Origin of the sequence: Sulfuricurvum sp. PD_MW2 (genome assembly GCF_002633015.1) — a bacterium.
Taxonomy (GTDB): Bacteria; Campylobacterota; Campylobacteria; order Campylobacterales; family Sulfurimonadaceae; genus Sulfuricurvum.
In genome coordinates this window covers 115,344-171,656 of sequence record NZ_NSIU01000001.1, presented here as the reverse complement: position 1 = coordinate 171,656, position 56,313 = coordinate 115,344, and the positions used below count along the sequence as shown (strand labels likewise).

At 44.6% G+C, this 56,313-nt stretch carries 64 protein-coding genes (2 of these 64 running past the window's edge); 44 read left to right on the top strand and 20 right to left on the bottom strand.

The features are described from left to right. On the top strand, window positions 1–1,239 hold the 3' portion of the coding sequence (xseA, locus tag CJD30_RS00885) for an exodeoxyribonuclease VII large subunit (protein ID WP_294915376.1). The gene continues 15 nt to the left of window position 1, outside the view; 1,239 of the gene's 1,254 nt are visible here — the last part of the coding sequence; its start codon lies off the left edge, out of view; the stop codon is at window positions 1,237–1,239. On the opposite strand, the gene sppA is transcribed toward xseA, so the two are convergent. Continuing rightward, a complete protein-coding gene (gene sppA, locus CJD30_RS00880) occupies window positions 1,226–2,098 on the bottom strand; it encodes a signal peptide peptidase SppA (RefSeq protein WP_294915374.1) in 873 nt (290 codons plus the stop codon). The genes xseA and sppA overlap by 14 nt on opposite strands. After that, window positions 2,095–3,306 (bottom strand): aminofutalosine deaminase family hydrolase, encoded by a 1,212-nt coding sequence (locus CJD30_RS00875; protein WP_294915372.1) that lies wholly within the window; start codon window positions 3,304–3,306, stop codon window positions 2,095–2,097. The genes sppA and CJD30_RS00875 overlap by 4 nt, the downstream gene beginning before the upstream one ends. A 121-nt stretch (window positions 3,307–3,427) precedes the next feature. Between CJD30_RS00875 and CJD30_RS00870 the strand changes: the two genes are divergently transcribed. The 14 genes from CJD30_RS00870 to CJD30_RS00805 all read left to right on the top strand — a co-directional run bounded on the left by CJD30_RS00870 (window position 3,428) and on the right by CJD30_RS00805 (window position 14,990). Then, window positions 3,428–3,787, top strand: a complete 360-nt coding sequence (locus CJD30_RS00870; RefSeq protein WP_294915370.1) for a response regulator — start codon at window positions 3,428–3,430, stop codon at window positions 3,785–3,787. A gap of 15 nt (window positions 3,788–3,802) precedes the next feature. Then, window positions 3,803–4,420: a chemotaxis protein CheX gene (locus CJD30_RS00865; protein ID WP_294915368.1), complete on the top strand. Its 618-nt coding sequence runs from the start codon at window positions 3,803–3,805 to the stop codon at window positions 4,418–4,420. Beyond that, the gene (locus tag CJD30_RS00860) at window positions 4,420–5,703 is read left to right on the top strand and encodes a diguanylate cyclase (protein ID WP_294915365.1); all 1,284 of its coding nucleotides are present in this window, start codon (window positions 4,420–4,422) and stop codon (window positions 5,701–5,703) included. The genes CJD30_RS00865 and CJD30_RS00860 overlap by 1 nt, the downstream gene beginning before the upstream one ends. Before the next feature lie 77 nt (window positions 5,704–5,780). Continuing rightward, window positions 5,781–6,269 (top strand): type II 3-dehydroquinate dehydratase, encoded by a 489-nt coding sequence (gene aroQ / locus CJD30_RS00855; RefSeq protein WP_294915363.1) that lies wholly within the window; start codon window positions 5,781–5,783, stop codon window positions 6,267–6,269. After that, window positions 6,269–6,793, top strand: coding sequence for a 2-amino-4-hydroxy-6-hydroxymethyldihydropteridine diphosphokinase (gene folK, locus CJD30_RS00850; protein ID WP_294915361.1), 525 nt, complete (start codon window positions 6,269–6,271; stop codon window positions 6,791–6,793). The genes aroQ and folK overlap by 1 nt, the downstream gene beginning before the upstream one ends. Further along, entirely contained in the window at window positions 6,774–8,045 is a 1,272-nt protein-coding gene (flhF, locus tag CJD30_RS00845) for a flagellar biosynthesis protein FlhF (RefSeq protein WP_294915359.1), read from the top strand. The genes folK and flhF overlap by 20 nt, the downstream gene beginning before the upstream one ends. Continuing rightward, a complete protein-coding gene (locus CJD30_RS00840; RefSeq protein ID WP_294915357.1) occupies window positions 8,042–8,914 on the top strand; it encodes a P-loop NTPase in 873 nt (290 codons plus the stop codon). Before flhF ends, CJD30_RS00840 begins: the two co-directional genes overlap by 4 nt. A gap of 77 nt (window positions 8,915–8,991) precedes the next feature. Next, complete coding sequence (locus CJD30_RS00835; protein WP_294915355.1) at window positions 8,992–9,318, top strand: hypothetical protein; 327 nt, start codon at window positions 8,992–8,994, stop codon at window positions 9,316–9,318. Then, window positions 9,315–10,007, top strand: coding sequence for an RNA polymerase sigma factor FliA (locus CJD30_RS00830; protein ID WP_294915354.1), 693 nt, complete (start codon window positions 9,315–9,317; stop codon window positions 10,005–10,007). The genes CJD30_RS00835 and CJD30_RS00830 overlap by 4 nt, the downstream gene beginning before the upstream one ends. Continuing rightward, window positions 10,007–11,104, top strand: coding sequence for a flagellar motor switch protein FliM (gene fliM, locus CJD30_RS00825; RefSeq protein WP_294915352.1), 1,098 nt, complete (start codon window positions 10,007–10,009; stop codon window positions 11,102–11,104). Before CJD30_RS00830 ends, fliM begins: the two co-directional genes overlap by 1 nt. After that, window positions 11,097–11,954: a flagellar motor switch protein FliY gene (gene fliY, locus CJD30_RS00820; RefSeq protein WP_294915350.1), complete on the top strand. Its 858-nt coding sequence runs from the start codon at window positions 11,097–11,099 to the stop codon at window positions 11,952–11,954. The genes fliM and fliY overlap by 8 nt, the downstream gene beginning before the upstream one ends. Before the next feature lie 2 nt (window positions 11,955–11,956). Next, window positions 11,957–12,745: a TIGR00730 family Rossman fold protein gene (locus tag CJD30_RS00815; RefSeq protein ID WP_294915349.1), complete on the top strand. Its 789-nt coding sequence runs from the start codon at window positions 11,957–11,959 to the stop codon at window positions 12,743–12,745. Further along, window positions 12,745–13,764, top strand: coding sequence for a tRNA 2-thiouridine(34) synthase MnmA (gene mnmA, locus CJD30_RS00810; RefSeq protein WP_294915347.1), 1,020 nt, complete (start codon window positions 12,745–12,747; stop codon window positions 13,762–13,764). Before CJD30_RS00815 ends, mnmA begins: the two co-directional genes overlap by 1 nt. Beyond that, the gene (locus tag CJD30_RS00805) at window positions 13,752–14,990 is read left to right on the top strand and encodes an MFS transporter (protein WP_294915345.1); all 1,239 of its coding nucleotides are present in this window, start codon (window positions 13,752–13,754) and stop codon (window positions 14,988–14,990) included. The genes mnmA and CJD30_RS00805 overlap by 13 nt, the downstream gene beginning before the upstream one ends. On the opposite strand, the gene CJD30_RS00800 is transcribed toward CJD30_RS00805, so the two are convergent. The 5 genes from CJD30_RS00800 to CJD30_RS00780 are packed head-to-tail and all read right to left on the bottom strand — an operon-like array spanning window position 14,971 to window position 19,902. Further along, complete coding sequence (locus tag CJD30_RS00800) at window positions 14,971–15,741, bottom strand: carbonic anhydrase (protein WP_294915343.1); 771 nt, start codon at window positions 15,739–15,741, stop codon at window positions 14,971–14,973. The genes CJD30_RS00805 and CJD30_RS00800 overlap by 20 nt on opposite strands. Window positions 15,742–15,786: 45 nt before the next feature. Further along, window positions 15,787–16,638 carry a monofunctional biosynthetic peptidoglycan transglycosylase gene (gene mtgA, locus CJD30_RS00795; protein ID WP_294915341.1) on the bottom strand — a complete coding sequence of 284 codons (852 nt, stop codon included), beginning with the start codon at window positions 16,636–16,638 and terminating at the stop codon, window positions 15,787–15,789. Then, a complete protein-coding gene (locus CJD30_RS00790) occupies window positions 16,638–17,264 on the bottom strand; it encodes a TRIC cation channel family protein (RefSeq protein ID WP_294915339.1) in 627 nt (208 codons plus the stop codon). Before CJD30_RS00790 ends, mtgA begins: the two co-directional genes overlap by 1 nt. Next, entirely contained in the window at window positions 17,257–17,793 is a 537-nt protein-coding gene (locus CJD30_RS00785) for a gamma carbonic anhydrase family protein (RefSeq protein ID WP_294915338.1), read from the bottom strand. The genes CJD30_RS00790 and CJD30_RS00785 overlap by 8 nt, the downstream gene beginning before the upstream one ends. Before the next feature lie 9 nt (window positions 17,794–17,802). Beyond that, window positions 17,803–19,902 carry an RNA degradosome polyphosphate kinase gene (locus tag CJD30_RS00780; RefSeq protein WP_294915336.1) on the bottom strand — a complete coding sequence of 700 codons (2,100 nt, stop codon included), beginning with the start codon at window positions 19,900–19,902 and terminating at the stop codon, window positions 17,803–17,805. A 69-nt stretch (window positions 19,903–19,971) separates the two neighbouring features. Between CJD30_RS00780 and CJD30_RS00775 the strand changes: the two genes are divergently transcribed. The 12 genes from CJD30_RS00775 (at window position 19,972) to rplS (ending at window position 28,317) form a co-directional block, all read left to right on the top strand. Next, a complete protein-coding gene (locus CJD30_RS00775) occupies window positions 19,972–20,559 on the top strand; it encodes a tetratricopeptide repeat protein (protein WP_294915333.1) in 588 nt (195 codons plus the stop codon). Next, a complete protein-coding gene (locus CJD30_RS00770) occupies window positions 20,556–21,290 on the top strand; it encodes an NYN domain-containing protein (protein ID WP_294915331.1) in 735 nt (244 codons plus the stop codon). The genes CJD30_RS00775 and CJD30_RS00770 overlap by 4 nt, the downstream gene beginning before the upstream one ends. Then, window positions 21,287–22,009 (top strand): Nif3-like dinuclear metal center hexameric protein, encoded by a 723-nt coding sequence (locus CJD30_RS00765; protein ID WP_294915329.1) that lies wholly within the window; start codon window positions 21,287–21,289, stop codon window positions 22,007–22,009. The genes CJD30_RS00770 and CJD30_RS00765 overlap by 4 nt, the downstream gene beginning before the upstream one ends. Window positions 22,010–22,070: 61 nt before the next feature. Beyond that, window positions 22,071–22,793 (top strand): zinc ribbon domain-containing protein, encoded by a 723-nt coding sequence (locus CJD30_RS00760; protein WP_294915327.1) that lies wholly within the window; start codon window positions 22,071–22,073, stop codon window positions 22,791–22,793. Continuing rightward, complete coding sequence (gene waaA / locus CJD30_RS00755) at window positions 22,786–23,949, top strand: lipid IV(A) 3-deoxy-D-manno-octulosonic acid transferase (protein WP_294915325.1); 1,164 nt, start codon at window positions 22,786–22,788, stop codon at window positions 23,947–23,949. Before CJD30_RS00760 ends, waaA begins: the two co-directional genes overlap by 8 nt. A 1-nt stretch (window position 23,950) precedes the next feature. Next, on the top strand, window positions 23,951–24,688 hold the full coding sequence (locus CJD30_RS00750) for an RluA family pseudouridine synthase (RefSeq protein ID WP_294915323.1): 738 nt from the start codon (window positions 23,951–23,953) through the stop codon (window positions 24,686–24,688). Between the two features lie 85 nt (window positions 24,689–24,773). After that, window positions 24,774–26,120 carry a signal recognition particle protein gene (gene ffh / locus CJD30_RS00745; RefSeq protein ID WP_294915321.1) on the top strand — a complete coding sequence of 449 codons (1,347 nt, stop codon included), beginning with the start codon at window positions 24,774–24,776 and terminating at the stop codon, window positions 26,118–26,120. A gap of 145 nt (window positions 26,121–26,265) precedes the next feature. After that, window positions 26,266–26,496, top strand: coding sequence for a 30S ribosomal protein S16 (gene rpsP / locus CJD30_RS00740; RefSeq protein ID WP_013459360.1), 231 nt, complete (start codon window positions 26,266–26,268; stop codon window positions 26,494–26,496). A 2-nt stretch (window positions 26,497–26,498) separates the two neighbouring features. Next, entirely contained in the window at window positions 26,499–26,738 is a 240-nt protein-coding gene (locus CJD30_RS00735) for a KH domain-containing protein (protein ID WP_294915319.1), read from the top strand. Then, window positions 26,719–27,273: a ribosome maturation factor RimM gene (gene rimM, locus CJD30_RS00730; RefSeq protein ID WP_294915317.1), complete on the top strand. Its 555-nt coding sequence runs from the start codon at window positions 26,719–26,721 to the stop codon at window positions 27,271–27,273. The genes CJD30_RS00735 and rimM overlap by 20 nt, the downstream gene beginning before the upstream one ends. Next, on the top strand, window positions 27,273–27,968 hold the full coding sequence (gene trmD, locus CJD30_RS00725) for a tRNA (guanosine(37)-N1)-methyltransferase TrmD (protein ID WP_294915315.1): 696 nt from the start codon (window positions 27,273–27,275) through the stop codon (window positions 27,966–27,968). The genes rimM and trmD overlap by 1 nt, the downstream gene beginning before the upstream one ends. Continuing rightward, window positions 27,958–28,317, top strand: coding sequence for a 50S ribosomal protein L19 (gene rplS / locus CJD30_RS00720; protein ID WP_294915313.1), 360 nt, complete (start codon window positions 27,958–27,960; stop codon window positions 28,315–28,317). The genes trmD and rplS overlap by 11 nt, the downstream gene beginning before the upstream one ends. Window positions 28,318–28,364: 47 nt before the next feature. Here the strand turns inward: rplS and CJD30_RS00715 are convergent, their stop codons facing one another. From CJD30_RS00715 to CJD30_RS00690, 6 genes are read right to left on the bottom strand one after another with little or no spacing between them, the layout of a single operon-like run. Further along, entirely contained in the window at window positions 28,365–29,135 is a 771-nt protein-coding gene (locus tag CJD30_RS00715) for a CorA family divalent cation transporter (RefSeq protein ID WP_294915311.1), read from the bottom strand. Window positions 29,136–29,139: 4 nt separating this feature from the next. After that, complete coding sequence (smpB, locus tag CJD30_RS00710) at window positions 29,140–29,592, bottom strand: SsrA-binding protein SmpB (protein ID WP_013459365.1); 453 nt, start codon at window positions 29,590–29,592, stop codon at window positions 29,140–29,142. Between the two features lie 2 nt (window positions 29,593–29,594). Next, window positions 29,595–30,359 carry a 4-(cytidine 5'-diphospho)-2-C-methyl-D-erythritol kinase gene (locus tag CJD30_RS00705; protein ID WP_294915308.1) on the bottom strand — a complete coding sequence of 255 codons (765 nt, stop codon included), beginning with the start codon at window positions 30,357–30,359 and terminating at the stop codon, window positions 29,595–29,597. Further along, complete coding sequence (gene csrA, locus CJD30_RS00700; RefSeq protein ID WP_294915306.1) at window positions 30,356–30,586, bottom strand: carbon storage regulator CsrA; 231 nt, start codon at window positions 30,584–30,586, stop codon at window positions 30,356–30,358. The genes CJD30_RS00705 and csrA overlap by 4 nt, the downstream gene beginning before the upstream one ends. After that, window positions 30,580–31,401 (bottom strand): tRNA pseudouridine(55) synthase TruB, encoded by an 822-nt coding sequence (gene truB, locus CJD30_RS00695; RefSeq protein WP_294915304.1) that lies wholly within the window; start codon window positions 31,399–31,401, stop codon window positions 30,580–30,582. Before truB ends, csrA begins: the two co-directional genes overlap by 7 nt. Next, on the bottom strand, window positions 31,402–33,450 hold the full coding sequence (locus CJD30_RS00690) for an ATP-dependent helicase (RefSeq protein ID WP_294915303.1): 2,049 nt from the start codon (window positions 33,448–33,450) through the stop codon (window positions 31,402–31,404). A gap of 165 nt (window positions 33,451–33,615) precedes the next feature. On the opposite strand from CJD30_RS00690, the gene CJD30_RS00685 reads away from it, so the two are divergent. Further along, window positions 33,616–34,515 carry a LysR family transcriptional regulator gene (locus CJD30_RS00685; RefSeq protein WP_294915301.1) on the top strand — a complete coding sequence of 300 codons (900 nt, stop codon included), beginning with the start codon at window positions 33,616–33,618 and terminating at the stop codon, window positions 34,513–34,515. 10 nt (window positions 34,516–34,525) lie between these two features. Here the strand turns inward: CJD30_RS00685 and CJD30_RS00680 are convergent, their stop codons facing one another. From CJD30_RS00680 to cysK, 3 genes are read right to left on the bottom strand one after another with little or no spacing between them, the layout of a single operon-like run. Continuing rightward, window positions 34,526–34,987, bottom strand: coding sequence for a hypothetical protein (locus tag CJD30_RS00680; protein WP_294915299.1), 462 nt, complete (start codon window positions 34,985–34,987; stop codon window positions 34,526–34,528). Between the two features lie 17 nt (window positions 34,988–35,004). Next, a complete protein-coding gene (locus CJD30_RS00675; protein ID WP_294915296.1) occupies window positions 35,005–35,574 on the bottom strand; it encodes an aminotransferase class IV in 570 nt (189 codons plus the stop codon). Continuing rightward, entirely contained in the window at window positions 35,574–36,497 is a 924-nt protein-coding gene (cysK, locus tag CJD30_RS00670; RefSeq protein WP_294915294.1) for a cysteine synthase A, read from the bottom strand. The genes CJD30_RS00675 and cysK overlap by 1 nt, the downstream gene beginning before the upstream one ends. Window positions 36,498–36,728: 231 nt before the next feature. Between cysK and CJD30_RS00665 the strand changes: the two genes are divergently transcribed. Beyond that, window positions 36,729–38,186, top strand: a complete 1,458-nt coding sequence (locus tag CJD30_RS00665; RefSeq protein WP_294915293.1) for an acetyl-CoA carboxylase biotin carboxylase subunit — start codon at window positions 36,729–36,731, stop codon at window positions 38,184–38,186. 30 nt (window positions 38,187–38,216) lie between these two features. On the opposite strand, the gene CJD30_RS00660 is transcribed toward CJD30_RS00665, so the two are convergent. Then, the gene (locus CJD30_RS00660) at window positions 38,217–39,434 is read right to left on the bottom strand and encodes an apolipoprotein N-acyltransferase (protein ID WP_294915291.1); all 1,218 of its coding nucleotides are present in this window, start codon (window positions 39,432–39,434) and stop codon (window positions 38,217–38,219) included. 69 nt (window positions 39,435–39,503) lie between these two features. Between CJD30_RS00660 and yajC the strand changes: the two genes are divergently transcribed. The 10 genes from yajC to rlmC all read left to right on the top strand — a co-directional run bounded on the left by yajC (window position 39,504) and on the right by rlmC (window position 52,642). Further along, on the top strand, window positions 39,504–39,770 hold the full coding sequence (gene yajC, locus CJD30_RS00655; protein WP_294915289.1) for a preprotein translocase subunit YajC: 267 nt from the start codon (window positions 39,504–39,506) through the stop codon (window positions 39,768–39,770). After that, window positions 39,760–41,334 (top strand): protein translocase subunit SecD, encoded by a 1,575-nt coding sequence (secD, locus tag CJD30_RS00650; protein ID WP_294915287.1) that lies wholly within the window; start codon window positions 39,760–39,762, stop codon window positions 41,332–41,334. Before yajC ends, secD begins: the two co-directional genes overlap by 11 nt. Before the next feature lie 2 nt (window positions 41,335–41,336). Beyond that, window positions 41,337–42,308 carry a protein translocase subunit SecF gene (gene secF / locus CJD30_RS00645; protein WP_294915286.1) on the top strand — a complete coding sequence of 324 codons (972 nt, stop codon included), beginning with the start codon at window positions 41,337–41,339 and terminating at the stop codon, window positions 42,306–42,308. Window positions 42,309–42,334: 26 nt separating this feature from the next. After that, window positions 42,335–44,782: a leucine--tRNA ligase gene (gene leuS / locus CJD30_RS00640; RefSeq protein ID WP_294915284.1), complete on the top strand. Its 2,448-nt coding sequence runs from the start codon at window positions 42,335–42,337 to the stop codon at window positions 44,780–44,782. 3 nt (window positions 44,783–44,785) lie between these two features. Continuing rightward, a complete protein-coding gene (gene lptE / locus CJD30_RS00635) occupies window positions 44,786–45,283 on the top strand; it encodes an LPS assembly lipoprotein LptE (RefSeq protein WP_294915282.1) in 498 nt (165 codons plus the stop codon). A gap of 9 nt (window positions 45,284–45,292) precedes the next feature. After that, window positions 45,293–46,828, top strand: a complete 1,536-nt coding sequence (locus tag CJD30_RS00630; RefSeq protein ID WP_294915280.1) for a diguanylate cyclase — start codon at window positions 45,293–45,295, stop codon at window positions 46,826–46,828. Next, window positions 46,825–47,988 carry a bifunctional folylpolyglutamate synthase/dihydrofolate synthase gene (locus CJD30_RS00625; RefSeq protein ID WP_294915278.1) on the top strand — a complete coding sequence of 388 codons (1,164 nt, stop codon included), beginning with the start codon at window positions 46,825–46,827 and terminating at the stop codon, window positions 47,986–47,988. The genes CJD30_RS00630 and CJD30_RS00625 overlap by 4 nt, the downstream gene beginning before the upstream one ends. Then, entirely contained in the window at window positions 47,966–50,950 is a 2,985-nt protein-coding gene (gene mfd, locus CJD30_RS00620) for a transcription-repair coupling factor (RefSeq protein WP_294915276.1), read from the top strand. Before CJD30_RS00625 ends, mfd begins: the two co-directional genes overlap by 23 nt. A 94-nt stretch (window positions 50,951–51,044) precedes the next feature. Next, entirely contained in the window at window positions 51,045–51,512 is a 468-nt protein-coding gene (locus CJD30_RS00615) for a CZB domain-containing protein (RefSeq protein ID WP_294915273.1), read from the top strand. 11 nt (window positions 51,513–51,523) lie between these two features. Next, window positions 51,524–52,642 (top strand): 23S rRNA (uracil(747)-C(5))-methyltransferase RlmC, encoded by a 1,119-nt coding sequence (gene rlmC / locus CJD30_RS00610; protein ID WP_294915271.1) that lies wholly within the window; start codon window positions 51,524–51,526, stop codon window positions 52,640–52,642. Here the strand turns inward: rlmC and CJD30_RS00605 are convergent. Beyond that, window positions 52,609–53,139 (bottom strand): YgjP-like metallopeptidase domain-containing protein, encoded by a 531-nt coding sequence (locus CJD30_RS00605; RefSeq protein WP_294915268.1) that lies wholly within the window; start codon window positions 53,137–53,139, stop codon window positions 52,609–52,611. The genes rlmC and CJD30_RS00605 overlap by 34 nt on opposite strands. Before the next feature lie 43 nt (window positions 53,140–53,182). Here CJD30_RS00605 and CJD30_RS00600 point away from each other — a divergent pair, with 43 nt between their 5' ends. Genes CJD30_RS00600 through CJD30_RS00585 form a run of 4 tightly spaced genes read left to right on the top strand, consistent with a single transcriptional unit; the run spans window position 53,183 to window position 55,550 of the window. Continuing rightward, window positions 53,183–53,764, top strand: a complete 582-nt coding sequence (locus CJD30_RS00600; RefSeq protein ID WP_294915266.1) for a hypothetical protein — start codon at window positions 53,183–53,185, stop codon at window positions 53,762–53,764. Continuing rightward, window positions 53,761–54,570: a TIGR00282 family metallophosphoesterase gene (locus tag CJD30_RS00595; RefSeq protein ID WP_294915263.1), complete on the top strand. Its 810-nt coding sequence runs from the start codon at window positions 53,761–53,763 to the stop codon at window positions 54,568–54,570. The genes CJD30_RS00600 and CJD30_RS00595 overlap by 4 nt, the downstream gene beginning before the upstream one ends. 3 nt (window positions 54,571–54,573) lie before the next feature. Beyond that, a complete protein-coding gene (locus CJD30_RS00590; protein ID WP_294915260.1) occupies window positions 54,574–55,215 on the top strand; it encodes a 3-methyladenine DNA glycosylase in 642 nt (213 codons plus the stop codon). Next, window positions 55,212–55,550 carry a VanZ family protein gene (locus CJD30_RS00585; RefSeq protein WP_294915257.1) on the top strand — a complete coding sequence of 113 codons (339 nt, stop codon included), beginning with the start codon at window positions 55,212–55,214 and terminating at the stop codon, window positions 55,548–55,550. Before CJD30_RS00590 ends, CJD30_RS00585 begins: the two co-directional genes overlap by 4 nt. Here CJD30_RS00585 and CJD30_RS00580 read toward each other — a convergent pair. Further along, the gene (locus tag CJD30_RS00580) at window positions 55,534–55,725 is read right to left on the bottom strand and encodes a YwbE family protein (RefSeq protein WP_294915255.1); all 192 of its coding nucleotides are present in this window, start codon (window positions 55,723–55,725) and stop codon (window positions 55,534–55,536) included. The two genes, CJD30_RS00585 and CJD30_RS00580, sit on opposite strands and share 17 nt — an antisense overlap. A gap of 106 nt (window positions 55,726–55,831) precedes the next feature. On the opposite strand from CJD30_RS00580, the gene CJD30_RS00575 reads away from it, so the two are divergent. Then, window positions 55,832–55,963: a hypothetical protein gene (locus CJD30_RS00575; protein WP_294915253.1), complete on the top strand. Its 132-nt coding sequence runs from the start codon at window positions 55,832–55,834 to the stop codon at window positions 55,961–55,963. A 12-nt stretch (window positions 55,964–55,975) separates the two neighbouring features. Here CJD30_RS00575 and CJD30_RS00570 read toward each other — a convergent pair whose 3' ends face one another. Further along, window positions 55,976–56,313: the 3' portion of a cupin domain-containing protein gene (locus tag CJD30_RS00570; protein ID WP_294915250.1), read on the bottom strand. The gene runs 22 nt beyond the window's last position; the window shows 338 of its 360 coding nt (coding positions 23–360); its start codon lies off the right edge, out of view; it ends in the stop codon at window positions 55,976–55,978.

The window sequence follows — 56,313 nt, the reverse complement described above, 5'->3', positions numbered from 1 at the left end:
AGTGTCTCTTCTCTCAATGAGCAGATCAAGACACTGCTAGAAACCTCTTTTGAATTTGTCAGTGTCGAGGGAGAACTCTCCCGTATTACCCACCATGGCAGCGGACACATCTATTTTACTCTCAAAGACAACGATTCCTCCATCAAATGTGTGATGTTTAAAGGGAATGCCGCACGGCTAAAATTTCGTCTCGAAGAGGGTGCACATATTATTTTGCACGGCGCACTTTCTCTTTATAAACCGCGCGGAGAGTATCAGATTAATGCCTTTAGTGCTGAACCCTATGGAGTCGGGGCACTTGCAGTGGCATTTGAACAACTAAAGACCAAACTCTCCGAAAAGGGGTATTTTGATCCTTCACATAAAAAAGCTTTTCCAAAATTCCCTCAAACAATCGTTTTGGTTACTTCGGCAACAGGCGCAGCATTGCAGGATATGCAGCGTGTTGCTTCCCATCGTTGGCCACTGATCAAACTCATCGTCTTAGACGTATTGGTGCAGGGTGAGCGTGCAGGGTCTCAAATAGCCGATGCATTGCTCTATGCCGACACGTTGAATGCGGATGCGGTTGTCGTCGGACGGGGCGGCGGCAGTATCGAGGATCTATGGGCGTTTAATGAAGAGATCGTAGCGGATGCTATATTTGCGATGACTACTCCGGTGATGTCAGCGGTAGGGCATGAGATCGATTGGGTCATCAGTGACTATGTCGCCGATATGCGTGCTCCGACACCGAGCGCGGCGATGCAGATGCTTCTCCCTGACCAAAATGAGTTTACACAAAGTATCGATGAGATGCAACTCAGAGCGCTTAGCATGATCCAACAGCAATTAGCACGTAAGCGGGACCAATTAAGCGCTATGGCAGAGGGGTTTAAACGCAACGGAATTGAATACCGTTTGGAGAGTCAAAAAGAGATCGTTACGGAGTTAAAAAAGCGTTTTGAGATGCAGATACTACAGCGGTTGCAGCGTGCCATGAGTGAGATACCGACCCTCAAAGAGGCGATGGAAAGAGGGACTATACAGCGGTTTAGAGAGAAAGAGTCGCTGATTATGCATATGAAAAACAGTTTTGAATCACACCATCCAAAACACAAAAACAAAAGCGGATTTGCGCAAATCGCCCGTGATGGAAAAGTAATCGATTTGGATACCTTGAGTGTCGGGGATCAATTTGAGGCGATGAACGACCGCAGAGTCGTCCGATCGGAAGTGAGAGAAATTATTTCAATGTAACGGGTGGGAAGTACATGTGAGCCAATGATGCTCCCTCCGCCGCGAATTGCTTCAAAAATTTGTCCATAGGGTCTTCTTTATTCCAGATCGGTTCTTGAACCTTGCTCAACTCTTCGACCCGTTTTTTGGCATCAAACTCGACCCCGATACGATCGATAAGCCCTACTTGTTTCGCTTGTGCAGCCGTAAAGATATGCGCATCAGCGTACTCACTGCTGCGGTTTACATCGAGTTTGCGGGCACGTGAGACATCAGCAACAAACATAGTATATGTTCCGCTGATCACTTTATCAAGTTCGGCCCGCTCGACATCGCTCCATTCGCGATCAAACGTCCCTACTTGTTTGTAGGTACCGGCATGAACCACTTGGGTTTTGACTCCCACTTTGTCCATAAGTTCTGAAATATCGGCGCCCTCCATGATCACACCGATAGAGCCGATCATACTGCCGGGATTGGCGATGATCTCATTGCCCCAGATAGCGGAGTAGTATCCGCCGCTTGCCATGATCCCCGCGGCGTAGATGACGGTCGGTTTGGTTTCGGAGAGACGTTTGATCGCATAGGCGATTTCGACTGAAGGGGCAACGGCACCGCCGGGAGAATCAATGCTGAAGAGCACCCCCTTGACCTCTTTGTTTTCACGGGCCTCATCGATTTGGGTTACGATAGTGGTAGCATCCAAAATCGGTCCGGTAAGGGCGATTTTTTGGAGATTATGGGGGGTGATTCCCGCTTCTCCGGAGGGGAGAAGAAGCCATAGAACGATTAGCACTAATACGGTAGCTTTGAAATGGGATTGTATAAATTTAAGTCCGGTTGCCAGACAGCTACCGATTTTTCGGATGATCTCCATCATTTTGCTTTTTCCCCTTGGATATAAACCGATTCAATAGTATGCGGCTGCGTGATCAGATGGATCGGCAGCTGTTCGTTGATCGGATACTCGATCCTCATCACTAAAAAATCGGCATCGAATGTTGGGATGATTTTACCACAATTCAGACGCAATGCTTCTGCCGCATCGGCGGTAACACTCTTCCATAATTGTTGTGCGAGGTTGAGCAGATTTTCATGCGGATGGATGAACAGAGCGATTTTCATCTCTTCGAACAGATCGAGTGCATAGTTGGAACTGAGGCCATCGGTACCGCATACGAAGCGGATATTTTTTTCATTCAGACGTGATACATCGAGTACACCGTTACCCAAAAGGCGGTTGGAAATCGGACAATGGATAATCGTATGATTGGCTTCGGAAAGTATTGATAGCTCAGCATCTTTCGTTTGGACTGCGTGAGTAAAGAGGGTAGGAATTTCATTAAAATAACTCAAAAACTCCTCGGAAGTATTGGCAGCTTGGGTCTGTTTGAGAAAATTTTCAAAGAAAGGGCGGAATGCTCCACTGTTGTCATCGAGCCATTCGCGTTCAGCAGTACTTTCGAGTAAATGGGCGGTGACACGAAGCTCTTTTTCACGAGCATATTTGAGGGCTTTTTGGATCAAGATACGGTGGGCAGAGTAGGGAGAATGGATGGCAATTGAAGGGTAAAATCCCTCCCGTTCTATCTCTTGGGAAGCAAAGAGACGCTCTTGAAAATCGGCATATAGAGCATCTGCCATGGCGGGATCGGAGCCGATCAATTCATTGAAATAGACCACTTTTTGGGAAGCCGCCGCACAAGGATTCAAGTCAAATCCATAGGAACTTACCGCGCCAAAAGCGGTGATTCCGTTGCAGAGCATCGTATGGATGGCTGCGGAGATACAATCATCATCACATTCATTGATAAGATCATTGCGAGAAGCGATAACGCTGGAGAGCCATGGCATGAATTCGCCATATGTCAGAGTGGAACGATTGGCACTGAACTCCAGATGTACATGGGCATTCACAAGTCCGGGGATGATGAGGGAGCCTTCTCCCAATGAATGACATGATTCACCGAAACGAGCCCGCAAATCCTCATGAGAGGAGATTTCAAGAATCGTTTTGTCGAATACGATACCGTGATCACGTAGAATGACATCATCGCTGAATATGGCATCGGCTAAGAATATTTTCATAAGAGTACAGTTTCCATTTAGAATATTTAATGAGTGCAATTGTATCACAGGGAATCCTTTCGATACATCTTAAAGAGTATTGCGTTATAATAATGGGTTAGGTAAAGCAAAAAGGGAAAGATTGAAAATACTTGTTGTCGATGACTCTAAATTAGCACGTATGTTTCTGATTAAAACGTTGAGAGAACTGGAACCTTCCGCCAAAGTGTTGGAAGCCGAAAACGGTTTGGAAGCAGTTGAATTGTTTAAAGTTGAAAAACCGGATGCCGTTTTTTTGGATCTGACCATGCCTGTAATGGACGGCTATGAGGCGTTGAACGAGATTATAAAAATGGATACTAAAGCGCAAGTTGTCATTGTTTCTGCAGATATTCAGGCTCAGGCACAATCTACGGTTCTCGCATCGGGTGCCAAAATGATGGTTCCAAAACCGATTAACAGTGAAAAGATGTTGTCTGTGTTACAGCAACTTTCTATATAAAAAAAAGAGTTAAGCATGCACCAAAACGGGTTTACTGACGATCATCTCGATATGCTCCGCGAATTGATGAATATCGCGATGGGAAATGCGACGGCGAGTATTGCCGATTTGCTGGAAGCATTCGGAAAAATGCACATCCCTCAAATCATGATCAGCGATATGGAAGGGTTGGATGGTTATATTCAGCAGTCCATCCCAAAAGATCAGCGCAATTATGTAACCAAACAGCTTTTCGGCGGAGAGTTTAGCGGAGAGTTTTTATTTGTCATCTCTGAAGAATCAGCAATCCATTTGGGGCATCATCTCTATGATGTCGATCAGCCTTCGGATGGTGATATTTTAGATGCTGTCATCGAATTGACGAATATTTTGAGTGCAACGATGATTAGCCGTTTGACCGAAGAACTGCATACCAAAGTGCAGTTTTTTGTCCCCTCTACCGAGGTGGTTGATGGGAATGCGCTGATCAGCCAAGAAGACATTATTAATTATCACCGAATTATTATCATTAGCACCCAAATGGAATTCCAGCACCAAAATATCAACGGGCAGATTTTTATTTTGACCAAAGATGGAATGATCGGCAGTCTCAAAGATCTGATCGATCGCAAACTTGAAGAGTTGTACGCGTAATGGTTACCATCACTTATCCGAATGTTCTCCTTGATGCTCTGGAAATCGGTGTTATGATCATCGATGAGACATTTGAAGTGCGCTATTGGAATCAATGGATGGAGATTAATACATCCGTCCGATCGTCCGATATCATCGGGAAAAATTTACATGCGTTTTATCCCGATATTGATTACAAGGTACTCTCACGCAAAATTCGAACGACGCTTAGACTCCAATCTCCGACCTTTTACGATGCATCGTTGCAAAACCGGTTTATTGAGATTCCCCGAACGAAGATCACCACATCGTTACTCAAATATATGCAGCTGCAGGTAACAATTTCTCCGTATGATGTTGAAGAAAACTTAGTGATGGTATCAATCTACGACATCAGTGATCTGCATGAGCTCAAATTAACATTGCAGTCTCAAATGGAAAAAATTTCAGAGCTTAACAGCGAACTGCACCGCGATAAAATGATCATTGATGCTAATTTGTTGATTATCAAGATAGATAGCGAGTGTCGAATCGTCGAAGCAACGCAGGCGTTTTTGGAATTTTTTGGATATCAATCTGAAAATGTGGTGGGTTCAAAGCTTGCTGAAGTATTCGGAGATGCTTCTGTCGATTTTGATACGGTTCAAATTTGTGACGCAATCGCATCGCAAAAGAAGTGGTCTGGAGAGGTAAAAGCACGTTTACACGATGAAGAGCAAGTGTGGTTTGATGCGGTAGTTACCCCTTTTAATGAAGAGAACGATGCATTTTGCTACACCGTTATCTTTAATGACATCAGTGACAAAAAACGGATTGAACTTTTATCGATAACCGATCCGTTGACCAAGCTGTACAATCGACATAAATTTAATGAAGTGTTTGAAAATATGGTTCAGCGACGTCATTGGGACGAGAACCATACATTCGGGCTGATCATCGCAGATGTCGATTATTTTAAACGGGTTAATGACACCTATGGGCATCAAATCGGAGACAAGGTTTTGATCGAAGTCGCACATGCCTTTTCCGAAACGATCCGAATCGGTGATATTCTTGCACGTTGGGGCGGTGAAGAGTTCGTCTGTTTACTCCCCGCAGTTGACAAGGCAAAAGCACTCTATGTTGCAGAAAAACTCCGTTTGGCGGTAGAACAGCTCGATATTCAAAACGTCGGAAAGGTGACAGCTTCATTCGGTGTTACGATATTCACAGCGGGAGATACTCAAGAGAGTATGATGCATCGAGCAGATTCATCACTCTATCGAGCAAAAGAAAACGGCCGCAATCGGATCGAATGCCTTTAAGCAATAGAGGAATTTAGTTCCTTATAATATAGAACCACTTATAATCTATACTCAAAAATACCAATCAAGGTTTATCAATGAAAATAGTCGTTATCCAAGGGCCGAATCTCAATATGTTAGGAGTTCGGGAACAACAAGTCTACGGACCGATGCGTTTGGAACAAATCCATGCGCAAATGAAAGATGTAGCAACCCAAAACGGAATTGAAATCGAATTTTATCAAAGCAACCTCGAAGGGGAGATCGTAGATCGTATTCAAGAGTGTTACGGCGATGCAGATGGTATTATTATCAATCCCGCAGCGTATACGCACACATCGATTGCTATTCGTGACGCAATCAGTGCCGTGAGTCTTCCGACCATTGAAGTGCATATCAGTAATATTTATCGCCGTGAAGAGTTCCGTCAAAAAAGTATGACAGCTCCGGTATGTACATCATCTATTATCGGATTTGGACCGTTTGGATACCATTTGGCAATGGTGGGAATGATGCAAATTTTGAGTGAAATCAACGCGATGCGTCAAGCTCAAGCAGCAGCACAACAAGGTGCAGAAGAAGAATAATGGCATTACGCCGAAAAATCGATCATAGACATACGATCTATATCGAACCGAATTTTCCCAGACGTGTAAAGCAAAAGAGCGTTTACCGTTATCGAGCCCATTTAGGGGTTGGGGGAAATATAGGGGATGTACGTAGAAGAATGAATCATTTGTGGTTCTATCTGCAGCGTTTGTCCCTTTTAGAAGTGATCCAAAGCGGGGTTATTCTACGAAATCCTCCGTTTGGATACACGCAACAAGGTGATTTTGAGAATACGGTGATGGAGATTGCTACGTCACTGCAGCCTAGGGCACTGTTACGGTTGATTTGGCGGATTGAAAAACGTTTTGGGCGACGTCGCAGTTTTGCGAACGCGCCGAGGACGTTGGACTTGGATATACTATTCTTTGAGAAACGATCCATTAAAACCAAAGAATTGGTGATTCCTCATCCTCATTGGCATGAGCGGGTAAGTGTAACCATACCACTTGGAAGTTTAGCTCGTAAGGGCGCACGGAGATATTATGAAAATCTTGACATTTAGCGGTACTACTCCGGCGGAAGCGCTAAAAAAAGCGCAGTTAGAGGTTGGCGAAGAAGCTATGCTGATCGAAACCCGCGAAGTACAAAAAAAATCGCTGGGAAAAAGTGCTTTGTATGAGATTGTGGTCGGTGTCGAAGAGAATGCTGCCCCTCCGACTCCTAAACCAAAGCCGAAAAATGAAGAGGCGTTTATGAAACAGCGTCCTCTAACCCAAAAAAGCAGCGATGTTCTCTATAATATTTCCGAAGCGGCGAAACAAATTTCTAAAATCGCTGAGGTCACCGAAGAGGATAGATCTCCGCGTCAAATGCCGCACAAAGAGAGCGAAGATCTCAAACGGATCAAAGAAGAGATCGAGAAACTCGGGGATAAAGTCAAGCTGATTCAAAATATGTTTTGGAGTGAAAAATCTCCGAAAACGACAGCTGCCATCCCGCCGGAGTTTGCTGAAATATACCGTCTTGCCCAAGAGAGCGGTATGGATCAGGAACATTTGGATGAGATTATGCATCTCACACTCGAGCATATGCCCTCTAAAATGCGGGAGAGTTCAGAAACCGTAAAACGGTATTTCCAGGTACTAATGCGTAAAATGATTCCGGTACGTTTAGAGACGTCTCCAAAACCTGGAAGCAAAAAAGTGATTATGCTCGTCGGTCCTACGGGAGTTGGAAAAACAACATCCATCGCAAAACTGGCGGCACGATTTTCGTATCTGTTAGAAAAAAAATACAAAGTCGGACTTGTTGTTCTCGATACCTATCGAATTGGTGCGGTTGAGCAGTTGATGCAATACGCTCGAATGATGAAACTCGGAATTGAAACCGTCGTTGATCCGCCGGAATTTTCGAATGCGTTGAATGCTTTGCGCTATTCGGATTATATTTTGATCGATACGATGGGTTCATCCCCTTACGATAAAGGGAAAATTGAAAAGATATACGAATGTCTTCGTGAAAACAACACTGAATATACGGTAGATGTCGTGCTGGTTATGCCAAGTTCGATCAAATACGATGATCTGAAAGCAACGTATGAGAATTTCGCTCCTTTGGGTATTGATACGATGATGTTCACCAAGCTGGATGAAACACGAGGATTTGGAAACATCTTTTCTCTCGTGTATGAGACGAAAGTACCGATTAGCTATTTCTCGGTTGGTCAGGAAGTACCCGAAGATTTGGTAGCGGCAACATCTGACTTTTTGGTTGATTGTTTGATGAATGGATTTAGCAGAGGTGAAAGTGTATGAACCACCAAGCCTCTAAGCTCGAAGCGATAGTAAACCAAAACCGCAATACAAAAGCTAAAAAGACCCGTTTTATAGCGATAACAAGTGGTAAGGGTGGCGTCGGAAAAAGCACTATCAGCTCCAATATGGCATTCGTTATGGCCAAATATGGATTGAAAGTCGGTATTTTCGATGCGGATATCGGTTTGGCCAATCTCGATGTCATGTTTAACGTCAAAATCAAAAAAAATATTTTGCACGTGCTCAAAGGGGAAGCCACTGTCGAGGAGATTTTGGTTCCGATCGGAGAAAATCTTGTATTAATCCCCGGAGAGAGCGGAGAAGAGATTTTTAAATACGCTTCAGGCGGATTATTCGAGCGGTTTATGGATCAAGCGGGTGTATTGGATGATTTGGATGTGATGATTATCGATACAGGTGCCGGAATCGGAGAACATATTCAGCTTTTTTTACGAGCATGTGATGATGTTATTGTTGTGACTGTTCCTGATCCTGCGGCAATTACCGATGCGTATGCAACGATCAAAGTCACCTCAAGGTTGCGTAATGAGATTAATGTGATTATGAACCAAGTCCGTTCAGGAAAAGAAGCTGAGACTCTGTTTGAAAAAATTCATAAAGTTGCCGCTGCGAATATCGGATCACCGTTACAATTGAATTACTTAGGACAAATCTCGAACGATCCGAAAATTTCAACCAGTGTCAAAAAAAGAGCCCTTTTTTCACAAGAGTTCCCGACGGCGACCCCAACAAATGAATTAGAGTTGATTGTTAAGCGAATTGCAAAAAAACTGGAACGAAATGTGCTCGTAGATCCCAAAGAAAGCGGTTTGGGCGGTTTGTTTAAACGTTTGATGGAACATTTTTGATCCATAAAGCGTTTATTTTAGGGGATACCATAGACTGTTTTTCGGAGTAAAGCGCTAAAAGAAGGATAATAAGAGGTATGAGGGGTTCGAATTTTGTCTCGTTTTTAACGGTACTGGGGTTTTTTATCGGTATTGTTTTCGGGATATTGCAATCGGACTCAGCCGAAAGCTTTTTGGGCTATGTCATCTTAATCATCCTCTTTTTTTATCTGTTCGCCCATTTGTGTGTCGGATTCTTTTTCCAATCACTCGGTGTTAAAGCACAGACTTTTCCGAAAAAAGCACATGAACACAACCTCGACTTTTTTGTGCGTGAAATCAATAAGCGTGAGCAGTTTATTGATGCTTTTTACACGCACAAATCCGAATTACTGGATGATCATCATGGAAGGGGGCAAGGATGAGCGGCGCTAATGTGTATTCACAAGAGCTGAAACATCGTGAAGATCAATTAGCTATTCAATTCCTCCCCGCGGTCAAAGCGATGTCTTTTCGTCTGAAAGAGCGCCTTCCAAGCTCGATTGATTATATGGATTTATGCGCTATTGGGACCGAAGAGTTGGTTAAACTGGCGCGCCGCTATGATGAGAGTCAAAACGATTCCTTTTGGGGATATGCAAAAACCCGTGTGTACGGTGCAATGCTCGATTATCTCCGATCACTTGATATGGTGAGTCGTTCGAGCCGCCGTTTGATCAAAGAGATCGATCATGCTATCGAAGTGTATATGGCGGATCATGATGATGAACCAAGCGATAAAGAACTCGCCGATATTTTAGGCATTGAAGAAGAAAAAGTGCGTGAAGCCCGTATCGCTTCAGATATTTATACCGTTCTTCCTCTGGATGATCAGCTTGGTACTCCCGAAGAGAGCGGAATGCTTGAACGGATAGAACACGAAGATTTGATTGAAGCGATTCAAGAAGTTTTGATGAGTTTCGAAGAGAGGGAACAAATCATCATACAGCTCTACTATTTCGAAGAGTTGACCCTCAAAGAGATCAGTGAGATTGTGAATATTACAGAGTCGAGGATTTCACAGATACACAAATCGGTGATTCGGCGGATTAAAGACGCAGTTGGAGGGCGCTGATGGCAGATATATTATCGCAAGAAGAGATTGACGCCCTTTTAGACGTTGTTGATGATGAGGGTGATAGTGCCTTAGAGACGGGCGATGATGCCCTTTTCCCTCAACGGCAGATCACGCTGTATGATTTTAAACGCCCTAACCGCGTCTCTAAAGAGCAGCTTCGTGCGTTTAGAGGGATTCATGACAAAATGGCACGTTCGATTGCATCCCAGATCTCTGCAATCATGCGTTCTATTGTAGAGATACAGCTCCATTCGGTCGATCAGATGACCTATGGAGAGTTTTTGATGTCTCTCCCAAATCCGACCAGTTTTAACGTTTTTTCGATGAAGCCGCTCGAAGGGAACGGTGTTTTAGAGATTAACCCATCAATCGCATTTCCGATGTTGGATCGAATCTTGGGGGGAAAAGGGGAACCTTTTGAAGCCAATCGTGAATTCTCCGATATCGAGCTCTCATTATTTGAGACTATTTTACGGGTTATGATGGGGACTTTGCGTGAAGCGTGGGGCCCTGTAACCGATCTTTATCCTCAGATTGAATCCAAAGAATCAAGTCCAAACGTCGTTCAAATCGTTGCCCAAAATGAGATCGTTGTCATGGTCGTTATGGAGATTATTATCGGGCACAGTTCGGGGATGATGAACATTTGTTATCCTGTTATCGCGCTGGAGCCGGTGTTGCCGAAACTTGCGAGCCGTGATTTGATGTTGAACGAAACAAGTTCGAAAAAAAGCCGTAACCAAGAGCTTCAAGTTCTCCTTGGTGGAGCGCATGTCAATGTTGAAGTGAACCTTGGAGAAGCAGAGTTAAGTCTTCATGAGCTTTTGGACTTAGCTGAAGGGGATATAATTCGCCTGAATATTCCTGCAGATGATGTAGTGCATGTCAGTGTGGATGGAAAAGAGCGATTTGTAGGTCAAATGGGGCTACGCCGTTTCCGCAAATCGATTCAGATTACATCGTTGATTGATACCGAAAAAGATGCTGTCAAACGGGCCCTTAAAGAGTTTGAAAACAAACGAAAAGCGCGTATCAGCGGTGTAAAAGAGATGATCAGCAGACCAGTTGAAGAAGAGGAGGACGATGATGAGTGATTTTTCAGGCGTATTTACAACAGAAGCAACTGCGACGATAGAAGGGCTTACGGGACAAGCTCCTACCATCACCCTTAAAGAAGCTGAAGATATCTCTATTGTTTCAAATGTAATTCCTCCTATTGCACAGATTCATGTCAGTTTTAGCGGGGCCGCTGCAGGCCGCGGAATTGTGATGATGCCTCCACAGCTTGCAACCGCATTGGGTGATATGATGCTAGGCGGAGACGGTGAAGCACACGACACGATGTCCGATGAAGATATGGATGCGGCCAAAGAGATTGTTTCCAATATCGTCGGAGCGATGAGTACGACTCTCGCGTCTCAAAAAGAGCTTCCGAAATTTACTATTAAACCTGAAAAAGCAGATTTTATTCCTGAGAGCGGTGAAGTCAACCTTGATGGATACGCTAAAATGTATGTGTTTAGTTTTTCTCTGGGGTCGATTAATTCATTGATGATGTTAGCTATCGATCAGACGATTTCTAATGCTCTAAACGGTACACAAGGGACTGCACCTAAAGCTGAGGGGAGCATTTTCGATGCTGCACCAACTGAGCCAGCAGTTAAACTTGACGATGGCGAGATGAAAAACATCGGATTGATTATGGGTGTAAAACTTCCGGTTCGCGTTCGTATCGGGAAGAAAAAGATGCTCCTTAAAGACGTCTTGAGTATGGATATCGGTTCGGTTATCGAACTTAATCAACTCGCGAACGATCCGCTTGATATTTTGGTTGATGATCATGTCATTGCACAAGGCGAAGTGGTTATTGTGGATGGAAACTTTGGTGTTCAAATTACGTCAATCGGAACGAAGCGCGATCGTTTGAATAAATTAAAAGGATAGTGATGGCGCCACGACACGGCAAAAAAAAAGTATATGAAAGCAGCCGTTACGTCAAAGATATAAAATCTGCGGACGTATGGAGTGTATTTAAAATTATTGCCGATTTTGTTCAAGGATTCGATGAATTAGGTGAATTAGGGCCATCCGTTACGATTTTTGGAAGTGCCCGCCTTGATGAGAAACACCCCTATTATCAACAGGCGATGAAGTTATCGGCTATGTTGGCAGAACGAGGGTATAACATTATCACGGGCGGTGGACCGGGGATTATGGAAGCTGCCAATCGTGGAGCCTATGATTATGAAAATGTAGAATCTATCGGATTGAACATTGAGCTTGCTTCCGAACAACAGCCAAATCCTTACATCAGTAAAGGGCAACGGTTCGATTACTTTTTTTCACGCAAAGTGATGCTGGTCAAATATTCCATGGCCTATGTCATTTTTCCGGGGGGATTTGGAACGCTTGATGAGATGTTTGAAGCGTTGACGCTGATTCAAACCCGAAAAGTGTGGGGTGTACGATTGTTTGTTGTTGGGACCGAATTCTATGCTCCTTTGATTCAGTTTATCAAAGAAAAGATGCTGAGTGAGGGGATGATTGATGAGAAAGATGTCCGTTTGATCAATCTAACCGACGATTTGGATTTTGTCGTTCAAGAGATCGAAAAATCGCTGTTTACACAGATACAGGCGATGGAGCGAGAGGGATTGACCGACACAAAATACTACAAAGCGCTTGCTTCTCATGGAGATGAAGCACGCTGTTATGCGGGGCAAGGGAGCAGCTAATGGCCAAAAAAGTTTTGATAGGAATGAGTGGCGGGGTTGACTCGACCGTTTCAACACTGCTTTTAAAAGAACAAGGATATGAAGTAGAAGGGGTTTATATGAAACTCCATTCGAAACCGGGATATCATGAAATTCATCAGGTCCGCGCCCAGAAAGCTGCTGATTTTGCCGGAGTAAAACTGCATATTCTAGATCTTCAAGAAGAATTTAATCAAAAAGTTTTTAGTCCGTTTATCGAAACGTATAAAGAGGGGAAAACACCCAACCCATGCGCACTGTGTAACCGTAATATCAAATTCGGAGCGATGGTGGCGTATGCGGATAGCGTCGGTGCCGATTATGTTGCGACAGGGCACTATATTCGTCATGATGGACAATATCTGCTCCAAGCGCATGATGATACAAAAGATCAAAGCTACTTTCTCTTTTACATCGAACCTACTCTTGTCAAACGGTTGCTGTTTCCTTTAGGTGAACGGCATAAAAGCGATATTAAAGCGTATGCAGCAAGTATTGAGGGGCTAGAATCGTTTGCGTCTCAAAATGAATCAAGTGAAATTTGTTTTGTCGAAACAACCTACATGGATGTTCTCAAACCCCATGTGCTCGTCGATCAAGAAGGTGAAGTTCTTGATATGGACGGTAAAGTAGTCGGAAAACATAAAGGGTATATGCACTATACGATCGGAAAGCGTAAAGGTTTCACCGTCAACGGTGCACACGATCCCCATTTTGTCGTAGAGATCAAGCCTGAAACGAATCAGATTGTTGTCGGTAAGCGAGAAGATCTTGAATGCCACCGAGTCGAATTGGAACGAGTCAATATGTTTGATTCCCGCAGCGAATTTGAGTGTGATGTTAAACTTCGCTATCGCACAACGGCTGTCCGATGCAGTGTTATAATTGAGGGAGATCGCGCACGTGTGGAATTGCACGAACCGGTACTTGGTGTTGCTTCAGGACAGGCGGGCGTTTTTTATGAGGGGGAAAAACTCCTGGGCGGCGGGTGGATCGTTTGATCCGCTCCAAAAAGAAAATCATCGCCGCAGGGATTATCGGCAACGTCATTGAATATTACGATTTCGCCCTCATCGGCTTTTTAGCTGTGATGATGGGAAATCTATTTTTCCCTTCGAATGATCCTTTTCTTTCTCTATTAGGTTCTTTTGGAGCATTTGCTGCAGGGATGGTTATGCGTCCCCTGGGTGCATTAGTATTCGGTCATATCGGAGATCGTGTAGGACGCAAATACGCACTGATGAGCTCACTCATGATGATGGCGCTTCCGACTTTTTTGATCGGATTTTTGCCTACCTATGCTCAAATAGGGATTATGGCACCTATACTTTTAGTTCTACTACGGATGGTTCAAGGGCTCTCTGTCGGAGGAGAGTATGCAAGCTCCATCGTCTATTTGGTCGAACAATCTTCACCGAATTCTCAAAATCTCTATGGCTCGTTTGTCTCGGTCGGTGCTAAAATCGGTATGGCTCTGGGCTCCGGCTTATGCGGAGCGTTATTGTGGTATCTGGGTGAAGAGGCGATGGGTGAATGGGGATGGAGAATCCCATTTTTACTCAGTATTGTTATTGCAGCTGCAGGGTTGTATTTGCGTCGAAATCTTGCCGATGATTACGTTCCGAGTGAAGATAAAACCGTACCTATTATGGCTATATTACGTCATCACAGAGGGGAATTTTGGCAATTCCTGATCGTTGCATCATCAATTTGGATTTTTTATTATACGGTATTTGTCTATCTCCCGATATGGTTGCAAGGGAGCGCGCATCTCTCAAAAGCGCAAGCGGGGCAGATTAATACATTATCAATTATCGTAGGGGTTGTTTTTATACCGTTGATGGCGATGGTTGCGGATAAAATCGGTTCATTACGTGTTATGCGTATTGCTGCATTAGGATTGGCACTGGGTATCTATCCTTTGATGGTAGCAATGAGTATCGGAGGGTATTGGATTGCATTGGCTGGGACGGTCGTTATGGTCATATTCTTATGTGCATTTCAAGCGCCGATATTCGCATCCACCGTTACTGCTTTGAGCTATCATGGCTATCGCGCCTCATTTACGGCAGTGATTTTGGGAAGTGCGGCAGGGATAGTAGGTGGAATCACCCCTGCACTGATGACCTCTTTAGAAAAGGTGAGCGGAGATCCGTATGCACCTGCTGCATTGATAGCGGCAACGTCTTTGGTCGGATGGATCGTCCTTAGACGTGCACCGGTTTAAAAAGAGATTTCATCAACGGAAATTCCATGATTTTTTCAGGATTGGTCTCTCCATTTAGATTAACGATTTTTAGTCGCCCATAACCGTTATTGAAATCGTTGGCCAGATCATAGACAACTCCGACGATTGTCAATTTTCCGCTTTCAACATCTTCTTTGAACTCTTTTTGCGCGTAGTAGGCTTGTTGATGGACATTGCTAATGACTGCTGCGAGCCATTTTCCCTCTTCAGTACCGCTATTTAATGATGTTTTGCGTACCGCCAAGGAGAGTGAATCCAGCTCTTTGATAATATGTGGCCCCTCCTCGGAGTAATCACCCAACGCAGCTTTGATAGCACCGCATCGTGAATGCCCCACAATAATCAATAGCGGTGTATTGAGGTGGCGCACACCGTACTCGACACTTCCCATATTGGAGCTGAACTGATTTCCGATGTTGCGGATGATAAAAAGATCATTCTCTGCCGTTGCATCCAATGCATCGCTTTGGAAACGGGAATCTGAGCATCCGATAACCGTTGCGCGCGGATGTTGGGAATTTTTCATTTTTTCAAAGAAAGAGGTTCCTTGATGATTGACATAGTAATCATTTTGAGAAATGACTTCTGAAAACATTTTGTTGGCAATCTCTTGCAATTGGGCAGTGTTAGGTGTGCTGTGATGCGCATCGGAAGCAAATGCTATATTGGGGGCTAGGATGGCACTCCCTGAGGTAATGGCAAAAAATTTAAGAAACGTACGCTTATCCATTCGACTATCCTTATTAATGATGGAGATAGTGTAGCATAAAAACACCTACTCGGAACGATTCAAATCGTTTGATTGAAGGGCGTTGTTCTCAATCGCCGCAGCTGCTTCATCCGAGGGTGATGTGTTGAATAGATCGACTACACTTTGATTGTTATCCAAAAGAGTTTGGTTCTCTTTTTTAGACGGAGTCATAACCTCTTTGAAATCAGGAATTACAACACCTCTGCGTTTTAGGATTTTGTAGATAATACGAGAGCGGTTTTGGACGTATTTTTGATCGCCTGTCGGATCATATTTGATTGGATTTGGAAGTACTGCGGCCAAACGTGCCGCTTCCAATCCAGAAAGATTTTTTGCACTTTTATGATAGTAATGGCGCGCTGCTGCTTCAATCCCGAAAATTCCGTCACCCCACTCGGCGACGTTGAGATATATTTCTAAAATTCGACGTTTAGAAAGTGTCTTTTCAATACGCCATGTGATGATGGCCTCTTTGATTTTGCGTACGGGATTTTTGCTTGGAGAGAGGTAGAGATTTTTAGAGAGCTGTTGAGAAATTGTACTTCCTCCGGCAACTTTCCCTTTTGTCAGGGTTTTTTCGAGAGCTTGTTCCATCCCTTTGACATCGAATCCGTCATGATTCCAAAATTTATCGTCTTCGCCGATCAATACGGCTTTGATGACATTCGGGGAGATTTGGGACATACGTACCCATTTTTGATTAATTTGCATCTCTCGATTTTGTTCTGCCCATTCGGCTTTTCGGAATTCCATAAATGCGGTAGGGACCGGATTCGTTTCTATCAAATCAGAGACATTAGGGTACACAAAATAGCGACCTATATCGAGCACTCCGCCGAAGATAAAAAGGAGGATGAAGCGTTTGAGTTTAGACATTAGGATTCCATATTGAGTTTTGGTAGATGCCATTGTTTGCTAACGGCTAAAAGACGTAAAAAGATAGCAAATGCTGCAACACCCGCAACACCTAGCGTATTAATCATATCCATTTGTGCCAAGAGAAGAAGGAGTACGGAGACGATGATGGCGATAGAACCGTAAAAATCGCTGATCAGGACAGAGGGGACCTGATTGATCATCGTATCGCGCAGCACTCCGCCTCCTACTGCCGTGAGAAAGCTCAAAATCATCACTCCGAAGAAATTGAACTCCACTTCGATCGCGAGGAGGGCACCGGTAATGCTAAATGCGACCAAGCCGATCGTATCAGAGATGATAAAGAGCCACTGACGTTCCAACTGCTCACGACGGTAGAGTCGAAACGAAAAAGCCAGAAAGATGGTGACGATCACGGTGATAGCCGGATAATATTCATTGAAAGCAAACGGTGTGCGTCCGAGGATGACATCACGAACGACACCTCCGCCCAATGCGGTTAGCGATGCGGAGATGATTAGGCCAAGAAGATCGAGATTGTTCCGTACACCCACGAGGAACCCGCTGAGGGCAAAGGCGATAATACCGAGAATATCGGCGGCAAGAACGAGATTGAACTCAGACATTCGGAGTGCGGTAGTTTTCTTTGAAACTGACGTAACGCTTCGCTGAGGCATAGAGTTCGGCGACCTCTTCATCGGTGAGCTCTCGCACCACTTTAGCAGGGCTCCCCATGATGAGGGAGCGCGGCGGGAATACTTTATTTTTTGTGACCAATGCACCCGCACCGACGATAGACTCTTTGCCGATTACGGCACCATCGAGAATTGTAGCGGACATTCCGATTAAACATGCATCTTCGATCGTGCAGCCGTGAAGCATAACCCGATGTCCGACAGTGACGTCATTTCCGATGATAGTCGGATAGCCATCAGACATATCGTCACGTTTGTGGTGGGTAATATGTACCATACTTAAATCTTGGATACTGGTACGATCGCCGATTTTGATGTAGTGTACGTCGGCACGGATGACCGTACCAAACCAAATGCTGACATCTTCACCGATTTCGGCTCTTCCGATCACGTCAGCAGAGGGGGCGATCCATGTTCGTTCCCCGATTTTAGGGGAATAGTGCAAATAATTTCCGATCATTTTGATTCCTTAGCTCTCTTTGAACAGTCGCGTAGTTAATTGTTGTACGTAATTCGGAGCCTGCTTTTTGACTGAATTATACACTTTATTCGTGTGGGTCTCTACGATGCTATGGCTATTGATCGGATTTTGTCCGTCATGGGTTACTCTGACATACGTTCCATCGCTTTGGAGCTCATGGGCGAGGACATTGTCTGAAATCTGCAGCTGTAAAATCTGCATCAGTTTATTGGATGCGTCTTCACCGTTAATCGGGGTGAGAAGTTCAATCCGACGCAATAGATTTCTTGGCATCCAATCAGCACTAGAAATATAGGTTTGCGGCGTGGAGTGTTTAAAGTAGAAAATACGAGCATGCTCAAGGTACTTTCCGATAATCGAGATAACGCGGATATTTTCACTTACCCCTTTTACTCCAGGACGCAGACAACAGACCCCTCGTATGATCAGGTCGATTTTAACTCCTGCTTGAGAAGCTTTATAAAGGGCACGGATGATATCTTCGTCGACCAAAGCGTTCATTTTGGCGATAATGACACCCTCGTGACCCATACGTGTTTCATTATGGATGAGAGAGAGAATTTTTGGTTTGATCTGCGTTGGTGCCATATAGAGCTCATTGAGCTTCCCTTTTTTACTGAATCCAGTCAAAAAGTGGAAAAAACGGGTCATGTCATAGGTGATCGCATCATCGCTGGTCATGTAGCTGATATCGGTATAAACGGTCGCGGTCGAAGGGTTATAATTTCCGGTCCCCAAATGGGCGTATTGTTTGAGTTTTCCATCTACGCGGCGGGTAATAAGCGCCGCTTTGGCATGAACTTTAAATCCGGTAATACCATAGATAACATGCGCACCGGCACTTTCAAGCGCTTTTGCCCACTGAAGATTGTTTTCTTCGTCAAAACGGGCGCGCAATTCTACCATGACGGTGACTTGTTTCCCCGCTTCGGCTGCTGCAATCAATGATTGTACGATAACCGATTTGGAACCGGAACGATAGAGTGTCATTCGGATTGAGACGACATCAGGGTCTTTTGCTGCCGTTTGGATCAATCGGACAACGGGTTCAAAACTCTCAAATGGATGGAACAAAACCAGATCTTGTTTGTCGAGAATCGTGTATAGGTTTTCGTCCGAATCAAGCGGCGGTAGATTTCGAGGTTTAAAACTAGGGACATTGAGATGTGCAAAATCTTTGTTTCCGACCACTTGCCACAATGCACCCAAATTGAGATAAGTTTGGAAGCGGTAAATGTCATCTTTGAAGACATTCGCATGACGATTGAAGAAATTGAGCAGATCATCATCAGCATGATTGCTGAGTTCAAGACGGACAATTTCCCCTTTTTTACGGAGTTTCAATCCTTCTTCGAGGATCTCCATAAAATCATCCGCTTCCTCTTCTTCAATCGCCAAATCTGCATTTCGGGTGATACGGAATGCGGAGAATTTGAGCAATTCATAGCCTGGAAAGAGATCTTGGATATGTTCGGAGACGATACTGCCGATTGGAATATAGATACGATTATCGATATCGACAAAACGCGGTAAAACGCGCGGAATACGGATAATCCCATAGCGCTCGACACTCGGATCGTCTTTGTCGCGGAGTTTGACGATTTGCCCAAAGCTTAGGTTGTTGAGATGCGGGAATGGATGGGTTGCATCGACAGCAATAGGGACAACGACGGGATAGATATTCTCTTTGAAATAGTTGTCGAGATATTGTTGCTGTTGAGCGGTTACTTGTTTATAAGGCTTGAAAAAGATCCCCTCTTTTTCAAGTTTTTCCATGATTCCTAACAGACACTCTTCAACTTCTATCTGTTCTTTGTGCAAATACGAACGGATTTCACGAAGCTGATGTAACGGGGTAAATCGATCGGCACCGGAGACGTTCACTCCCGCGCTGAAGAGTTTTTTGAGCCCTGCAATACGGATCATATAAAACTCATCGAGATTGGTTCCATAAATCGCTAAAAATTTGAGTCTCTCAAAAAGCGGGAGGGATTCGTCTTGTGCCTGTCGAAGGACACGGGTATTAAATTGGAGCCATGATAGCTCGCGGTTGATATAAAGTGCTGGATCTTTGTAATTATTTGGCATAAGTTCTACCGATTTTGGTTTTAAGTTAACGGGATTATATTATACTTATCGTTACAAAAAAGGAACACTATGTCAACATTTCAAATTTTAATGTTTGCGGCGACACTTTTTTTCGCATATCAGATTTATCAGCACGTCCAAACACTTGAAGATAAAACATCGGCAAACGAACCTTCACAAGAGGGAGACAGTGCAGTTTTCTCAGCGGAATCGTTGGTTGAAGAGGCGGATGATGCGTATGAACGTGGAGAGACGGAGAGAGCCCAATCGATTCTCGAAGAGGCGCATCGGATGGAACCTGAAAATCCGGAAATTATTAACAAACTTGCATACGTAACGGCAAAAAATGGAGATCGGCTCAAAGGGATCAAATTGTACGAGAGATCGTTGGAACTGGATGAAAACGATGATTTGACCCACAACGCTATAGCGTCATTGTACCGATCCGAGAGGGCGTACGAACGAGCTCAGGACCATTACCTCAAAGCGCTTGAGATTGACGATCAATATTATCAGACCTATTTTAATTACGGCAATTTGTTGTCAGACATGGGGAACATTGAGGAAGCCAGAACGATGTACAAACGCGCACTTGAACTTCAAAACGATTTTCCGCAGGCGCGAGAGGCATTGCTCACATTAGGAGAGAAAATATGATCGATGATCAAGCCCGACTTGCCGTATTAATCGATGCGGATAATTCTCAACCTTCGATCATTGCAGGTCTCATGGACGAGATTGCGGCGCACGGTATTGCGAGTGTCAAACGAATTTACGGTGATTGGACGGACATGAAGCTCAAAGGGTGGAAAAACGTTCTTTTGGAACATGGTCTTCATCCGATGCAGCAATTTGCCTACACTACCGGGAAAAATGCTACGGACAGTGCGATGATCATCGATGCGATGGATCTGCTCTATACGAAAAATTTTGACGGATTTTGCATTGTCTCGAGTGACAGTGATTTTACCCGTTTGGCAAGCCGTATTCGGGAATCGGGGATCAAAGTGTACGGGTTTGGAGAACAAAAAACGCCCAAAGCATTCATCGGCGTATGTGATAAATTTATTTATACAGAAAACCTTCGACGCTCATCCAATCATAAAGAGCATGTCAAAATCAAAGGGGACGATAAGGCTCTTTTGGCACTGGTACGCAATGCCATCGAAGATACGACAAACGAAGCGGGGTGGTCTTATCTTGGGGCAATCGGACAAAATTTGATCAATAAATCTCCCGAATTCGATCCCCGTAGTTATGGGTTCAAAAAACTGCTTGATCTGATAGAGAGTTTGGGAGAGTTTGAGTTTAAATACTCCGATCCGCTTTCAGGTTCACAGGCGGTACACGTTCGGATCAAACGTCCAAAAAGGAGTTATGAAAAATGACAGTCAAAGAGATCTATGAGCATCTGGATACCCTTTCTCCCTTCGCGATGCAAGAAGGGTGGGATAACTCTGGTCTTTTGGTTGGGGACTTTGCCCAAAAGATTGAACACGTGGTACTCAGTATCGACATCGATGAAGAATTGATTGAATCTATTCCTGAGAATGCGTTGTTAATTACCCACCATCCGGTGATTTTTGGCGGATTGAAGCAGTTGCAGTTCAATCAATATCCCGCAAAAATTGTTGCACCGATGATTCGAAAAAATATTACTAATATCGCGATGCACACCAATTTTGACCAAACCCATCTAAACGATTATGTCGCAACCGAAGTATTGGGATATCCGATTATCGCAAAAGAGGGATTTGTCGCGTATCTTGGGATAGATGAAGCGTATGATACGTTTGCGGCAAAGATCAAGATGGCATTAGGCCTTCCCCATACAAGGGGAGTGAAATGTCATGAGTATATCCGAACATGCGCATTAGTGACTGGATCGGGTGCATCACTGATGCGCCAAATAGAAGCCGATTGCTTTTTGACGGGAGATATCAAGTACCATGACGCGATGGAAGCACAGTCACTTGGATTGTCGATGATCGACATCGGACACTATGAGAGTGAACGCTATTTTGGTGAGGTTTTAGGGAGACATTTGGAAAAATTAGGATTGAGTGTTATAATTTCACCATCAAAAAACCCCTTCACCTATCTTTAAGTGTAAAAGGGCATCTCAAATGCCCTATATTAGGTAATTGTGTAACTCCAAAAGGAACCGTATGAACAAACACCTTGAACAATTGATCGAACTTTCTCAGGTAGACAAAGAGATTGACGCGTTTGAACCGCAAATCGAAGAAGCAAACCTTCAGTATGAAGCATTGATGGCGACAAAAAACGGCATCGCAAATGAAATCAATACTCTCAAACAAGAGATTAAAGACGAACAAATCAAAAAACATAAAAATGAGCTTCACCTTGCTGAACTCTCTTCAAAATTGGAAGAGAACGCTAAAAAAAGCGGTGAAGTGAAAACAGAACGTGAAATGAAATCGCTTCAGCTTGAAGAAGAGATTGCAAAAGAGCAAGTGAGCTTCGCTAACGAAGAGATTGAGCGTTTGGAAAAATTGATCGATCATAAACAAAGCAAAATCGATGAGCTTGAAACAAAAGCTGCGGAGATCGAAGGGACACTTTCTAGCGTAAAAGCGGATGTTGATGTCAAATTGGCACGCATAGACGAAGAGCGCAAAGAGGTATTCGCTCGTAAAGAAGCGCTCGTTGGAACAATGAATCAAAAAGGATTGTCGTTCTACCAAAAAATTCGCCGCTGGGCAAAAAATACGACGGCAGTACCGGTTCGCAATCAAGCATGTATGGGTTGTTTTATGGCGGTAAGCGATAAAGTATACAGCGACGTCATCAAAGGCGAAGAGATTACTCTCTGCCCACACTGTGGACGTATCTTATTTTTAGAGCCTTCTGACGCTATCGGTGCGTAACATACTGTTCGATCTTTTTTACACTTTGGTTGCGGCGTTCCTTTACGTCGTAACTTTTCCTGCATTGATTTTTCTTTCATTCAAAAAAAAATATCGCGATTCCATTCCGGCACGTTTTTTTGGCAGAAATAATTCTCCGTTTGATGAGCATGATATTTGGTTTCATGTCTGTTCTTTGGGAGAGGCAAAAGCGATTGCTCCGATTGTAGAAAAACTGAAAGATAAGAAGATCGCCATCAGCGTTATCACGCATACAGGATATGAGGCAGCGTCTAAATACGTTGCTCAGGTGAGATACCTCCCTTATGAAATCTGGCTATGGTTTTGGATCAAACGTCCGAAAACCGTTGTGGTGCTCGAAGCGGAGTTTTGGTATCTATTGTTTCGTTTAGTTCGTGTACGAGGCGGGCGTGTTATTGCTCTCAATGCCCGTATCAGTGATCGAAGCTTTCCTAAATACTATCGGATGCGATGGTTTTATCGGATATTACTCTCTCAATGCGATCGTATTTTTTGTCAAAGTACTGAAGATATGGCTCGCTTCATCGCTTTGGGAGCCAAAAATGTCGAAGTCGTTGGGAATATTAAACTCTCCCAAAAGATTGAAGCTACAAAGCATTATATGAAACCAACGGGGACGGTTGTTGTCGCAGCGAGTACCCATGAGGGGGAAGAGGAGGGGATACTTAGAGGCTTTATTACGTATCACATGTATAACCCATCCTCAAAGTTGCTCGTCGTTCCGCGTCACCCGGAGCGTTTTGCCAAAGTGGGAGAACTGATTCAGAAAATAGCGCCTCAGATGAGTGTTGAGCGCTGGAGCCAATCGCAAACGTTGGAAAGTGACATTATCCTCGTCGATGCAATGGGAGAACTCAACAATCTCTATGCCATTAGTGACATCGCGATTTTGGGAGGAGCTTACGCACCGATCGGGGGGCATAACCCCCTTGAACCTGCAACATTCGGATGCAAAATCATTACGGGCGAGCAGATGTTTTTGCAACGTGAGTTGTTTAAATACGTCTCGCATGTACAGTTCACAACATTGGAGAATATTGAGACGGCACTGAAAAATGCCGAAAGAATGCCTCCATCACAGATCAACGGAAGTGTCGATCTGCAAAAAGTACTTAATTATTTAACGGAGAAATAAAATGGAAAAACCAAAAGCGTATAAGCTCCTAGCAGAGCAAGAGGGAATATCCAACTCTGAGGCCAAATCACTGATCGATCGCGGTTTGGTTTATGTCGGAAATAACAAGGTGATGATCGCACGGGGCGAGATCAGTCCAAAGACAGTGTTCATCGTCCAAAAAGTGGAAAAAGTTCGCCCGATTTTTGAAAACGACGATTTGATCGTTGTCGATAAGCCGGCATTTGTCAACTCCGATGAGATTGAGCGTCAATTCAAAGGTTCACAATTACTGCACCGTCTTGATCGTGAAACGAGCGGTGTGTTGATGCTGGTCAAAAACGAAGAGTTCCGTCTCAAAGCGATCAGCGAATTTAAAAAAGACCGTGTTTACAAAGAGTACGTCGCGTGGGTCGAGGGATTGGTAACCGAACCGTTTGTGATCGATCAGCCGCTCATTACCGAGAAAAAAGGGAACAAAGCCTATACAAAAGTGGCTAAAAAAGGGAAACCTGCTATTACCGAAGTGACACCGATCGAAGTGTCGGGGAAAAAGACAAAGGTACAGTTGATCATCCATCATGGACGAACGCATCAAATCCGTGCGCACATGAAATTCGCACAACATCCGATTATCGGAGATGAGAGTTACGGCGGACGACAGTCGAAGAGGGTTATGCTTCATGCGAAAAAAGTGACGTTACTTGGGCAAACATTTGAAGCGCCTGAGCCGAAAGTATTCGGGCATTTTGGAAGTTGATAACACTATAAAGTCTAAATCAAGAAAAAATTAAGTATAATTCGAAACTTTTTATACCCTGTAACCAAAGCATTTAGGAGCTGAAGTGTTTGATACACTAACCGAATCATTTACATCCGCCATTCGCAAAATCCGTTTTCACGATGATGAAAAGGCGTTGACAAAAGCATTGGGCGAGTTGAAAAAAGCGCTTCTCAAAGCCGATGTAAATCATAAAGTCGTTAAAGAGCTGATCGATTCTGTTGAGATCAAAACGAAACAAAGCGGCATCGGTAAAGATCAGTTTTTGGATGCATTACGTACCTCTTTGTATGCACTTTTGGACGTCAAAGGCAAATCAGGGTTTGTGTATGCACCGGTATCTCCAACCGTTATTTTAATGAGCGGTTTGCAAGGTTCTGGTAAAACAACGACGACTGGAAAATTGGCGAACTGGCTCAAAGTACGTCAAAAGAAAAAAGTTCTCGTTGTAGCAGCGGACTTACAGCGTCTTGCGGCGGTAGAGCAACTTCGCCAAGTGTGTGCTAGCATCGATGTAGAACTGTATGCCGATGATACGACGAAAAATCCGGTTGATGTGGTCAAAGCGGCATTGGATCATGCGAAGAAAGTGCTTGTTGATGTCGTTCTCATCGACACCGCAGGACGTTTGGCAATTGATGATGAGTTGATGGGCGAATTGGCCGAAGTCAAAGCGGCTGCCAACCCTCATGAGATTTTCTACGTTGCCGACTCACTCTCTGGGCAAGATGCGGTTCGTACTGCTGGGACGTTTAACGAAAAAATCGGTATCGACGGGGTCATTCTCACCAAATACGATGGGGATTCCAAAGGGGGAGTTGCACTCGGCATCGCTTCTCAGATCCAAGTGCCGCTCCGCTTTATCGGTGCGGGTGAGAAGATGGAAGACCTTGAAATCTTCTTGCCGGATCGTATCGTCAACCGTCTCATGGGACTTGGTGATATCGAAGGGCTTGCAGAACGTACCGCTTCTGTTATCGATGAGAAAAAAGCGAAACAGCTCAGCAAAAAGATCAAAAAAGGTGAATTTAACTTTAATGACTTTTTAGAGCAAATGGAAAGTCTCAAAAAGATGGGAAGTATGAAATCTATTCTCGGTATGATTCCGGGAATGGGGAATATGGCTTCTGCCCTCAAAGATTTTGACTTGGAAAACTCCAGTCAGCTCAAACAAATTAAAGCTCTTGTATCCTCGATGACGGTGAAAGAACGCGAAGATCCGGAGTTGCTCAACAACAGCCGAAAAGCCCGTTTGGCAAAAGGGTGCGGTTTGGATATCATCGAAGTGAACCGTATTTTGAAACAGTTCAAAAATGCCTCGAAGATGGCAAAAAAATTCTCCGGCAAACAGGGGATGAAAGATCTTCAAAGTATGATGGGACAGATGCAGGGGATGCGCTTACCACGCTAAACTCTGCGTCAGAGCGTTAAGGTAGCCGCTTTTCGAAGCGCTTATCTTAGCGTTCAAGCGATTTTGCGGTTTTTCTTTTGCTTTTGTGGGCAAAACACTCTGCAAAGTTACTTTAACGTGAAACATTAAACACAAGGAACACACTATGGCAACAGTCATCCGTCTTACCCGTATGGGACGTAAAAAACAACCTTTCTACCGTATCGCGGTAACCGATAGTCGTAAACGCCGTGATGGCGGTTGGATCGAATTGATCGGTTATTACAACCCAATGACAGACCCAATCACTACAAAAGTAGATGAAGAGCGTCTAAACTACTGGTTGAGCGTTGGTGCTCAAATGTCAGACCGCGTTAAAAAAATTACCGGTAAATAATCATGGTCGCGGACTTCGTCGCAGGTTTTGCTAAGTTAATAGCCTCTTATCCCGAAGAGATTCGGGTGGAGTCGTTTGATGGTGACGAAGTGACCGAAATCGTTTTGTACGCCAATCAGGCAGATGTGGGCAAGCTGATCGGAAAAGAGGGTAAAATGATCGGTGCGATCAAAACCGTCATTTCCGGATGCAAAGCCAAAGACGGAAAAAGTTACCGAATCAATGTCGAACCGCTTTCGTAATTCACAGCCTGAAAATCTTCTTCATGTCGCTACTTTAGGTCGCAGTGTCGGCCTTAAAGGGGACATGAAACTGAACCTCTTCACCGATTTTCCCGAACAGTTTATCCCCAATGCTGCTTTTATGCTTGAAAATGGCAAAGAGATCGTTTTGCTTTCCTATAACGCTGAACGTGAACTTGTCCATCTCAAAGGAATCGATACTCCTGAAGCGGCCAAAGTACTCACGAATGCGAAATTATTCACCACATACGAAGCAACACGCGAGCGATGCAACCTGAGTGAAAATGAGTTTTTTTGGTTTGATTTATTGGGTGCCAGTGTCGTTGAGGGAGAGATGATTTTGGGTAAAGTACAAGAGATTGAACGGATCGGTGTTCAGGATTATCTTTTGGTGGCAACCGATGGCGCATTGGTTGCCAAAGGATTAAGTGCAACGTTTTTAATTCCGTACATTGATCACTTTGTTCTCAAAACGGATGCAGCTGCAAAAGTGATCAGTGTAGAGGGCGGATTGGATCTGTTAGAGGCATCCTGATGCGCTTTACCTATGTCACTATTTTCTCCAACCTAATCGAGGGGTATTTTCAAGATTCAATCCTCAAGCGGGGGATCGAAGCGGGGAAGTTCTCGATACACTTTCTCAATCCCAGAGATTTTAGTACATCAAAACATCACAAAGTCGATGATACCGCTGCCGGAGGCGGTGCTGGAATGGTGATGACCCCTCAGCCCCTTTTTGATACATTAAAAACACTTCCTGAAAATGCCCATATTATTTTTGTGGCACCGGTAGGGAAGCAATTTACCCAAAACGATGCAAAGCGCCTTGCTTCAAAGCAACATGTCGTTTTTGTTAGCGGCCGGTATGAAGGGATTGATGAGAGGGTGGTTGAGCGTTTTGCCGATGAAGTGTTCAGTATTGGTGATTATGTTCTCACCGGAGGAGAACTCCCGTCTCTCGTAATGACAGATGCTATCGTCCGAAATATCGAAGGGGTACTCGGTAATAGCGAGTCACTGGAGTATGAGAGTTTCGAATCCCCACTCTTGGAAGCACCTACGTTTGGGAAACCCCCGCTCTATGAGAATATGAGTGTTCCATCAGAATACTTAAAGGGAAATCATAGTAAAATCCGTGCACTAAAATCGTCTCTGTCTGAATGCAAAACTGCATACTTCAGGCCGGAGCAGCTTCAAAAGCATAAACTAAGGACATCTTATGAAAAATAAGTATATTGCAAGCTTCGAACAAGCGCAAATCGCTGGTAAAAACATCCCTGAGTTCCGTGCAGGTGACACTCTTCGTTTGGCAGTAACCATTACTGAAGGTGAAAAATCACGTGTTCAAAATTATGAAGGTATCTGTATCTCTATTCGTGGAGAAGGTACTGGTAAAACTATTACTGTACGTAAAATCGGTGCTAACGGTGTTGGTATCGAACGTGTATTCCCAATCTACAGCGACAGCCTCGAGAAAATCGAAGTTCTTCGCCGTGGTCGTGTACGTCGTGCGAAATTGTTCTACCTACGTGACCTTGCTGGTAAAGCAGCGCGTATTAAAGAAATTCGCCGCAAGTAATCTCTCTGCCGCTTCTCAAAGCGGCACTTTATTCTTCATTTCGTTTCTTATTCTCTTTTTATTTTCCATAGAACACCAGCAGTCAGCATAACGGCAAAAACAATCATTGCAATAAATGCATCGAATGTTCCCATTGAATTTTGAAACGGCAATCCGCCTGTATTCATTCCAAAAAATCCGACTACCAGATTGAGCGGGAGAAAAATCACCGAAATAATGGTGAGCAGATAGATGCTCCGATTCATTCGGTCATTGGATCGAAGGGTGTAATAATGATAGAGATTATCCAACTGATCTTTTACCGCAACGTTAGAGCGTAAAATTCGCTCTAGATGCTCATGAAGATCATTAAATTCATTGAGGGGAAATGTATCTAGAGCTTTTGATTTTGTCATAAAAATTTTGAGAGCATCGACCGCTTTTAAAAGGACTCGTTCTGAGCGTGAAAGTTCCTTTTTGAGTTCGTGCCAGTGATCCATAAAAGAAGAGGTAAATTTTTTATACAGGCTCTCTTCGAGAGAAACTACCTTTTCTTGAACATACTCAATATCATGCATGAGCGAATCGATTTTGTCATTTAAAAAATGGTATAGCTCTTCGAGATTATTAACAAAAGAGTGAAATAGGTTTTGCTTTTTATCGTAGTAATAAACTACATTTTCAGAGAGAATGAATCCGTATGAATGGATTTTAGATCTTTTCCCGATCTGTTCAGGAAGACGCAGAATAAGTATAGAATAGTTATTATATTCTTCATACATAGAAGGATGAAGCGGATTTTGGAGATCTTTTAGGTGAAGTTCGTGTATATCCACCATGAAATTATTCTCCTTTTAACGCTCGTTCAATGTCACGCTTGATGCTTTTTTCTTTTAAATCATCGCGTTTATCGTAAAGTTTTTTCCCTTTGACGATAGCGACTTGCATTTTAGCGATATTTCGATCGTTAAAATAGATGCTGAGCGGGACAAGTGTAAATCCCTCTTTTTCGACTGCTTTGAACATTTTGTCGATCTGTTTTTTATGGAGCAACAACTTTCGGCTTCCGCGCTCTTCATGGGCATAAAAACGGTGTGTTGTATCGAGTACGCCAATATGGACTCCAAAAACAAATGCTTCACCGCGAACGATTTTGATGAATCCGTCTTTGAGGTTGACACGACCGGCACGAAGCGATTTGACTTCACTCCCTTTGAGCACTAAACCTGCTTCGAATTTCTCTTCGATATAGTAATCAAAAAAGGCTTTTTTGTTGGTAGCGATATTTTCACCCATACTTATTCCTTGATCCTAAAAAAACTGCTTCCGCTGCCGGAGAAAAACCATCCCTCTTTTTCAGAAAGTTCATTGTAGCACCCCAATGCCGAAGGGTACAGATCATTTGCCACTTTTGGATTCATTGTAGCAAGAAGTTCTCGTGAAGAGGTTGATTCGAGGCGTAGTACCTCTTCGGGGCTGATTGGTTCATAGAGATGTTCACGGTAGTAGCGATAGACAGCAGGTGTACTGATTTGGATATTAGGCGTAATAATCTCAAAATCGATAAGTGGTTCCTCGAAACGTTCCACGATCTCACCGATGCCGCGAACATTGGCACTCTCATAGCCATAGACGAAAAATGGGACATCCGCACCGACGGATGAGCCGATTTCAGCAAGTTCTTCGATTGTGAGCCCTAAATCAAGTTCATCATTACACATGTGCAAAAAAGTTGCCGCATCCGAACTTCCTCCTCCGAGTCCCGCAAAAGAGGGGATTTTTTTATCGACACAGACGGCATGTTGTTCAAAAAAAGTGGAGAGTTTATCGGAGCGTGTAGCGCTTTGGAGATATTTATAGGCTTTGTAGATGGTATTGGAGTGGACTTCACAGTCAAAATCGCCCCGTATCTCAAATTCAGGGGTAGATTTAGGTTCAAACCATAAAATATCAAAAAGGGAATCGACCCGCATAAAACGGGAACTGAGAGTATGGTACTCTCCCCGTTTTCCGGTAATTTTCAAGAAAATATTGACTTTTGCGTACGCTTTGTAACGGATCATAGTTTGAATTTTTGAGCCAGCTGATGAAGCAGTGATTCGTCTTGGTGGCTTGAAGCCTCTTTGTTGGAATCTTCTACGGCACGGATCAGCTCGCTCCGCAAGACACGTATATTGTGAGGGGCATCAATCCCGAGTTTTACAACCCCTTTTTCAATGGAAACTACTTTGACCGTGATCGTATCGGCGATAATAATCGATTCTTCGGCTCTTCTGGAGAGAATCAGCATGCTTCAACCTTATTGAGAATATAACGAACTCCCTCAGGGAGCAGTTCGATGATCGAGATGGTCTCGCCGTTGTCGATCCAATACGTTCCATTGGCTTGAAGATCAAAATCTTCTCGCTGCAAGGGTTGCCCCAACAGAACGGTTTCTAATGTGCCATTATAGCGGTTTTTCGTTATTCCTAGGGAAGATTTGATATCGAGGGCTCGTTCATTTTCAAAAGTAAACTGACCTTCGTTGAGGCGCTCCAACGCAGTGAGTGCACCGTTTTCTCCAAGTTTATTCGCGATAATCTCCCCTAAAGATCGGATATAGCTCCCTTCCGACACAGTAGCTTCAAAAGTGATAAAAGGATGGCAGTAGTGGATCAATGAAATATCATAGATGGTTGAAGTGATAGCACGCAAATCGACCTCTTTCCCCGCGCGTGCCAGATCATATGCCCGTTTGCCGTCAATCTTTTTGGCACTGTATTTGGGCGGAAGATAGGTGAGCTCTCCGATAAACGAAGACAAAATAGACCGAATTGTATCTTCCGAAAGGGGCAATACGCTATCGATCGTTTCAATTTTTTCAATGTCGAGGGTCGGCGAGTAGGCTCCAAGCCACAATGTCGCACGGTAGCGTTTCGGAGTTTTGTTCAAAAAGCGGAACAATCGTCCGTGATTGCCGAATGCGATGATCAATACACCTTTGGCAAACGGATCAAGCGTTCCTGAATAGCCCGCTTTTTTAACGCCATAGCGCCGCTTTAGACGACCAAGCAATTGATTAGAACTGATTCCGGCAGGTTTATAGGCAACAAAGAGGCGATTCAATCAGAGTTTCTCCACAAAAGAAGCAAGAATCTCACGTTTGTTTCCGCCGAAGTTGATGGAAAGTTTGAATTCACGTCCCGCTTTACTCACTCCCTCCACGCGACCGGCACCAAAGATTTTGTGCCGTACCAAATCCCCTTTTTTATACGAAGTGTTTTTCTCGAGTATTAAAGAACCTTCACACAGCCCAGCTTCGTTGATAAAGCGGCTTTTTTGGAGTTCGGTTCGGCGTCCTTTGTAAAAACGGCTGTTGACGTTGGAGAGGGTGAGATTACTTTTTGCTCTAGTGAAGGCGACATACCCCAAACGGCGTTCCTCTTCAAGATCGCTTCCATCTCCGATCAGCGGCAAGAATCCCTCTTCCAATCCGATGACGAAAAGGTGTTCGAACTCTAACCCTTTGGACGCATGGATGCTCATGATGTAGATGCTCTCACCTTCCACCTGATCTTGCTCGCTTTGCAACGTAATGTCATTGAGAAACTCAGCCAAAGCCGCTTCGGGGTTTTGTTTGACGTAATCGCGAAAGAGCCCGTAAAATTCATCAATGTTAGCGATTTTTTCGGCTTCATCGGGGAGCCCTTTGAGGGTCTCTTTGATTTTGAAACGCTCTTCGAGCAGATCAATAAAACGGTAAATCGCTTCATCGGCTACACGGCGAAGTTCGAGAATTTCAGAAACAAAATCCCGCAGTTCAGTCGCACTTTTTTTCCGTACCAATGCTTCAAGATCCGGATCGCTGAGTGTCGAGATAAATTCAAACATTGATTTGCCCGCTTCGATCGAAGAGAGCTCTATTTTATCAATGGTCGCTTTTCCGAGACCTCGTTTGGGTTTATTGATAATCCGTTTGAGGGAAAAATTATCGTGGACATTGGTGATGACGCGCAGATAACTGATAAGATCCTTGATCTCGGCACGGTCATAGAATCGCAACCCTCCAACGAGCTTGTAGGCGACTCCGGCACGATTAAGCCCCTCTTCGAGAGAGCGGCTTAGCGCATTGATCCGGTACAAAACGGCAATTTCATTGGGACGAACTCCCCGATTGATCAACTCTTTGATCGCTTTAGCAATTTTTTTGGACTCTTCACTTTCATCATTGGAACTTATCGTTTGAACATCATCTCCGCCGCTTTTGGTGGCAATAAGAGTTTTTCCCAGCCGTGAGCGGTTGTGCTCGATGAGGGCATTTGCAACGGTGAGGATCGGTTGGGTCGAGCGGTAATTGTGTTCCAATTTGACCACCATCGCATCTTCGAAATCCTGATCAAATTCGAGGATATTACGAACGTGCGCTCCCCGCCACCCATAAATACTTTGATCGTCATCCCCGACGACACAAAGATTGTTATGAGTACTGCACAGTTTTTGAAGCAAGCGCAGTTGGAGTTCATTGGTGTCTTGATACTCATCAATCATAATATAGCGATATTTTTCAGAGGTTAGTGTACACAAATCAGGGTGCTCGTCGAGGAGTTTGTAGGTGAGACACAGCAAATCATCGAAATCGACAAGGTTGTTTTTGAGAAGATATGCTTCATACTCTTCATAAATTTTAGCAATATGTTTGTAATTGGTCAGTTCCGCTTGGGCATACGCCTCTTGGGGATCGATAAGTGAATTTTTGTAGCGTGAAATCTCTGAAGCGATGAGCGCGGTAGGGAGATCGGCATTGATTTTTTTGATGATCTTTTTTTTGTCGTCGGTATCGATGACGACGAAATTATTGGCACGCCCCAAAAGATGAATATGAAACTTTAAGAATAGAAGACCGAATTTATGAAAAGTACACAATAGAGGCGGATAGGAATTTTGGGTGATGAGACCCATCGCCCGCTCACGCATCTCTTTTGCCGCTTTATTGGTAAAGGTGAGTGTCAGGGTGTTGCTTGCGGGAATACCGACTTGATCGAGCAGGTATGCCAAACGGGTTGTAATCGTCTTGGTTTTTCCGCTCCCCGCTCCCGCTAAAATGAGCAGAGGACCGTCAATCTTTTCGACCGCACTGCGCTGTGCTTCGTTAAGGTCTGAGAGAATTTTATCCATGCCGCCGTTATCCTGCTTCGATCTATATAGTTAATTTATTATAGCCCAACTTTTCTGTTTTTAAAATTCTATCGCTGATTGTTATAAAAAGTGGCAGTAAAACTCTTGAAATGGTTATAATTATGAGTTATAATAGTGCTATTCAAACAACTTATAGGAATTATTATGCTAAAAGATTTTGCCAAACTGATGACGTTTTTAACGGTAGTTCGGGAAAAAAGCTTTTCGAAAGCATCGGCTAAACTGGGTATTTCGCAGCCTGCAGTAACGCAGCAGATTAAATTTATCGAGGATTATCTTGATACCCGCGTTGTTGAGCGTAAGAAAAACGGGATCAAGCTGACCAAAGAGGGTGAAGATCTTTTTCGTATTGCAGCGAAATTAGAAAAGTCGATTCAATCAAGCGAAAAAGAGCTTCTTAAAATCATCAACAAAGAGTTTACGTTTGTTGTTGGGGCATCGTATGCTATCGGTAACTATGTCCTTCCATCCTATATCGGGCAACTCAAAGAGAAAATCAACAACGAAGTTCATATTCGGGTTGCGTTTTCTGAAGAGATTATCGAGCAGCTTTTGGATAAAAAAATCGATATTGCATTGATCGAATCACCTATTTTTAGGGACGGTTTAATTTATCGTGAATGGGAAGAGGATGAATTGGTTATTTTCTCAAATCAGCAAATTCCAAAACAGCTTCGCAAAGAAGATATGTATAAATTCGACTGGATTTGCCGCGATGAAAATTCGCATACGCGCAAATTGACCGCAGAAGTATTTGAAGAGATCGGAGTAGAGTGTTCCGGTTTCAACGTTATCGGAGTGGTTGCCAGCTCAACAGCGATCAAAGAGACATTGATGCGTTCACCTAAAGATGCGGCGCGTCCTGTGGTGTCGGTTATTTCTCGTCATGTTATCAAGGATGAGGCCGAAGAGGGGAAACTTTTTGAAGCTCGAATCAAAAATTTCAAGATCAAACGCAAATTTTATATTGCGTACAGCAAAGAGCGTAAACACGATGCATTTATCGACAATGTCGTGACGTATTTATTGGGATTGAAGTTATAAACTTCAGCCCTTACTTTTTCTTCAAAAACTTCTGATTTTCAGGATTCGAGAGTAAAGCACTCATCGAGTTTTGAACCCCTTCATGCTTTTCAATGTTAATGATCGGATGCTGCTCTTGCGGAAGGGCGAGGTTGACAAATGCCGGTGTGTCGTCAATGATGATTTGTACGATTGAGAGTAACGGTACAGAGACAAAGCTGCCGATATTTTCGTGACCGAATCCCGCTTCAAAGATTAAGATATCATTATCGATACGGGCGCTCTCAAACGTATATCCCGCAAGAAAAAAGAGAGTCATAGAACGAAACTCATCATTGATATGCTTTGGAAGCGCCGGATCGAACGTAACATGTTCAATTTTGCATAAAATACCGAAGTTTTGGTCATTTTCGAAAAGATAAATAAGCATATCGCGCAGATGATTTTCCATCAAGCGTGCGAATGAAGAGCTTTTAATAATATCGAATAACATGAGTTTTGACCTGTTTTTTAGGAAATTATACCATTTTCGACTTCAACGAATCCTACCATCGCATTCATGATGGCGATTTTGGCGGCTTTCTCTATATCTTTAGGGGTTAGGAAAGCTGTATTCAGAAAACCTTCATCAAGTAAGCGCGCACGAATTGTCCCCTCTAAAAGCGGCGTTGAGGGGGTAAGCCATTGATTATCGATCAGCAAAGCGATATTGGCGATCGTGGTGTCGCAGAGCAGGTTGTTTTTAACAATCAAGACATCATCGGATGATCCACGTTGTGCAAAGAGTGCATTCAGGCTTTCTCGGTCCGCCGATTTGAGTGAATATTCGAGTGTATCGGCTTGTATCAGCCTAAGCGAAGAAATTTTTTTGGGTACGTAAGGGTGAAATTCGATCGCATAATGATTTGCATCGTATAAAAAACGGCATCGATATAGTCCACTTTTGGGAGGGATAATGATCGATTCAAGATCGTAAATTGCATTCCATCCGAGTTTTTCGAGCGAATATTCCATCCGTCTTTGATGGTAGATGAGGTTGTCTGCCTCACCATTTTCGCATCGGATGGTTTCTAATAACATTAGGCTTCGAATAAAGGAGTACTGAGATAGCGTTCAGCCGTATCACAGAGGATGGTGACAATTGTTTTCCCTTTGTTTTCTGGGCGTGCGGCAACGAGTGAAGCAGCATGGATGTTTGCTCCTGCAGATATACCGACGAGGATCCCTTCGGTTTTTGCCAACGCTTTGGCTGCAGCAATTGCGTCTTCATTGCTAACAGTTATAATCTCATTGTATAGTGAAGTGTTAAGAACACTTGGGACGAAACCGGCTCCGATCCCTTGTATTTTATGCGGCCCCGGCTTACCGCCGGAGAGTACTGGAGAATCTTTTGGCTCAACAGCAATGATTTGAACATTGGGCAATACGTCTCGTAGGGCTTCTCCTGTTCCGGTGATCGTACCGCCGGTTCCGACTGCGGCAACAAAAATATCGACGGTGTTGTCTGTATCACGGAGAATTTCCTGAGCTGTCGTGATACGGTGCATTGCAGGATTTGCAGGGTTTGAAAATTGTTGCAATACGATGGCATTTGGATGTGTCGCAACAAGTCTATCGGCTTCATCGATAGCCCCTTTCATTCCTAACGCAGCAGGAGTCAATACGAGATTCGCACCGAGCGCTTTGAGCAGATTACGACGTTCAATCGACATTGATTCTGGCATGGTCAACGTAAGCTTTAGCCCTAATGCAGTGCAGATAGCGGCAAGCGCGATACCGGTATTTCCACTGGTCGGTTCGATAATAAGGGTCTCTTGATTGATCAAACCTGCATCCATAGCGGTCTTTATCATGTTAAATCCGATACGGTCCTTTACGGAGCTGGTCGGATTCATAAATTCACATTTTCCCAAGACGGTAGCACCGTTGGTTTCTGAAAGAGCATTGAGTCGTACTAAAGGCGTATTACCGATGAGTTCAGTGATATTGGCTGCTATTTTCATGAGATATCCCTGTTTTTTTTCACTAAGTATAATAAAGAATGCTGAAAAATCCAATAATTGTTAGTAAACTAGTAGGAATAAATCCATATTGAGGCAGCTGTGATCGAATAAATGGGGTTGATGGTAAAAAGTTTTGCATTCACAGGAGAATTATCCTATAATTTCGTTTTTAAATCGGATATCGGGTATCAGAGTCTTTATACTCAATGATGTTCAAATGAGGAATAAGTAGTGGAAACTAAAAAGATCAGCAAAGTATTGATTGCAAACCGTGGTGAAATTGCACTTCGTATTATTCGTGCTTGTAAAGAGCTCGGTATTAAAAGTGTTGTCGTATTTTCAGAAGCAGACGTAAACGGTGTCTGGGTCCGTAAAGCTGATGAATGCTATCCGATTATGGGTGACCCGATTGCAGCGTATCTTGAGTACGATAAAATCATCTCATTGGCCAAAAAAGCGGATTGTGATGCTATCCATCCGGGATATGGATTCTTGTCTGAGAGTGCTGAATTCGCACAAGCGTGTGCTGACAACGGTATTATCTTTATCGGACCAAAACCTGAGCATATAGCATTGTTCGGTGATAAAATGGCTTCAAAAGTTGCGATGCGTGCTGTTGGTGTTCCGATGCTTCCGGGTACGGATGAGCCGATCGACAACATCGAAGATGCAGAAAAAATCGCAACCGGTATCGGATTCCCGATCATTATCAAAGCGGCATTTGGTGGCGGTGGACGCGGTATGCGTATCGTCGAGAAAGCTGAAGATTTCAAAGAGATGTACGAGTCTGCGACCAAAGAAGCACTCCGTTTTTTCAGCCGCGGTGAAGTTTTTATCGAAAAATACCTCAAAAATCCACGCCATATCGAGATCCAAATTGTTGCGGATAAATATGGTAACGTTGTTCACCTCGGAGACCGTGACTGCTCTATCCAACGTCGTCACCAAAAAGTGATCGAAATCGCTCCATCACCGCTCTTGAACGAAGCGACACGCCGTGAGTTGTACCGTATCTCTACCAAAGCGATGTTCAAACTCGGCTACGAGAGCGTTGGAACCATCGAGTATTTGGTTGACCAAGACGACAATATCTATTTCATCGAAATGAACACCCGCGTTCAAGTAGAACACCCGGTTACTGAAGCGATCTCGGGGATCGATTTGATCCAACGTATGATCCAAATCGCTGAGGGCGATCCGTTGATCTTCATGCAAGAAGAGATCAAATTCCGCGGATACGCGATTGAATTTCGTATCAATGCAGAAAACCCGAAACTCGGTTTCGTTCCATCACCAGGTCTTATCACCAACTACCTTGCACCGGGTGGTCCGGGAGTACGTTTGGACTCTATGGCGTATACAAACTACCAAATTCCTGCAAACTACGACTCTATGATCGGTAAATTGATCGTTACGGCGTTGACATGGGAAGATGCGGTTCGTAAAGCACGCCGTGCACTCGATGAGTTCTTGATCGAGGGTGTTCCAACGAATATCCCACTTCACCGTCAAATCGTTCGTGATGAAGACTTTATCAAAGGTGCACTCGATACGGGATACCTTGATACGAAATTGCAACACTTCAACCTTGATGCGATCCACAACATGGACGACGAAGAGGCGAAAATGAAACACATCACAGCGGTTATCGAAGCTATCAAGAAAAACAACCTGAACGTTCGCCACTAATCAATCAAGCCTTTTGGCTTGATTCTTCATTTAATAAACAATCCCGCTTCCTCCGCCATTCGCTGAATGAAAGACAACCGTATGATTTTTACGGGCATAAAAACGGATCAATAGATTTTGTACAGTCGGCTCTATAGAGAGTTTAAACCATCCGTTATTGCTCACTGCAATCATGTAACGTACATCGGGAGTGTAGAGTTCGGCGCGCGTTGCTTCGTAGCAGACGGCATTGCGGAAGGTGACCCCTTTGATCGTAAAATCCGTCGGTTTATCCGCTGTGACAAAATCAGAGCCTCCGCCGAAAATATGACGATCCACCCACCCTTTTAGGAAACTCGGCAACGGAATATACTCGCCAAACGGAACCAAGATCGTTTTTTTGGCAACGGTGATAGTACCTTGGTTGAAGAGATACGAGACGTTGTAGTTCAAGCCGTTTTCTTTGTGAAGTGTCCCGGTGAGGATAGCGATATGCAGCGATCGTTCACTAAGCGCTTGGGCTATCTCAGTGTGTTCGTTCATGTAGAGGGGAAATGCCGATTCGGGCAATACGATGAGATCGTATCCTTTATCGATTGCCTGATCGATTGCAGAGAAGTTGTCTTGGATCGTTTGGGGCAATTGTTCGCTCTGCCATTTGAAATCTTGTGATATATCGGTAGAGACGAGTTTGATTTTAAGATCCGGAATCGACGGCGGGGTATAGGATGTTTGTACGGCACCGATCAATAAAAGAAGCGGAAAGAATTTTTTGAAACCGCTGATATAGCCGGTCAGTGAGAGTGAAAAGAGGATAAGCGCAAATTGCCATTTCGAAAATCCAAGATAGCTCTCTACAAAGATAAGCTCGGGCTGCATCCAGTTGAAATCCATCGGCCACACAAAGGTGAGACCAAACAAGATGAGAGCGCGCAACAGTGCATTGGCGGTGAGCGCCATCGTTCCGTAATAAAGAACATAAACGAAGCCAAAGCCTAAAGCGACGAGCCATGTCGCCCACCCCAGACCGTAATACTGAAAGCTAAATCCGATCCAATAGCACCAGAGCCATCCGATCCAAAATCCGCTAATGAGAACGACACGTTTCGGAGCATGTAAGAGGGCATAAAGCGCTAATACACCCGAGATGGTATTGAGTGCTTTTGAGGTGAGGGCAAAATGTTCCCAATAGATAAACGCGGAGAATAACAAGGCGATAACCAAAGGGGCTACAACAATTTCAATAAGGGGGGATGATCGATATTTCATGGGGGAATTATATCGTTGTTAGCCACATTTGAGTATAATGCCCCAATTTCACATTACCCAAGGATATTCATGGAAATTCTTCAACAAATTCTCCCTTTCGTCTTTTTGATCGCTATTATGTACTTTGTGATCATCCGTCCCCAAAACCAACAGGCTAAAAGACATGAAGAGATGCTTAATGCCCTTACTAAAGGGGATAAAATCGTTACCAGCGGCGGATTGATCGTCGAAATCAAAAAAGTCGAAGAGAGCTATTTTTTGATCAAATTAAATAACGAAACCGAAGCACGCCTTGATAAAAAAGCCGTTGCGAGAAAGTACGAGGATGAAGCTTAATTTTCGCGTAGTATTACTCATCGCCGCAGCTGTTTTCGGGATACTTTTCTCGATACCCTCATTGACCCAAAGCCAGCATGGGGCAAAAGTCACCCTCGGGCTTGATTTGCAGGGGGGGTTACATCTCCTTTTGGGGGTTAAAACGGAAGAAGCTGTCAATTCACAGTTAAAGTCGGTTGCATCCGGAATCAAGAACTTCACTGAAAAAAATGATATTTTGATTGACGGTTTGAGTGTCGAAGAGGGTACCGTTGTCTTTAGTGCTCTCGATGCCGAAGATAAGGCAAAAATCGATGAGCACCTCAAAACGATTCACGGTGCTGCGGTAAAAACTTCGGGCGAATCATACAGTGTCTCTTTTAAACCCGAAGAGGTTGAAAAACTCAAAACCCAATCGGTTGATCAGGCTATTGAGACGATCCGTAACCGGCTTGACCAGTTTGGTTTGGCGGAACCGGTTGTTGCACGTCAGGGTGTCGATAAAATCTTAGTGGAACTGCCGGGAATCAAAACACAGCAAGAGGAGCAACGGGCGCGTGAATTGATCTCTCGTGCGGCAAAGCTTGAGCTGATGGCGGTCGATGAAGATCGTTCTATGCGGGTGAATGATTTAAGCGATGCGGAAGCGGCAACGTATGGGGATAAAATTCTCGAAGATGCACTTCAGCCTAAGATCAAACATCTCGTGAATGAGATTCCGATTTTGGATGGAACGATGCTGACCGATGCACATGTCGGCTATGATCAAAACAACCGTCCGGTGATCAACTTTTCTTTGAACTCTGCAGGTGCGCAGATTTTCGGAGATTTTACCGGTAAAAGTGTCGGTAAACGGCTAGCAATCGTGTTGGACGGCAAAGTCTATTCGGCTCCGGTCATTAATGAACGTATCGGTGGAGGAAGCGGACAGATAAGCGGTAACTACAGTGTTGCCGAAGCAAACGATTTGGCGATTGCTCTTCGTTCCGGTGCACTTTTGGCACCGATCTATATGCTCGAAAAACGCTCTGTCGGACCGAGTTTGGGAGCAGATAGTATCAAAGCCTCTTCTTTGGCATTGGTGAGCGGTTTTGTACTGGTTCTCATTTTCATGGTGATGTATTACGGTTTGGCGGGAGTCATTGCGAATCTTGCCGTTGTGATCAACATTTTTATCATTTTGGCGATGATGGCACTTTTGGGTGCAACACTCACATTGCCAGGTATGGCTGGGATCGTGCTGCATATCGGTTTGGCAGTCGATGCGAACATTATCATCAATGAGCGTGTACGTGAACAGATCCGTTTGGGTATCGGGTTGAAACGGGCATTGCAAGAGGGATACAGCAAAGCGATGCGGGCGATTTTAGATTCGAACATTACCCAAATCATCGCATGTACGATCCTCTATGTCTATGGGACGGGAGCGATCAAAGGGTTCGCTGTCACCCTCAGTATGGGGATTTTGGCATCCATGCTCACAGCGATTGTCGGAACGTATGGAATTTTCCAACTTTTCACCAATCGTATCGAAAAATCGAAAAACTACAAACTGTGGTTTGGTATGACGAGAAAGGTTAACTAATCATGGAATTGTTTAAAGAAGATAAGGTCTATAACTTCCTTGGAAAAGGGAAAATCTTTTTTGTCGCTTCGTTCATCCTCTTTTTCGCGGCGATCGGGCTTATCGCAACAAAAGGGTTCTCATTCGGTATCGATTTCACCGGAGGAACGGTTGTTCAAGTCAAATACCAAGGACCGGCTCCAATCAATAAAGTGCGTGAAGCACTCGAAAAAGATGAGCTGTTCAAACATGCGGCAGTCAGCGAATTCGGCTCACCCGAAGAGATCGTCATCAAAACGGCAGCATCAACGGACGGTTTGAGCAAAGATATCGGGGATGTTACTCGTGATGTTCTCAAAGGGACGGGAGAGTTCGAAATCCGTCGTGTTGATATGGTCGGACCGAAAGTCGGTGATGAACTTCGTGTCAAAGGTTTGACGGCGTTTTTATTGACGCTTGGTGCGATTATGGCGATGGTAACCTTTCGCTACGAATGGCGCTTTGCTTTGGCAGCGATCATCGCGATCGTCCATGACATCGTCATTACATTCGGGTTTGTTTCATATTTCGAGATCGATTTCAATATCGAGAGCGTTGCGGCATTGCTCATGATTTTGGGGTATTCGATCCACGATACGATTATCGTATATGATCGTATCCGCGAACATATCCAAGAGTCAAAAAACAGCGATTTCGTCATGATCGTGAATGAAGCGGTTTCACGTACGCAATCACGAACGACACTGACATCATTGACCGTGTTTTTCGTTGTCTTGACCCTGTTCTTGTTCGGTGGCGACATTATGCTCGGCTTTAGTTTCCCGATGCTCGTTGGGGTTATTATCGGAACCTATAGCTCTATTTTCGTTGCGGCTCAGTTAGTTGTTTGGACCGGATTTAGCGTTGCACGCTATCGTGAAAAAATGGCTGAAAAGCAAAAAATGCAAGCGGAAAAAGAGAAAATGCGTGCGCAATTTGAACAAGGTATTGTTTAATTATTAAGAGAATTTAGGAGTTTTTTTTGAATTACACCCCTGCATCGATAGAAGCTAAATGGCAAAATACGTGGAGTGCGACAAAAGCGTATGAGCCGTCAAATGATTTTACTAAACCGAAAAAATATGTCCTCAGTATGTTCCCTTACCCATCGGGACGCATTCACATGGGGCACGTTCGTAACTACACCATCGGGGATGCGTTTGCCCGCTACTACCGCCAACAAGGGTTCAATGTTCTTCATCCAATAGGCTGGGATAGTTTTGGTATGCCGGCTGAGAATGCGGCGATCAAACATGGCGTCCATCCGAAAAAATGGACGTATGAAAACATCGCTACAATGCGCGGTGAATTGGCGGGATTGGGACTCTCTTTTTCCGAAGAGCGTGAATTTGCAACGTCGAATCCTGAATACACTGCGTTTGAGCAGGGCTTTATCATCGATATGTTTAACAAAGGGTTACTCTATCGTAAGCAAGGGTTTTTGAACTGGTGTCCGCACGATTTGACCGTTTTAGCCAATGAACAGGTAGTGGATGGCGGATGTTGGAGATGCGGAACCCCGATTGTACAAAAAGAGATGTATCAGTATTATCTCAAAATCAGCGATTATGCCGAAGAACTTCTCGAATCGCTGAAAACGCTTGAGGGGAAATGGCCGAAGCAGGTTTTGACGATGCAGGAGAACTGGATCGGTAAATCGTACGGACTCGAATTCAAATTCAAATTTGATGATGAGAGCGAAGCGCGTCTGGGTGCAGTGTACGAAGGGTTTGATGTTTTCACAACCCGTCCCGATACGATTTACGGGGTGAGTTATGCGGCATTGGCACCGGAACATGAGATTGTACGCCACATGCTCTCTTTTGGATTGCTTGATGAGGCAACCGCTAATGCAATTAAAGCGATGCAACGCGTCAGTGCGCGTGATCGTGCAACGAGCCCGAAAGAGGGGGTAGCGTTGGGGATCAATGTCATCCACCCGCTTACGGGTGCCAAAGTGCCGGTATGGGTGGCGAATTTCGTTCTCACCGATTACGGCTCCGGTGCAGTTATGGCAGTGCCCGCGCACGATGATCGTGACTATGAGTTCGCAACCAAATACGATCTTCCGATCAAAGCGGTAATTTTTCCGCAAGAGGGTGAATTGCCATCAGGATGTGCGTATACCGAAGCGGGAACACTCCATGAGAGCGGAGAATTCACAGGTCTCGATAACGTCACGGCGAAAGCCTCCATCATGGATTATTTCGAATCAAACAAACTCGGAAAAAAAGTGATCAATTTCCGCCTCAAAGATTGGGGGATCAGCCGTCAGCGTTACTGGGGCGCGCCGATTCCATTGATCCACTGCGAGAGCTGTGGTATTGTCCCTGAGGATAAAGTTAACCTCCCGGTTGCACTACCCGAAGATGTCGTGATCAACGGTGAGGGGAACCCGCTTGAACACCACCCGTCGTGGAAACACTGCGCGTGTCCGAAATGCGGCAAAGCGGCAATCCGTGAGACCGATACGATGGATACATTTATTCAATCCTCATGGTATTTTCTCCGCTATACGGTTAAAAACGATTTTAAAGAGGCGTTGGATAAGCAAGCCCTCGATTACTGGATGGGAGTCGATCACTACATCGGCGGGATTGAACATGCAATTTTACATCTCCTCTATGCCCGATTTTTTACCAAAATGCTGCGGGATTTGGGGTACGTTAGCTCCGATGAGCCGTTTGAACACCTTCTGACACAGGGGATGGTTCTCAAAGACGGTGCGAAGATGTCAAAATCCAAAGGCAATACTGTAGACCCGGGCGCATTGGTCGAAAAATACGGTGCCGATACGGCGCGTCTGTTTATCCTTTTTGCCGCACCTCCGACCCAAGAGTTGGAGTGGAACGACAGTGCAGTTGAGGGGGCATTTCGATTCCTCAAACGTTTTGCCGATCGTGCTTCGAATGTGAATGTTACCGAAACGTTACCAGCCATCAATCATGCTTCTTTGAGCAAAGAGGAGAAAGCGGCACGCAAAAAAGTATACGAAGCACTTAAACGCGCTCAAGAGGTCTATGGTGAGCGTCATACGTTCAATACGATGATTGCCGGTGTAATGGAAGCGATGAACGCTCTCAACGAACAAAACAACCGTGATGTGTGGACGGAAGGGTATTGGATTTTGACTTCCGTTATGGAGCCGATCGTTCCACATATCTGTTGGGAACTCTCGGAAGCACTTTTCCATGGGAAAAACTTCGGCGTCCAGATCGTTCGCGAAGAGGTATTTGAGGTGGAAGCCCTTACACTTGGTGTTTCAATCAATGGAAAAAATCGCGCATCAATCGAAGTAGGGGTCTCTGAATCCGAAGAATCAATCATCGCTATTGCAAAAGCGCATGTCGAAAAATGGATTGAGGGAAAAGAGATCGTGAAAGCGATTGTCATTCCGGGAAAATTAGTCAATCTAGTGATTAAAGGGTAAGTGATGAGATTTTTGACACTGGGATTCTTGATCTTTTTAGCCGGTTGCGGTTATCAGCCTGCAAGCCATTACACTAAAAATATTTTAGGAGACAGTGTTAGTACCGAAGTGGTCATCTCTATGGAAGATCCGCAAAATACGGTTATTATCAAAGATGCCGTTGATACGGCCGTTCTTACGAGATTTAGAACGGCACTTGTCGCTAAAAATGAATCGAAAACCCATCTCAAAATCGGAATCGGTTCGGTAGGATTCTCTCCGTTGCGTTATGATACAAAAGGGTACGTTATCACGTATCGGACAACGGTCAATATGTCGATTGCTAGAACTACAGATGGAAATACCACAAGCTATTCAACCCACGGTACATACGATTTTGATATTGAACCGAATGCGATTATCTCGGATCAGGCCCGTTTTGAAGCTATCCGTCAAGGTGCGCAAAAAGGGATTGATGCATTTGTCGCACAAATCGCTGCATTGGGTGTAAACTCAAAATAAGGGGCCAAGATGACTATCAATCAAATCGTTCGCAATACGGTTGAGCGATTAAAAGCCGAAGGGAAAGTATGGACTCCGGATGCCTATACCGAAACATTTTGCTCCGAAGCGAAAAAAGCGGGCTTTTCGGTTGAAGATTGCAGCGGGATTGATCGGTATCTCAATTCAATGGATAAAAAGACCCTTGAAGAGGTAAAACAGTATCGAGTTCGAACCACAGCGGAACTGATCCGCTTTTTGATTTCGAGGCTGGCACGGATGAATCCGAGTGAAGCATCGATTTTGGTTGAATCTCTCAGCAACTTGGCAAAAAAGATGGCTGAGAGTATCGATGTTTTACACAATCCGGATGCATCGGCACTGGCTAAAAAAACACTTGCCCTTCTTGAAGAGCGGGGTGGACCGACACAGATTGAGCTCCTCAAACAGGCTTGGATCAATTTCCTCGGTATTTATGACGATTCGTTTTTGATGAAACTCTCCCATTTCGGTTCAGTAGATACCTCTAATTTGCGTAGTACGATCGAGAGTTTAAAACTACAAGGAACTGCGGTCGCCGAAGCCGATTATTCTAAAATAATCCAGTTGATTGTCTCTTCCTTGGTCCCCTCTATTTCTCCGAAAATGGACGATGCGACGATGGTTTTATCGCAAAAACTGCATGAGAATCCGGCATACATCAATACGGAAGCGTGTGAGAAAGAGCTTAAAACGGCTATTGCGATGAGAATTGCATTGGATAAGCAAAGCGTTGAGGAGATGGTCAGTGTTCTGGATGCGTTGTTGGAGAAACTCTCTTCGCAATTGATCGAATTGATCGAGAGAAGCGAAAACTCAAGCAGCGAGATCCGAGAAGTAAAACGTGATTTAGAAGCGCTTGAGAACAATAAGCCGACCGATTTTAAAACAGCGCATAAACGACTCTATACGATTGCGAGTACATTGGAAGAGAAAGTTGCCGTGTTGAGCCAAGATTTGAAAGCACACAATGAAAAAGTGACCGATATGGGGAAAAAGATTGCCGCTTTGGAATCGGAGTTGGCGGTTGCTACGCAAGCTTCGCGGGAAGATTTTTTAACGAAGCTATTTAATAAGCGGGCGATCGAAGAATATCTGAACCTCAAAGAAGCAGAGTATGAGCGTCACGCTCACTCGTTTTGTATTGCGATGCTCGATTTGGACCACTTTAAATCGGTGAATGACACCTATGGACATGAAGCGGGTGATGCCGTATTGATCGCATTTGCGAAAATTCTAAAATTAGAGGCTCGGACAAGCGATATTGTCGGGCGTTTCGGTGGAGAAGAATTTTTGGCGATATTGGGTGATACCGATTTGGCGGGTGCGAAGGTGTTTTGTGAAAAAGTGCGTGCTCATGTCGAACAGGCTCACTTTATGTATCAGGGGCAGCGGATTGCCGTGAGTGTGAGTATCGGGGTAGCTGAACGAGAGGGATACCCATCGCTAAAAGCATTGATAAACGGAGCCGATGAACGCCTTTATGATGCAAAGCGAAAAGGTCGAAATCGTGTTGAGCCGGCATGACTTTAACTGAATTTCTAGCGCAAAAGCCGCTGTATTACGACAAAATCGATCTTGAGCGTTTTCCTAAGGCGTACGCTTTAGTGCAACATCGTCTCCCGAAAAACAAAATCATCCATCTCGTCGGGACGAACGGCAAAGGCTCTACCGGGCGTTTCTTGGCGACAGCACTGCATCGCTCAGGTAAACGGGTGGGGCATTATACTTCTCCGCATATTCTTCGTTTCAATGAACGGATATGGATAAACGGTGCTGATGCAGACGATGAAACTTTGGAAGCGGCTCACCTAAAACTTCTCGCTCTTTTGTCTGGGACGGTTGCAGATGAACTGAGTTATTTCGAGTATACGACACTCCTTGCAATGATCGTCTATGAAGCGTGTGATTACGTCGTCTGCGAAGCAGGTTTGGGGGGAGAGTTTGATGCGACGGCGGTATTTCCCAAAGAACTTAGTATTTTTACTCCGATCGATTTTGATCATGCGGCCTTTTTGGGGAACACGATTGATTCTATCGCCTCAACCAAACTTCGAAGCATGCAGCATGTTGGATTGATAGGGAAACAAAAACATCCCGCAGTGGAGCAAATCGCTCAAAAAATCGCTCATGAGAAAGAGTGCAAGCTCTATAAGGTACTTGAGTGCATAACACCGGATATTGAAATGATGGCATTGCATCTTGCCATGAAAAATAATCTCAGTGAGTATTTGCGCGATAATCTGATGTTGGCGATGGCCGCGTATGAACGTTTAGGGTATAAAGCCTCAGAAGAGCTGTTTGATCAACGTGCCCTGTTCGGTCGACTCACCCGTATCGCTTCCAATATCACTCTCGATGTTGGACACAACCCGATGGCGGCGCGTGAAATAGCGCGTGCTTATGAGGGGAAAAAGGTCGTTTTGATCTACAACACCTATGGGGATAAAGAGTATCGCGATATATTGAATATTCTGCATCCGATCATTGCTTCTGTGGAAATTATCGATGTAGATGAAGCGCGGATTGTTCCGCGAGGTGAACTGGAGAATGCGCTGAGCGAATTACAAATAGAGTATCGATCATTGGATGCAATCGATAACAATAAAGAGTATTTAGTTTTCGGCTCCTTCAGTGTAGCTGAGACGTTTTTAAAGAGGATGAATGTCACAAGCACGATGGTATGAATACGTCAAAAACAACCCGAAAAAACTCCCCGATATTCTTCTGTGCGAAGACGCGAAAGAGGCTTCCGAACTAAGTGACGTATCGACGTTTTTGGAGATACCTCACATCGTATTGCCCGATTTTCGCGCTGCGTATATGGACGATTTACGCCCTTTTAGCGAAGAGCTTTTTGCCCTTTTTGCCGCACTGCGAACCTATTATACCGCGTCCAAAAAACCGCTTATTATCTCACCGCTCAAAACCCTCCTTTTCCCGATGCCGAGTGAAGAATTACTTCAAAGCGAAACCATTGAGTTTGCTTCTCGGATCGATTTGAGCGGACTTAAAGAAAAACTGATCCATTGGGGATATACGTTTGTCGATATGGTGGAAATGGAAGGGGAAGTTTCTCACCGTGGCGATATTCTTGATATCTATGTTCCCAATCAAAGCAACCCATACCGCATCAGTCTTTTTGATGATGAGGTTGAAGAGATCAAGGCATTTGATGTCGAAACCCAGCGTACGGATAAAGAAGAGTTGGCCTCTATTGAGATAACCAGTGCATTTTTCTCCCTTGATAGCGCACAATATAGCTATTTTGAAAAAGCGGTTGTATCTTCTCAAAGTGACAGTTTTGTCAAAGATATTGCATCACTCGGATTTTGGGTTTTAGGAGAACACGGTAGAGATTTGTGTGAGGGTAAAAACGTTGCGCGCATCCGTGAGATGAAAAGCGTTCTTGACGAAGCGTACGGTCTGAACCAACCTGTTTTGCCGCGTGAGCGGCTCGAAGTCGAGATTCTTCCTGAATCACAGCGTTATACACCGTTGGGTGGAGGTAACTTTGAGACCCTTCGCAGTGTACACAAAAACAAAAAATTCACTCTGATTGCGGCCAGCGACACACAACTCAAAGCTGCGGGGATCTTTGATCTAAAAGAGATTACACTAAAAACATCCGGTATCGTCCTGAACCTCATTAGCAGTGATGAAATCATTTTTTCTCTCAATCGTCATGAGAAAAAACGGCGTCGCCGCCGCACCTCGATTCTCCTCGATGACTTGAAAGTGGGAGATTACGTCGTCCATGAAGAGTACGGGGTAGGGATATTTGTCGGGATAGAGCAGGCAGAAATCCTCGGCGGGGTCAAAGATCTCGTCGTGATCAAATACATGGGTGATGATAAGCTTCTTCTCCCGGTTGAGAATCTCGATACGATTGACCGCTATATCGCCACCGGTTCTCTACCGGTACTGGATCGTTTGGGCAAAGGGAGTTTTGGAAAACTCAAAGAGACCGTCAAGGCACGATTGTTTGAGATCGCTTCCGAGATTGTAGGGATAGCGGCGAGCCGCGCACTGATCAAGGCTTCCGTGATGAGCGTCGATGCGGGTGAACTCCGAGCATTCCAAGCGGCTGCGGGATTTGAGTACACGGCAGATCAAGCGAGCGCGATTCAAGCCATCGTGCGTGATCTCGCCTCAGGACAAATCATGGATCGGCTCCTCAGCGGGGATGTCGGCTTTGGAAAAACCGAAGTGGCGATGAATGCGATTTTCACCGCGGTAAAGGGCGGTTTTCAGTCCCTTCTTGTCGTACCGACGACATTGCTCAGCTCACAGCATTTTCAATCCCTCAAAGCCAGACTCTCACCGTTTGGAATACGGGTAGCAAAGTTGGATCGTTTTGTCAGCACCAAAGAGAAAAATGCAACGTTACGGGCGTTAGAAGCCGGTGAACTCGATTGTGTTGTCGGAACACACGCCCTCTTTGGGGTAAGCTGTGCCAAACTCGGACTGGTCATTATCGATGAGGAACATAAATTCGGTGTAAAACAAAAAGAGAAACTCAAATCGCTCTATGAAAATGTCCATTTGCTCAGTATGAGTGCGACACCGATCCCTCGAAGTCTTAATCAAGCCCTTAGCTCGATTAAAACGATGTCTGAGCTTCTCACTCCGCCGTCCGAGCGACTCGGAGTACGGACGTTTGTCAAAAACTATGATGAGAAGCTGATCAAAGAGGTGATCTTGCGTGAACTTCGACGCGGCGGTCAGGTATTCTATGTCCATAACTCGATCGACTCGATGGTGATCAAAGCCGGTGAACTCAAAGCGATTCTCCCCGATTTACGTATTTTGATCCTTCACTCCCAAATCAGTGCGACCCAAACGGAAGAAGAACTGGCTAAATTTGCCGCTAGGGAGTATGATGTATTGTTGGCGACTTCGATTATCGAATCGGGAATCCATATGCCGACAGTCAATACAATGATTATCGACGGTGCAGATCGGTTTGGTATGGCAGATCTGCATCAGCTTCGCGGTCGAGTCGGACGGGGGCATATCGAGGGGTATGCCTACTTCATCGTCGATGACAAAGATCATCTCACCGAAGAGGCGAAAAAACGTCTTGTGGCACTTGAATCCAATTCATTCCTCGGCAGCGGATCGATGCTGGCGTATCACGATCTCGAAATCCGTGGTGGAGGAAACCTCGTGGGCGATGCCCAAAGCGGTCATATCAAAAATATCGGCTATGCCCTTTACTTACGGATGTTGGAAGATGCGATCAAACTTCTCACCAACCAGACAACGGCCGTTCGAGCGAAAGTGGATATCAAACTGACCGTCAGTGCATTTATCAGCGATGAGATCGTGAGTGAAGATCGTCTCCGTCTCGAACTCTATCGCAGACTCAGCCAGTGTGAGTCGCCAAACGAGATTTATGAGATCGAAGAGGAGGTTGGAGACCGTTTTGGAAAACCGGATACTCCGACAAAACAGTTTTTTGAGATCATGGTGATCAAGCTGCTCTGTATCGAGAAAAACATCAAAATGGTGAGCAACTACAACCAAAATATCACCATTGAATACCAAAGCGGAATCAAAGAGACGCTGCAGAGTAAAAGTAAAGATGATGATGATTTAATTGGAGCCGTTTTACACTATTTACGCACCGTAAAACCGAAACTCTGAGTCAATGTTGAAAAAAGTACAATTATAACTTTTTGTGTTATATTTATGACGTTTCACAGGTATAATATGGCTATCACATCAAAGGTGGACTACTATGGATAAAACTGTCACTTTGCAATCATTGAGCGATGCGAAAAAAGCACATGTAAAATGGGTTCAACGTGCTAAACTTCTAATTGAGGGATTGCCGATCGATGAGAATGCAATTCCGCTGAGTTATACGGATTGCAAATTCGGTGAATGGTTTTATAGCGATGGTCAAAAACTCAATGCTTTAGGTAATATGACGTGCTTGGGTGAAATTGAGAAAGCGCATGTAACGTTACACGATGAGTATATGCACATCTTTAAAATCTATTTTGCCAATGTCGATCGATCTTTTTTCTCGAAACTGTTCAATATGAAAAAAAAGATCACCGATGCAGAACGCGAGATTGCCAAAGCGCATTTCGTCAAACTCCAAGCTGCTTCAGAAGAGATATTGGAGCATATCGGGCGACTTGAGAGACGGTTGTATGCAATACCGCAAAGTTCGTTTGATGCTAGCATAACAGGGATATAAATAAAGGAATTATGAGTTTTTGTTCTTATTTTGATGCAAATTTTTGTCACTCGTGCGGATGGATCGATTACCACTACGCCGAGCAGTTAAAACTAAAAAATGATCACCTCCACACACTTCTAGACAGCTATAAACCCAAAGAGTGGCTCAAGCCGGCTACATCACAGCTCAAGGGATTTCGTAACAAAGCCAAAATGGTAGCTTCCCCATCATGGGATGGGGTTGTTCTGGGGATTGCCGAAGAGGTTAGTCTGATCGAATGCCCGCTTTACAGTACGAGCATGCAAAAAGCACTTCATACGATCCAAGAGTGGCTTAGAGAATTAGGGGTCAAAGGATATGATGTGCGATTGCGAAAAGGAGAGCTCAAATATGTTCTTCTTACCCGAAGCCAAAGTAGCGGAGGGATGATGCTCCGCTTCGTTCTCCGTTCTCACGGCATTATCGGACGGCTCAAAAACGCTTTGGACGATTTGATGGAAAAGCTTCCTGACCTGCAGGTGGTATCGGTCAATATCCAGCCTGTACACATGGCGATTTTGGAAGGAGAAGAGGAGATTTTTCTGACCGAGCAGCAGCGTCTTGAAGAGCGACTGAACAATGTTCCTCTCTTTATTCGACCGAAAAGCTTTTTTCAAACCAATCCAGAGGTTGCTGAAAAGCTTTACCGTATAGCGAGTGAATGGGCAAATGAGAGCAGCCCGAAAATTTTATGGGATCTTTTTTGCGGAGTGGGAGGATTTGCCCTGCACTGCGCGGCACCTGATCGTCGTATTGTGGGAATCGAGATAGAGAGTGAAGCGATAGAGTGTGCGCGTGCTTCGGCTTCACAGCTGAAGATAGAGAACATCACGTTTGAATCGCTCGATGCCGCAACTTTTAGCGCAACCGCGGGAGAAAACCCCGATTTGATTATCGTGAATCCGCCGCGTCGAGGGTTGGGGGAGCAGATTTGTAAATGGTTGGGACGGATCGGTGCGGATAGAGTCCTCTATTCGAGCTGCAATGCGGTGAGTTTAGTCAAAGATCTTGAGATGTTGAGCGGTTATTGTATCAACAGAGTCCAGCTCTTTGATATGTTCCCACATACGTCTCATTATGAAGTGCTAGTGGAATTGGTGCGAGAATAAAGCTCCCCGAAACGATCAATATAGGTGAGGTAGAGTCGTACCTCGAACTCGAGCTGGTGGTATTGCGGCTCAATGTGGGTACAGAGTTTATAAAACGCCTTGTTATGCTCTTTCTCTTTGAGATGGGCGAGTTCATGGGTGACGATCATCCGCAAAAACGGCTCGGGAACTTTTTTGAAGAGATGAGAGATCCGAATCTCATTTTTGGCTTTGAGTTTTCCCCCTTGAATCCGCGTGACAAAGGTGTGTGTCCCCAGTGCCGAGTGTAGATCCCGTATCTTGGTATCGTAGAGCACTTTTGAGATGGGTGCGGAGCTTCGAAAATGGGTGTTTTTGATCTCCATTACATAATCATAGAGAGCTTTGTCTGTTGTCCAACTATGGGTAGAGGGATATTTCGCTAAAAGACGCTCTCCCAATCGATCGGTATCGATGAGCTCTTGAACCTGTTGACGTATCTCTTGGCTGTAATGGGCTAAGTATTTAAGTGATTGCATACGTAATTGTAGTATAGTTTTACACTTTATCCAAAGGCTCACGATGGAACATTACAAGATTGACGAGCTTGTCGCCAAAATCAAAGCGCTCGAATCGGAGTTGGAAACAGAACTTCATCAGGAATACGAAAAATTTACCTGCGAGATTGTCAAAAAACGCGAAGAGATTTTAGCGTCGTACCGACAGGATCGACAAGGGCTTGTGAACTATTTTGCAACAACGCCGATTTTGCATCTTTTGAGTGCGCCGGTGATTTGGGTGGTACTGATTCCGGCATTTTTATTGGATATCTTTGTGTCGTTTTATCAATGGGTCTGTTTCCCGATCTATAAAATCACCAAGGTCAAACGGAGCGATTACATCGTGTATGATCGCCATCAGCTCGGATACCTCAATGCGATTGAAAAGCTTAACTGTCTGTATTGCAGTTATTTCAACGGGTTGATGGGGTACATTTCTGAGATTGCCGCCCGTACCGAGCAGTACTGGTGTCCGATCCGCCATGCCCGACGGATTCGATCGATTCATTCGCGGTATCAGCGATTTTTTGAATACGGCGACAGCAGTCGATTTCGGCAAGAAGCCGCCTTATTGCGAAAAGAACTCACAGAGGAGAACGAGTGAAAATAGCCTTTATCGGAGATATTGTCGGCCGTCCGGGACGGGTGATGATCAAAGAGCATCTTATGAAGCTCCGCCGTGAACACGGTATCGATTTTGTCATCGCAAATTACGAGAATGCCTCGCACGGATTCGGTGTGACGATGAAAAATGCGAATGAACTATTGGGGATGGGAATCGACTGCATGAGCGGCGGAAACCATACGTGGGATAAAAAAGAGATCGAACCGCTTCTCGAAGCGTTCCCTCTTTTACGTCCTCATAACTATCCCGAGGGGGTTAAAGGGACGGGATGTCGTGTGTTTGAGGTGGGAGGGGAGAAACTCGCCGTCCTCAATATCATGGGGCATTACGGAATGCCTTACGTTGATAATGCTTTTCGATGCGCTCGCGATACAGTCGCACAGTTGCGAGACGAGGGGATTAAGCACATTTTCCTCGATTTCCATGCTGAAGCGACGAGTGAAAAGCGTGCTATGCTGATGCTTCTCTCAGGGGATGTAAGCGGGATCATCGGAACCCATACCCATGTGGGGAGCGATGATTTTCAGATTGTGCACGGGACGGCATATATGAGTGATATCGGTCTCAGCGGATGCCGAGATAACGTCATCGGTATGGATGCCAAAGTACCGTTGGAGCGGTTTATTACCGGAGTATCGGGGCGCTTTGAAGTCCCTGAAAAATGCCGTAAAATCCTCCAGATTGCGGTGATGAATTTGGAAGAGGGAAAATGCAGCGAAGCCTTCAAACTCAAAATCTTCGATGATGGGCGTATGATCCGAACGGACGCATGGATCGAGGAGTGATCAGTGGAACTCTCCAATTCGTTTGAACTCTTTAGTACACTCGAAAAACTGAAACTTTTGGAGAATTCTCCACCGTTGTGGTGGCCTGCCTATGGCACATTTGAAGTCGTCGTCGGATCGATTCTGACCCAGAATACCCAGTGGGAGAGGGTGCAACTCTCTCTCGATAATCTTCGAAACGCCGATATTTTAGCCCCTGATCTCCTCGCACAAACCCATTCCGAAACCCTCATGGAATTGATCCGTCCGAGCGGATTGTTCAAAGCCAAAGCGTCCAATCTCATCCGCCTTTCACGCAATATGATCGACGAGTTCGGCGATTTCGAGACTTTTGCTCTCTCGGTTGATCGGGAGTGGCTGTTGAGTCAAAAAGGGATTGGTCCTGAGACGGCCGATTCTATCCTCTGCTACGCCTGCGCCCGTCCCGCGATGGTCGTCGATGCCTATACTGCACGGCTCTTAAATGCATTCGGGTATGAGTTTGAGAGTTATGATGAGCTGCAGGAGTGGTGCGAAGCGGGAGTGAGAGGCTATTTTGACAGTGTTCAGCTCCCCGCCGCGTTTGCACGGTTTCATGGGATGATAGTGGAGTATGTGAAAAGGAATAGTAAGGGGAAAATAGTCAAATTAGAGAGTTTAGGTTGAATAGAGCAAAAGTATCATTCTTTGCATCTTTTGGAGCGATCGAGTATCTTGCCTTAACGCCACAACACATCGAAATCATCGAGAGCTTTTGGGACAAGCAGAATCACTTTATTGCTTTTTGTACCCTCTATGTCTTGCTAAGCTTGGCCTATAACCACTTTTCAACACACCTCAAAGCACTACTCTTGCTCTTGGTCGGATTTCAGATTGAGATCACGCAGTATTTTATTCCAAGCCGTTGTTTCTCACTTATGGACATCGTTGCAGACAGTATAGGGATTCTGATCGGGATTGGAATCTATAATGTGATCATCAAGATCAAAACACCTCTTTAACCCGTCCCACTTCTCCGCTCATAAGGCGTACTTTGATCCCGTGTGGATGATTGGGTGATTTGGTGAGGATGTCGCGGACGATCCCCTCTGTTAGCTTTCCTGTCCGTTGATCTTCTTTGAGGACAATGCTCACCCGTTTGCCTGACATAATATTTTTGCGTTCTTTGCCGTCCATAACTTTTCCTTTGTCTTGATGGTGCAATGATAGCGCAATAGTCGATAAACAAGTGTGAACGACAGACACGCTATAATTTCGGTATATTTAAGATGTAGGAGAAACTATGACCCGTTTGGTTCTGGCAAGTATGATAGCAATTTTGATGTTAAACGGATGTACGGCAAAAGAGTTCAATGACGGTGTCAGTGATGGGATTGATGATATCAAGCGCGTTGTACGTGGGACCAATAACTGATCCCGAAACGTTTTAGCACGCCAACACTTCGATAACGTCTACCCCTTTTGGGACGAGGCAGAGAAAACTGTACGCTTCCTCTCCAAGTGTTTCATAACTGTGGGGAACTCCTGCGGGGATGAGCAGTACATCTCCCGCACCCGCTTCAATCGTTTTATCTCCGATCACGACCTGTGCACGCCCACTGAGGACGTATTGTTCATGTTCTACCGTATTGGTATGCAGAGGCATATGTCCACCCGCTTCGATGATAAAGTTACGCATCGCAAAATTGGGCGATTCATCAGGTGAGAGGAGCATTTTCATGCTTACGCCGCGACCCGCTTTTTGGGGAGCTGCTTCGATGGTAT

Excerpts from the sequence above, each read along its gene's own strand:
- sppA (WP_294915374.1), bottom strand. The coding sequence starts at position 2,098 with ATGATGGAGATCATCCGAAAAATCGGTAGCTGTCTGGCAACCGGACTT.
- CJD30_RS00875 (WP_294915372.1), bottom strand. The coding sequence starts at position 3,306 with ATGAAAATATTCTTAGCCGATGCCATATTCAGCGATGATGTCATTCTA.
- CJD30_RS00865 (WP_294915368.1), top strand. The coding sequence starts at position 3,803 with ATGCACCAAAACGGGTTTACTGACGATCATCTCGATATGCTCCGCGAA.
- CJD30_RS00860 (WP_294915365.1), top strand. The coding sequence starts at position 4,420 with ATGGTTACCATCACTTATCCGAATGTTCTCCTTGATGCTCTGGAAATC.
- aroQ (WP_294915363.1), top strand. The coding sequence starts at position 5,781 with ATGAAAATAGTCGTTATCCAAGGGCCGAATCTCAATATGTTAGGAGTT.
- folK (WP_294915361.1), top strand. The coding sequence starts at position 6,269 with ATGGCATTACGCCGAAAAATCGATCATAGACATACGATCTATATCGAA.
- flhF (WP_294915359.1), top strand. The coding sequence starts at position 6,774 with ATGAAAATCTTGACATTTAGCGGTACTACTCCGGCGGAAGCGCTAAAA.
- CJD30_RS00840 (WP_294915357.1), top strand. The coding sequence starts at position 8,042 with ATGAACCACCAAGCCTCTAAGCTCGAAGCGATAGTAAACCAAAACCGC.
- CJD30_RS00835 (WP_294915355.1), top strand. The coding sequence starts at position 8,992 with ATGAGGGGTTCGAATTTTGTCTCGTTTTTAACGGTACTGGGGTTTTTT.
- CJD30_RS00830 (WP_294915354.1), top strand. The coding sequence starts at position 9,315 with ATGAGCGGCGCTAATGTGTATTCACAAGAGCTGAAACATCGTGAAGAT.
- fliM (WP_294915352.1), top strand. The coding sequence starts at position 10,007 with ATGGCAGATATATTATCGCAAGAAGAGATTGACGCCCTTTTAGACGTT.
- fliY (WP_294915350.1), top strand. The coding sequence starts at position 11,097 with ATGAGTGATTTTTCAGGCGTATTTACAACAGAAGCAACTGCGACGATA.
- CJD30_RS00815 (WP_294915349.1), top strand. The coding sequence starts at position 11,957 with ATGGCGCCACGACACGGCAAAAAAAAAGTATATGAAAGCAGCCGTTAC.
- mnmA (WP_294915347.1), top strand. The coding sequence starts at position 12,745 with ATGGCCAAAAAAGTTTTGATAGGAATGAGTGGCGGGGTTGACTCGACC.
- CJD30_RS00800 (WP_294915343.1), bottom strand. The coding sequence starts at position 15,741 with ATGGATAAGCGTACGTTTCTTAAATTTTTTGCCATTACCTCAGGGAGT.
- mtgA (WP_294915341.1), bottom strand. The coding sequence starts at position 16,638 with ATGTCTAAACTCAAACGCTTCATCCTCCTTTTTATCTTCGGCGGAGTG.
- CJD30_RS00790 (WP_294915339.1), bottom strand. The coding sequence starts at position 17,264 with ATGTCTGAGTTCAATCTCGTTCTTGCCGCCGATATTCTCGGTATTATC.
- CJD30_RS00785 (WP_294915338.1), bottom strand. The coding sequence starts at position 17,793 with ATGATCGGAAATTATTTGCACTATTCCCCTAAAATCGGGGAACGAACA.
- CJD30_RS00780 (WP_294915336.1), bottom strand. The coding sequence starts at position 19,902 with ATGCCAAATAATTACAAAGATCCAGCACTTTATATCAACCGCGAGCTA.
- CJD30_RS00775 (WP_294915333.1), top strand. The coding sequence starts at position 19,972 with ATGTCAACATTTCAAATTTTAATGTTTGCGGCGACACTTTTTTTCGCA.
- CJD30_RS00770 (WP_294915331.1), top strand. The coding sequence starts at position 20,556 with ATGATCGATGATCAAGCCCGACTTGCCGTATTAATCGATGCGGATAAT.
- CJD30_RS00765 (WP_294915329.1), top strand. The coding sequence starts at position 21,287 with ATGACAGTCAAAGAGATCTATGAGCATCTGGATACCCTTTCTCCCTTC.
- CJD30_RS00760 (WP_294915327.1), top strand. The coding sequence starts at position 22,071 with ATGAACAAACACCTTGAACAATTGATCGAACTTTCTCAGGTAGACAAA.
- CJD30_RS00750 (WP_294915323.1), top strand. The coding sequence starts at position 23,951 with ATGGAAAAACCAAAAGCGTATAAGCTCCTAGCAGAGCAAGAGGGAATA.
- rpsP (WP_013459360.1), top strand. The coding sequence starts at position 26,266 with ATGGCAACAGTCATCCGTCTTACCCGTATGGGACGTAAAAAACAACCT.
- CJD30_RS00735 (WP_294915319.1), top strand. The coding sequence starts at position 26,499 with ATGGTCGCGGACTTCGTCGCAGGTTTTGCTAAGTTAATAGCCTCTTAT.
- rimM (WP_294915317.1), top strand. The coding sequence starts at position 26,719 with ATGTCGAACCGCTTTCGTAATTCACAGCCTGAAAATCTTCTTCATGTC.
- trmD (WP_294915315.1), top strand. The coding sequence starts at position 27,273 with ATGCGCTTTACCTATGTCACTATTTTCTCCAACCTAATCGAGGGGTAT.
- rplS (WP_294915313.1), top strand. The coding sequence starts at position 27,958 with ATGAAAAATAAGTATATTGCAAGCTTCGAACAAGCGCAAATCGCTGGT.
- CJD30_RS00715 (WP_294915311.1), bottom strand. The coding sequence starts at position 29,135 with ATGGTGGATATACACGAACTTCACCTAAAAGATCTCCAAAATCCGCTT.
- smpB (WP_013459365.1), bottom strand. The coding sequence starts at position 29,592 with ATGGGTGAAAATATCGCTACCAACAAAAAAGCCTTTTTTGATTACTAT.
- CJD30_RS00705 (WP_294915308.1), bottom strand. The coding sequence starts at position 30,359 with ATGATCCGTTACAAAGCGTACGCAAAAGTCAATATTTTCTTGAAAATT.
- csrA (WP_294915306.1), bottom strand. The coding sequence starts at position 30,586 with ATGCTGATTCTCTCCAGAAGAGCCGAAGAATCGATTATTATCGCCGAT.
- CJD30_RS00690 (WP_294915303.1), bottom strand. The coding sequence starts at position 33,450 with ATGGATAAAATTCTCTCAGACCTTAACGAAGCACAGCGCAGTGCGGTC.
- CJD30_RS00685 (WP_294915301.1), top strand. The coding sequence starts at position 33,616 with ATGCTAAAAGATTTTGCCAAACTGATGACGTTTTTAACGGTAGTTCGG.
- CJD30_RS00680 (WP_294915299.1), bottom strand. The coding sequence starts at position 34,987 with ATGTTATTCGATATTATTAAAAGCTCTTCATTCGCACGCTTGATGGAA.
- CJD30_RS00675 (WP_294915296.1), bottom strand. The coding sequence starts at position 35,574 with ATGTTATTAGAAACCATCCGATGCGAAAATGGTGAGGCAGACAACCTC.
- cysK (WP_294915294.1), bottom strand. The coding sequence starts at position 36,497 with ATGAAAATAGCAGCCAATATCACTGAACTCATCGGTAATACGCCTTTA.
- CJD30_RS00660 (WP_294915291.1), bottom strand. The coding sequence starts at position 39,434 with ATGAAATATCGATCATCCCCCCTTATTGAAATTGTTGTAGCCCCTTTG.
- yajC (WP_294915289.1), top strand. The coding sequence starts at position 39,504 with ATGGAAATTCTTCAACAAATTCTCCCTTTCGTCTTTTTGATCGCTATT.
- secD (WP_294915287.1), top strand. The coding sequence starts at position 39,760 with ATGAAGCTTAATTTTCGCGTAGTATTACTCATCGCCGCAGCTGTTTTC.
- secF (WP_294915286.1), top strand. The coding sequence starts at position 41,337 with ATGGAATTGTTTAAAGAAGATAAGGTCTATAACTTCCTTGGAAAAGGG.
- lptE (WP_294915282.1), top strand. The coding sequence starts at position 44,786 with ATGAGATTTTTGACACTGGGATTCTTGATCTTTTTAGCCGGTTGCGGT.
- CJD30_RS00630 (WP_294915280.1), top strand. The coding sequence starts at position 45,293 with ATGACTATCAATCAAATCGTTCGCAATACGGTTGAGCGATTAAAAGCC.
- CJD30_RS00625 (WP_294915278.1), top strand. The coding sequence starts at position 46,825 with ATGACTTTAACTGAATTTCTAGCGCAAAAGCCGCTGTATTACGACAAA.
- mfd (WP_294915276.1), top strand. The coding sequence starts at position 47,966 with ATGTCACAAGCACGATGGTATGAATACGTCAAAAACAACCCGAAAAAA.
- CJD30_RS00615 (WP_294915273.1), top strand. The coding sequence starts at position 51,045 with ATGGATAAAACTGTCACTTTGCAATCATTGAGCGATGCGAAAAAAGCA.
- rlmC (WP_294915271.1), top strand. The coding sequence starts at position 51,524 with ATGAGTTTTTGTTCTTATTTTGATGCAAATTTTTGTCACTCGTGCGGA.
- CJD30_RS00605 (WP_294915268.1), bottom strand. The coding sequence starts at position 53,139 with ATGCAATCACTTAAATACTTAGCCCATTACAGCCAAGAGATACGTCAA.
- CJD30_RS00600 (WP_294915266.1), top strand. The coding sequence starts at position 53,183 with ATGGAACATTACAAGATTGACGAGCTTGTCGCCAAAATCAAAGCGCTC.
- CJD30_RS00580 (WP_294915255.1), bottom strand. The coding sequence starts at position 55,725 with ATGGACGGCAAAGAACGCAAAAATATTATGTCAGGCAAACGGGTGAGC.
- CJD30_RS00575 (WP_294915253.1), top strand. The coding sequence starts at position 55,832 with ATGACCCGTTTGGTTCTGGCAAGTATGATAGCAATTTTGATGTTAAAC.